General features: G+C 60.5%; 46 protein-coding genes and 1 pseudogene (1 of these 47 cut by a window edge). 20 read left to right on the top strand and 27 right to left on the bottom strand.

Annotated features, from left to right (window positions below; genetic code table 11):
* The 3 genes from ABIB48_RS05375 to hisC form a co-directional block, all read right to left on the bottom strand.
* Positions 1-340, bottom strand: the start of a protein-coding gene (locus ABIB48_RS05375) for an alpha-ketoacid dehydrogenase subunit beta (RefSeq protein WP_110105279.1). Its footprint begins 635 nt before the window's first position; only the first 340 of its 975 coding nucleotides appear in the window; the start codon lies at positions 338-340; the stop codon falls past the left edge of the window.
* On the bottom strand, positions 337-1572 hold the full coding sequence (gene pdhA, locus ABIB48_RS05380; protein ID WP_110105280.1) for a pyruvate dehydrogenase (acetyl-transferring) E1 component subunit alpha: 1236 nt from the start codon (positions 1570-1572) through the stop codon (positions 337-339). Before pdhA ends, ABIB48_RS05375 begins: the two co-directional genes overlap by 4 nt.
* A 163-nt stretch (positions 1573-1735) precedes the next feature.
* The gene (gene hisC, locus ABIB48_RS05385; protein WP_354212352.1) at positions 1736-2854 is read right to left on the bottom strand and encodes a histidinol-phosphate transaminase; all 1119 of its coding nucleotides are present in this window, start codon (positions 2852-2854) and stop codon (positions 1736-1738) included.
* Positions 2855-2966: 112 nt separating this feature from the next.
* Here hisC and ABIB48_RS05390 point away from each other — a divergent pair, with 112 nt between their 5' ends.
* Entirely contained in the window at positions 2967-3395 is a 429-nt protein-coding gene (locus tag ABIB48_RS05390; RefSeq protein ID WP_315913848.1) for a phage holin family protein, read from the top strand.
* A 13-nt stretch (positions 3396-3408) separates the two neighbouring features.
* Here the strand turns inward: ABIB48_RS05390 and ABIB48_RS05395 are convergent, their stop codons facing one another.
* A complete protein-coding gene (locus tag ABIB48_RS05395; protein WP_354212353.1) occupies positions 3409-4986 on the bottom strand; it encodes a hypothetical protein in 1578 nt (525 codons plus the stop codon).
* Between the two features lie 147 nt (positions 4987-5133).
* Positions 5134-5487, bottom strand: coding sequence for a WXG100 family type VII secretion target (locus ABIB48_RS05400; protein ID WP_315913846.1), 354 nt, complete (start codon positions 5485-5487; stop codon positions 5134-5136).
* Positions 5488-5650: 163 nt separating this feature from the next.
* Here ABIB48_RS05400 and purB point away from each other — a divergent pair, with 163 nt between their 5' ends.
* Together purB and ABIB48_RS05410 are read left to right on the top strand one after the other, a co-directional pair.
* Positions 5651-7093 (top strand): adenylosuccinate lyase, encoded by a 1443-nt coding sequence (purB, locus tag ABIB48_RS05405; protein WP_354212354.1) that lies wholly within the window; start codon positions 5651-5653, stop codon positions 7091-7093.
* 1037 nt (positions 7094-8130) lie between these two features.
* The gene (locus ABIB48_RS05410; RefSeq protein ID WP_110105285.1) at positions 8131-8556 is read left to right on the top strand and encodes an acyl-CoA thioesterase; all 426 of its coding nucleotides are present in this window, start codon (positions 8131-8133) and stop codon (positions 8554-8556) included.
* A 5-nt stretch (positions 8557-8561) separates the two neighbouring features.
* Here ABIB48_RS05410 and ABIB48_RS05415 read toward each other — a convergent pair whose 3' ends face one another.
* On the bottom strand, positions 8562-9767 hold the full coding sequence (locus ABIB48_RS05415) for an aminotransferase class I/II-fold pyridoxal phosphate-dependent enzyme (RefSeq protein WP_315913843.1): 1206 nt from the start codon (positions 9765-9767) through the stop codon (positions 8562-8564).
* On the opposite strand from ABIB48_RS05415, the gene ABIB48_RS05420 reads away from it, so the two are divergent.
* Positions 9766-10521 (top strand): peptidyl-tRNA hydrolase, encoded by a 756-nt coding sequence (locus tag ABIB48_RS05420; protein ID WP_354212355.1) that lies wholly within the window; start codon positions 9766-9768, stop codon positions 10519-10521. The two genes, ABIB48_RS05415 and ABIB48_RS05420, sit on opposite strands and share 2 nt — an antisense overlap.
* Positions 10522-10613: 92 nt before the next feature.
* Here ABIB48_RS05420 and rlmN read toward each other — a convergent pair whose 3' ends face one another.
* Positions 10614-11780 (bottom strand): dual-specificity RNA methyltransferase RlmN, encoded by a 1167-nt coding sequence (rlmN, locus tag ABIB48_RS05425; protein WP_354212392.1) that lies wholly within the window; start codon positions 11778-11780, stop codon positions 10614-10616.
* A gap of 690 nt (positions 11781-12470) precedes the next feature.
* Here rlmN and ABIB48_RS05430 point away from each other — a divergent pair.
* Positions 12471-12944, top strand: a pseudogene (locus ABIB48_RS05430) (YdcF family protein); the annotation flags it as partial.
* A gap of 186 nt (positions 12945-13130) precedes the next feature.
* Here the strand turns inward: ABIB48_RS05430 and ABIB48_RS05435 are convergent.
* On the bottom strand, positions 13131-13523 hold the full coding sequence (locus tag ABIB48_RS05435) for a DUF1304 domain-containing protein (RefSeq protein WP_354212393.1): 393 nt from the start codon (positions 13521-13523) through the stop codon (positions 13131-13133).
* A 45-nt stretch (positions 13524-13568) separates the two neighbouring features.
* Entirely contained in the window at positions 13569-15317 is a 1749-nt protein-coding gene (locus ABIB48_RS05440; RefSeq protein ID WP_354212356.1) for a pyruvate dehydrogenase, read from the bottom strand.
* A gap of 170 nt (positions 15318-15487) precedes the next feature.
* On the opposite strand from ABIB48_RS05440, the gene ABIB48_RS05445 reads away from it, so the two are divergent.
* Entirely contained in the window at positions 15488-16969 is a 1482-nt protein-coding gene (locus ABIB48_RS05445; protein ID WP_354212357.1) for a mannitol dehydrogenase family protein, read from the top strand.
* A gap of 99 nt (positions 16970-17068) precedes the next feature.
* Here the strand turns inward: ABIB48_RS05445 and xylB are convergent, their stop codons facing one another.
* Together xylB and ABIB48_RS05455 are read right to left on the bottom strand one after the other, a co-directional pair.
* Positions 17069-18502 carry a xylulokinase gene (xylB, locus tag ABIB48_RS05450; RefSeq protein WP_354212358.1) on the bottom strand — a complete coding sequence of 478 codons (1434 nt, stop codon included), beginning with the start codon at positions 18500-18502 and terminating at the stop codon, positions 17069-17071.
* Entirely contained in the window at positions 18499-19452 is a 954-nt protein-coding gene (locus tag ABIB48_RS05455) for a sugar-binding transcriptional regulator (protein WP_354212359.1), read from the bottom strand. The genes xylB and ABIB48_RS05455 overlap by 4 nt, the downstream gene beginning before the upstream one ends.
* 226 nt (positions 19453-19678) lie before the next feature.
* Between ABIB48_RS05455 and ABIB48_RS05460 the strand changes: the two genes are divergently transcribed.
* Genes ABIB48_RS05460 through ABIB48_RS05475 form a run of 4 tightly spaced genes read left to right on the top strand, consistent with a single transcriptional unit; the run spans position 19679 to position 23896 of the window.
* Positions 19679-20989: an ABC transporter substrate-binding protein gene (locus ABIB48_RS05460; RefSeq protein WP_354212360.1), complete on the top strand. Its 1311-nt coding sequence runs from the start codon at positions 19679-19681 to the stop codon at positions 20987-20989.
* On the top strand, positions 20989-21954 hold the full coding sequence (locus ABIB48_RS05465; RefSeq protein ID WP_315913836.1) for a carbohydrate ABC transporter permease: 966 nt from the start codon (positions 20989-20991) through the stop codon (positions 21952-21954). Before ABIB48_RS05460 ends, ABIB48_RS05465 begins: the two co-directional genes overlap by 1 nt.
* Positions 21955-21957: 3 nt before the next feature.
* A complete protein-coding gene (locus ABIB48_RS05470; RefSeq protein ID WP_315913835.1) occupies positions 21958-22842 on the top strand; it encodes a carbohydrate ABC transporter permease in 885 nt (294 codons plus the stop codon).
* A 4-nt stretch (positions 22843-22846) separates the two neighbouring features.
* Positions 22847-23896, top strand: a complete 1050-nt coding sequence (locus ABIB48_RS05475; RefSeq protein WP_354212361.1) for an NAD(P)-dependent alcohol dehydrogenase — start codon at positions 22847-22849, stop codon at positions 23894-23896.
* A gap of 207 nt (positions 23897-24103) precedes the next feature.
* Here the strand turns inward: ABIB48_RS05475 and ABIB48_RS05480 are convergent, their stop codons facing one another.
* Both ABIB48_RS05480 and ABIB48_RS05485 read right to left on the bottom strand, forming a co-directional pair.
* Positions 24104-24391 (bottom strand): MoaD/ThiS family protein, encoded by a 288-nt coding sequence (locus tag ABIB48_RS05480; protein WP_110105297.1) that lies wholly within the window; start codon positions 24389-24391, stop codon positions 24104-24106.
* A 12-nt stretch (positions 24392-24403) separates the two neighbouring features.
* Positions 24404-25528: a WD40/YVTN/BNR-like repeat-containing protein gene (locus tag ABIB48_RS05485; protein WP_354212362.1), complete on the bottom strand. Its 1125-nt coding sequence runs from the start codon at positions 25526-25528 to the stop codon at positions 24404-24406.
* Between the two features lie 123 nt (positions 25529-25651).
* Between ABIB48_RS05485 and ABIB48_RS05490 the strand changes: the two genes are divergently transcribed.
* The 5 genes from ABIB48_RS05490 (at position 25652) to ABIB48_RS05510 (ending at position 29451) form a co-directional block, all read left to right on the top strand.
* Positions 25652-25975, top strand: a complete 324-nt coding sequence (locus ABIB48_RS05490; protein ID WP_354212363.1) for an MFS transporter — start codon at positions 25652-25654, stop codon at positions 25973-25975.
* The gene (locus tag ABIB48_RS05495; RefSeq protein ID WP_211315091.1) at positions 25972-26280 is read left to right on the top strand and encodes an MFS transporter; all 309 of its coding nucleotides are present in this window, start codon (positions 25972-25974) and stop codon (positions 26278-26280) included. The genes ABIB48_RS05490 and ABIB48_RS05495 overlap by 4 nt, the downstream gene beginning before the upstream one ends.
* Before the next feature lie 215 nt (positions 26281-26495).
* Entirely contained in the window at positions 26496-26810 is a 315-nt protein-coding gene (locus ABIB48_RS05500) for a metal-sensitive transcriptional regulator (RefSeq protein WP_110105299.1), read from the top strand.
* Between the two features lie 4 nt (positions 26811-26814).
* Positions 26815-27051 (top strand): heavy-metal-associated domain-containing protein, encoded by a 237-nt coding sequence (locus ABIB48_RS05505; protein WP_110105300.1) that lies wholly within the window; start codon positions 26815-26817, stop codon positions 27049-27051.
* A 24-nt stretch (positions 27052-27075) separates the two neighbouring features.
* Positions 27076-29451: a heavy metal translocating P-type ATPase gene (locus tag ABIB48_RS05510; RefSeq protein ID WP_354212364.1), complete on the top strand. Its 2376-nt coding sequence runs from the start codon at positions 27076-27078 to the stop codon at positions 29449-29451.
* Here ABIB48_RS05510 and ABIB48_RS05515 read toward each other — a convergent pair.
* The gene (locus ABIB48_RS05515; protein WP_354212365.1) at positions 29425-30525 is read right to left on the bottom strand and encodes an EamA family transporter; all 1101 of its coding nucleotides are present in this window, start codon (positions 30523-30525) and stop codon (positions 29425-29427) included. The genes ABIB48_RS05510 and ABIB48_RS05515 overlap by 27 nt on opposite strands.
* 54 nt (positions 30526-30579) lie before the next feature.
* Between ABIB48_RS05515 and ABIB48_RS05520 the strand changes: the two genes are divergently transcribed.
* Positions 30580-31158, top strand: a complete 579-nt coding sequence (locus tag ABIB48_RS05520) for a CGNR zinc finger domain-containing protein (protein WP_354212394.1) — start codon at positions 30580-30582, stop codon at positions 31156-31158.
* A 66-nt stretch (positions 31159-31224) separates the two neighbouring features.
* Here the strand turns inward: ABIB48_RS05520 and ABIB48_RS05525 are convergent, their stop codons facing one another.
* From ABIB48_RS05525 to ABIB48_RS05545, 5 genes are all read right to left on the bottom strand, one after another.
* Positions 31225-32112: a carbohydrate ABC transporter permease gene (locus tag ABIB48_RS05525; protein ID WP_245932075.1), complete on the bottom strand. Its 888-nt coding sequence runs from the start codon at positions 32110-32112 to the stop codon at positions 31225-31227.
* A 5-nt stretch (positions 32113-32117) separates the two neighbouring features.
* Entirely contained in the window at positions 32118-33017 is a 900-nt protein-coding gene (locus tag ABIB48_RS05530) for a carbohydrate ABC transporter permease (protein ID WP_110105365.1), read from the bottom strand.
* Positions 33018-33109: 92 nt separating this feature from the next.
* Entirely contained in the window at positions 33110-34528 is a 1419-nt protein-coding gene (gene ngcE / locus ABIB48_RS05535) for an N-acetylglucosamine/diacetylchitobiose ABC transporter substrate-binding protein (protein ID WP_354212366.1), read from the bottom strand.
* Positions 34529-34689: 161 nt separating this feature from the next.
* Entirely contained in the window at positions 34690-35454 is a 765-nt protein-coding gene (locus ABIB48_RS05540) for a sugar isomerase domain-containing protein (RefSeq protein ID WP_354212367.1), read from the bottom strand.
* Complete coding sequence (locus ABIB48_RS05545) at positions 35447-36418, bottom strand: MurR/RpiR family transcriptional regulator (protein ID WP_354212368.1); 972 nt, start codon at positions 36416-36418, stop codon at positions 35447-35449. The genes ABIB48_RS05540 and ABIB48_RS05545 overlap by 8 nt, the downstream gene beginning before the upstream one ends.
* 92 nt (positions 36419-36510) lie before the next feature.
* On the opposite strand from ABIB48_RS05545, the gene ABIB48_RS05550 reads away from it, so the two are divergent.
* Entirely contained in the window at positions 36511-37557 is a 1047-nt protein-coding gene (locus ABIB48_RS05550) for an N-acetylglucosamine kinase (protein WP_354212369.1), read from the top strand.
* Positions 37558-37574: 17 nt separating this feature from the next.
* On the opposite strand, the gene ABIB48_RS05555 is transcribed toward ABIB48_RS05550, so the two are convergent.
* The 8 genes from ABIB48_RS05555 to rpsF form a co-directional block, all read right to left on the bottom strand.
* Positions 37575-37952, bottom strand: coding sequence for a hypothetical protein (locus ABIB48_RS05555; RefSeq protein ID WP_110105309.1), 378 nt, complete (start codon positions 37950-37952; stop codon positions 37575-37577).
* A 74-nt stretch (positions 37953-38026) separates the two neighbouring features.
* Positions 38027-38635: a hypothetical protein gene (locus ABIB48_RS05560; RefSeq protein WP_245932077.1), complete on the bottom strand. Its 609-nt coding sequence runs from the start codon at positions 38633-38635 to the stop codon at positions 38027-38029.
* A 9-nt stretch (positions 38636-38644) separates the two neighbouring features.
* Complete coding sequence (locus ABIB48_RS05565; RefSeq protein WP_502914103.1) at positions 38645-40018, bottom strand: MATE family efflux transporter; 1374 nt, start codon at positions 40016-40018, stop codon at positions 38645-38647.
* Between the two features lie 215 nt (positions 40019-40233).
* Positions 40234-41613, bottom strand: a complete 1380-nt coding sequence (dnaB, locus tag ABIB48_RS05570) for a replicative DNA helicase (protein WP_110105368.1) — start codon at positions 41611-41613, stop codon at positions 40234-40236.
* 622 nt (positions 41614-42235) lie between these two features.
* The gene (gene rplI / locus ABIB48_RS05575; protein WP_110105310.1) at positions 42236-42685 is read right to left on the bottom strand and encodes a 50S ribosomal protein L9; all 450 of its coding nucleotides are present in this window, start codon (positions 42683-42685) and stop codon (positions 42236-42238) included.
* Between the two features lie 15 nt (positions 42686-42700).
* Positions 42701-42940 (bottom strand): 30S ribosomal protein S18, encoded by a 240-nt coding sequence (gene rpsR, locus ABIB48_RS05580; protein ID WP_005273147.1) that lies wholly within the window; start codon positions 42938-42940, stop codon positions 42701-42703.
* Positions 42941-43032: 92 nt separating this feature from the next.
* Positions 43033-43650, bottom strand: a complete 618-nt coding sequence (locus tag ABIB48_RS05585; RefSeq protein WP_354212370.1) for a single-stranded DNA-binding protein — start codon at positions 43648-43650, stop codon at positions 43033-43035.
* Between the two features lie 62 nt (positions 43651-43712).
* The gene (gene rpsF, locus ABIB48_RS05590; RefSeq protein ID WP_110105312.1) at positions 43713-44018 is read right to left on the bottom strand and encodes a 30S ribosomal protein S6; all 306 of its coding nucleotides are present in this window, start codon (positions 44016-44018) and stop codon (positions 43713-43715) included.
* 410 nt (positions 44019-44428) lie between these two features.
* On the opposite strand from rpsF, the gene ABIB48_RS05595 reads away from it, so the two are divergent.
* Genes ABIB48_RS05595 through ABIB48_RS05605 form a run of 3 tightly spaced genes read left to right on the top strand, consistent with a single transcriptional unit; the run spans position 44429 to position 49840 of the window.
* Positions 44429-45877: a DUF3375 domain-containing protein gene (locus tag ABIB48_RS05595; protein ID WP_354212371.1), complete on the top strand. Its 1449-nt coding sequence runs from the start codon at positions 44429-44431 to the stop codon at positions 45875-45877.
* 6 nt (positions 45878-45883) lie between these two features.
* Complete coding sequence (locus ABIB48_RS05600; protein ID WP_354212372.1) at positions 45884-46534, top strand: DUF4194 domain-containing protein; 651 nt, start codon at positions 45884-45886, stop codon at positions 46532-46534.
* On the top strand, positions 46535-49840 hold the full coding sequence (locus ABIB48_RS05605) for an ATP-binding protein (RefSeq protein ID WP_354212373.1): 3306 nt from the start codon (positions 46535-46537) through the stop codon (positions 49838-49840).
* The last annotated feature ends 328 nt before the right edge of the window (positions 49841-50168 follow it).

Here is a 50168-nt window from a genome sequence, read left to right on the forward strand (position 1 = left end):
CCACTGGGGCGCTGAGCTGGCCGTCGGAGCGGGTATGAATTTTAGCCAGCTGCGTGGTGATCTGGTTGAACGCCGGGAACACAAAACCGTCAAATTGAATCTCGCAGATGGGGCGGTGGCCGCGCAAAGCCATGCCCAAGGCGGTCCCAATAATGCCGGATTCCGCCAGCGGCGTGTCCATGACACGGTGGGCGCCAAATTCCTTTTTCAGGCCTTCCGTCACACGGTAGACCCCGCCCAGAGAACCAATGTCCTCACCCATGAGGAAGCTCTTGGGATCATTGGCAAGTGTTGCGCGCAGACCTTCGTTGATGGCCTTGGCAATGGTCATTGTGCTCATGCTGCGCCGCCCTGGGTCTGCGAATTCTCGGTATTTTCCTCAGCAAAGGACGCCTCATAGTTTTCAAACCAGGCCAGCTCTTCGGCCACCAGAGGGTGGGCCTGCGCATAGACCGTGGCAAACTTTTGGCGAATATCCGCCCCACCCATCGCCAATGTGGCGCGGCGGACATGGGCAGCCAGCTCGTCGCCGTCGTTCGTTACCTGTTCAAAGAAGGCCTCATCAGCCAATCCTGCGGCACGCAGGTACGTTTCTAGCCGGTCCAATGGGTCCCGGGTTTTCCACAACTCTTCTTCAGCACTCATACGGTATTTGGTGGGGTCATCGGCCGTGGTGTGTGCGCCCACGCGGTAAGTGGAGGCTTCGATGAATACGGGGCCATGGCCATCGCGGGCATGCTCCAGCGCCCATCGGGTCACGGCGTAGACGGCCAGAACATCGTTACCGTCAACGCGAACGCCCGGGATGCCATATCCGGCGGCGCGGTTGACCAGCGGAACCTTGGACTGAACCTCGAAGGGAACGGAGATAGCCCAGTTGTTGTTTTGGCAGAAAAATACCACGGGGGCGTCGTAGGAAGCGGCGAACACCATGGATTCGTGAACGTCACCCTCACTGCTGGAACCGTCACCAAAGTAAGCGACCACGGCGGCCGGCTCGGTTGTGGGGTCAGCTGCCAGATCTCGCGAGATGCCCATCGCATAGCCCACTGCGTGCAATGTCTGCGCGGCGAGCACCAGCGTGTAGAGATGGAAGTTGGTCTCGCGAGGATCCCAGCCGCCATTGGAAATGCCCCGGAAGAGCTTCAAGAGATCTGCCAAGTCCAAGCCGCGCGTCAACGCCACCCCGTGCTCACGGTACGTGGGGAAGGCATAGTCGGCCTTGTTCATGGCACGGCCGGAACCAATTTGGGCGGCTTCTTGGCCAATAACAGGAACCCACAGGGCCAGCTCACCTTGCCGCTGGAGGGCGGTTGCTTCCGTGTCGAAACGGCGCACGATTGCCATGTCGCGGTAGAAACCACGCACAACTTCAGGGTCCAGCTTCTCAATGTAAGGGCTAAAGGTGGCGTCGTGATGAATGGCGCCATGCTCATCAAGGAGCTGGACTGCCTCATCTGGGCCCACTGTGGCTGCGCGCAGGACGCCGGCTGAGGTCCCCGCTTGTGGGCGCGTCGATGCCTGGGCACTGGTGCGCGAATTGCCTGTGTCAGCTTGCTGGGCGGTGCCCATGCTGTCTCCTCGTCTGCCAAACCCAGGGCTTCAAGCGCCCCGCCTCGACTCGTTGGTACCGATATATGCCACCTACGGAATGCATTCCGGGGGGCGCATATATATACGTTTTCGATTTACAACTGTATCGGTAGAGCCCGGCAAAACCTGCCTTTGTTAATCGCTAGGAACGCCGTGGCTCTTTTGTATAGGAAGCACAGATTTCAAGGAATCGTGTGTTTGCTGCCGTTTCCCCGATGCTGACCCGCACGCCCTCATCACCAAAGGCCCTCAATGAGAGGCCGTGGCTCTGTGCCAATGTTGCAAACTCTTGACTATTGGCACCCAATGCCAGCCACACAAAGTTGCCCTGGGCATCGGGAATCTCCCATCCCAGTTTCTCCAGGCCCGCCACAACGCGGTCACGTTCCTCCACCAGGCTTTGTACTCTTTCCACAACCTGGTCATTGTTTTCCAGCGAGGCGACCGCTGCGGCTTCTCCGATTCCGGAGACGGCAAACGGTGTTGCGGCGGCGCGCAAATATTGGCTGATCCAAGGCTGTGAAATTGAATATCCAACCCGCAACCCAGCCAGCCCATGCGCCTTGGAGAATGTCCTAAGGGCAATCACATTGGGGTACTTACGGTACAAATCCAGGCCACTGACGGCATCTTCCGCACGGACAAACTCCTGGTAGGCCTCGTCGATGACTACTACGACGTCTTGGGGAATGCTACGGATGAACTCTTCTGTTTCCTCCGTACGCAGCACGGTGCCGGTGGGGTTGTTGGGCGTGCACAACAGCACTACCTTGGTGTTGTTGGTGACGGCGCCAGCCATTGCTTTGAGATCGTGGCTGCCATCAGCGCGGACCGGGACCTGAACACTCTTGGCGCCGGCAAGCCCAACAGAAATGGGGTAAGCCTCGAAGGACCGCCACGCGTAGACAACCTCGTCCTGCACGCCGTTCTCATTTTGTCCAGCAAAGGCCGCAAGGATCTGATCCAGCGCCCCGAGACTTCCTGTGCCTGTGACAATGTCATCAGCTGACACGTTCAAGAATGCGCCGAGCGCCGTGCGTAGTCCAGTGCTACTCGGGTCCGGGTAACGGTGGACATCCGTGGCGTTGCGGATCGCGTCCAGAACTGCAGGGACCGGACCTAGCGGGTTTTCATTGGAAGACAATTTGAAGCTTTCCAGCCCAGGGACGTCTTCCGGCGGCTTTCCCGCAGCGTATTTAGGCAGGCGGGCAACTACAGGGCGAGGCCGCACCGAAGAATTGGCAGCATTCATCTCAGTCATACCCCCAAGCGTAGCGGCCGAGGGGCCCTACGCGAGCGGAGTGAGCCCGGGGAGGGTGCTAGAAAAGGATTCATTGCAGCCGTCTGCTGCTGGACTATGTAACCATGGGGACATGCGACGATTCATCATTCAAGTAGTCATCAACGCCGTTGGGCTGTGGCTTGCCAGCTGGATCCTGCCCGGCATGCACATCGCGTCCGCAGCGGTTCTTGAGTCCAATTTGGGCGGCCCCGAAGGCACTGCGGCTACCGTCAATACGGTCTTGGGGTATTTGTTCATCGGCCTGGTATTTGGGGTAGTTAATGCGCTGGTGAAACCGATTGTGAGACTGCTGTCTTTACCGGTGACTATTCTGACATTGGGTTTGTTCACGATCGTTATCAACGCTGCCATGTTGTGGCTAACGGCTTTGCTAAGTAGTTATACGCCGGTCGATTTCAGCATTGATAACTTCTTCTGGACAGCCATCTTCGCCGCGCTCATCATCAGCGTGGTGTCCATGCTGACTGGGAACCTGAGAAAGAACGATACTCGGCACTAAGAACTTCCTGCCTCTAACGGACGCCGAGTTTGTAGCGGTCACTTTTTTCACTTTTGTTCTTCGTCCCGGCCCCTTTTTCGGATTTTGTTCCGGACCTGGGCTGATCGTCGACGTCCTTCCCTTGGAAAACCCATTTTGTCCCTGCCACTGCCGCTCCAGCAACGCCAGCGCCCAAAATTGTTTTGATGGCCTCTCTGGATCCGTCAGTTGCCGAATTTTCGGGATTGTCTAGGGCTGCGGCGTCGTCAAGATAGTTGTCGAGGGAGTGGGCTTCCTTGAGGATGTCCCCCAAATCCGTCCCCTCGGGCAGAGGGGGCCGGTGAGAAGTCACCGTCACCCAGTTGGGAGTTGGGGCGGGTGGGCCGAAGTCTGCTGCCGTCACGAGATCGTGCTCATTTTGCAGATCCAGCACAGCTGTACTGGCGGGAACCTCCGCGTTCCGTGCAGGTGCTCCTGCAATGACTATCATCTTCACATTGACCTCGGCCAGAAAAGCCGAATCTGCGGCCGCCGCCGCAGCATGGATGCCGCCGCCGCTGTGGCCGGTGAGGAGCACTTCTTCCCCTGGCAAGGCCCCCGCAGCCCTGAGAGATTCCTTGATGAGCTGCTGCATCAGCACTTCCTGTTGTTTGAATGCTTCTGCTTGGGCAGCTGTCAGCCCCTCCAAGTTCCCTTCCATATCGAAGGGGTTGGCACTATCCACCGTGGACCAGTCTTCAGTTCCCGGAAGGTGGACCAACCAAACCGGAGTGCCGTCGGGCCGCTGAACACGTACCACCCCGATGGACCCGGGCGGATATTTGTAGGCGTCGTTACTTCCATCCAGCAGGCCCTCAATACTTGCTTTGACCGTCCAAGGCCGGCCCTCGGTCGAGGAGGCATGCCCTGACGGGAAGGAAGGCTCAGCAGAGTCCCATTCCTGCGCCGGAAGCTGCCGAACCACCATATGACCGGGATGGGCCAATCCGGCCGTATCAAATAGTTTTCGGAGCACAAACGCCTGCTTAACTCCGGGCGTGCTGGTCCCCTGCCCCCGGAGTTGGGAGAGCAGGTACGCCATCCCAAAGCCCGGACCCAATAGGCCTGCGCCGTAGGGTCCGGCATCATTGAGAATCTTCTCCACCACATCCCGCAACCCGGTTCCTGGCTTGCGTAACGACGTCGCGATGTTTTGGGCAACTCCAAAGAGTGCCAGCGGGCCCAACGAGCCAGCATGGAGGCCCTGACGAAGTGCAGCAAGACTTTCCAGCCGTGCCGTGATGGCTGCATTGCGCGCTTCCGCGGCAGCATAACTAGCACCCGCTTGAGCCGTCTTGCGGGCAAGTGCGGCGGTGTCTTCCTGCACACGCCTGCCGGCCCACAGCGCATTGAGCAGTGCGTCAAGTGGGCCGTGGGGATAGGGCGCTGCTCCCGCAGCAGCTCCGTTTAGCCAAAACCATTCCGCCTGTATTCGCTCCACGAGCGAGAGCATATCTCTGGCTAGCTGGCCCAACTCGACACCGGCCCCAGCAATCTCCGCCAGTGTGTAGCTGACGGATCCTGGGCCGCCCTCAACGGAAAACACTGTCCGCTCCTTATATTCTTCAGCCATATCCTCCACCCTCCACCCCGGCTTTTCGCTGCCCTACTGTTCCCGCACCTTGGCACGGGCCATCCCACGGCACGGGCACTGTCACCGGCGCTGGCAGTAAGACCCACGATTTAACCCGTCACGGGAAATGCCACCCTTCTACTCGGCTCATCTCGGCGGCACCCACACGATTCCGCCAGTCTGCGGCCCGTCTAGGCCCGGGCGCAGGCATGACTGCGCACTGGTGCTTAAGAAATGCCCATAGCTGCGAGTCTCATCCGCTGCATTCTCAATGGCCCTGACCACGGCCAGTATCGCCATGTTCCGTTCGGTCAGCGCATCTCGGAAAGCAGCTGCCGCCGGCGACTTCCAATCCACAGAAACTAGCTGGCACAGTTGCAGCCGGAGGCCCTCAATATCAGCTGCGATTCCTGCCAGCCTCTGGGCCAGTGCCGCCACAGCATCTGGCGGCGGTCCAGCCCTGGCTCCCGGTCCACCAAGAAAATCTCCTGCCCCTGCCATCTGCGGCACCACCTTTTTTAAGAAAACTCTCCCGAAATGCCCCCGTGTTACCAGCCTAAAAGTCCACTCTTTACTTGCGCTACATCCCTGCCTTGGATTGTGGCCCGTCCGGGAGGAAGCCACCGCTGTGGAGGAATTGGCGGTTCATGGAAGAATTGGCACCATGTCTGATTCCGCAAACGCCACAGCCCGCATCCCTTCCGGCCGTAAGTCCCTGGCCGCCTCCTCTGAGCGCATCGCTCTGGGCCCCCTCGATGGCCGCTATTTCGGTGCTGTTGCACCTTTGGTTGACTACCTCTCCGAGGCCGCCCTGAACCGCGACCGCGTGGGTGTTGAAGTCGAGTGGTTCATCCACCTGACCAACAACAACGTGCTGCCCGGTACCGAGCCGCTGACCGCTGAGCAGCAGGCTGGCCTGCGCGGCATCGTCACCGAGTTCGACGCCGAATCCGTCAAAGAACTGGCCGACATTGAAAAGGTCACGGTCCACGACGTCAAGGCCGTGGAATACTTCATTGGCAACCGTCTTGCCGCCCTGGGCTTGGAGCGCCTCAAGCCCCTGGTCCACTTTGGCTGCACCAGCGAAGACATCAATAACCTCTCATACGCCGTAGGCGTCAAGGGCGCCGTCGAGGACGTCTGGCTACCCGCAGCCCGGACCCTGGTCGCCAAGATCGCCTCGATGGCTGAGGAAAACCGCGCCGTCCCCATGCTCTCCCGCACGCATGGCCAGCCGGCCACGCCCACCACCTTGGGCAAGGAATTGGCTGTCACCGCCTTCCGCCTGACCCGCCAGCTGGACCGCATTGCCAAAACCGAAATCTTGGGCAAGATCAATGGCGCCACCGGCACCTATGCCGCCCATTACGCTTCCGTTCCCACAGCTGACTGGGAAGCGGTTGCCAAGTCCTTCGTTGAGTCCCTGGGCCTGACTTGGAACCCGCTGACTACCCAGATCGAATCGCACGACTGGCAGGCTGAGCTGTACGCCGATATGGCACGCTTCAACCGCATCCTGCACAACCTGTGCACTGATGTGTGGAGCTACATTTCCATCGGCTACTTCGCCCAGGTTCCGGTTCCCGGCGCCACAGGTTCCTCCACCATGCCGCACAAGGTCAACCCGATCCGCTTCGAAAACGCCGAGGCCAACCTTGAGATCTCCAACGCACTACTTGACACTCTGGGCGCCACTTTGGTCACGAGCCGCTGGCAGCGCGACCTCACAGACTCCTCTAGCCAGCGCAACATTGGCGTAGCCTTTGGCCACTCCGTACTCGCCATCAACAATGTTTTGGGCGGCCTGGGCCGCCTAGACACCGCAGAGGCCGTGCTGGCCGACGACCTTGACCACAACTGGGAAGTCCTCGCCGAGGCCATCCAGATGGTCATGCGCGCCGAGGCCATCGCCGGTGTTGAGGGCATGGAAGATCCTTACGAGCGCCTGAAGGACCTGACCCGCGGCCACCGCGTGGACGCGGACCGCATGCAGGAGTTCGTCTCCGGATTGGGCCTCTCCGCGGAGGCGCAGGCCCGCCTGTTGGACCTCACCCCTGGCAAGTACATCGGCATCGCAGAGTCCTTGGTGGACCACCTGAACAAGTAACACCCCCTCCGCCGTTTTTTTGGCGAAGATGAAGTACGACGGCGGCACTGAAGTTTGCGCAGGCGAGTTCTAGAATCCGCCGCATCAAGCGCACCTTGGGTGCCGCCGTCGTTTATGGAAGCTAGGCGCGGCAACTCAAGGATCAGTTATGGAGGACACGGCGCTTAGCCGCTTAAAATTCGGCCGCGGAGAGAGCCCCTTGTGAAGATAGTTCAGATAGAAGTGCAAGTTCAGTGGCAATTGAGCGTTTCGCCGGCGCCGCACCAACGTTCGATAATAGGTGGTTTCCTGAATCGATAGAGACCGATGCGGCCCCGTTTTTCTTCCGCCGTGAAACGCGATCGAAGACATATGCTCCGAGCACCATCACGCCGAGAGTAGTGAGTGTCATTCCTAACGGAATCGGCAAGTGGGCGGATTCAAGTGCCGAGCCGTGCGAACCACTGTTACCTAAAACGGCCACGGCTGCGTGGATCCCTTACGGACTCAGAAGCAATTCGGCGCCCCCAAGGGAATACCGCAGTCAGCACAGCGTTCAACCTCCCAAATCGTCGAATTGGCTACGACACCGGTCTGGAGGAGCTGGGCATCACCGTAAATGCCCAGGTGTGATAGCCGTTCGCCGAGATTGGTGGCACGTGGGGCATTAGTTGTCCGAAATACTTGGGTCATGGTGAAACCCGCAGGCTCCAGCATTGCTATGACTCGTACCAGGAAGCACACTGGGCATTCGTTGTAGCGAGGGGTTCCCATTGAATTTCTCAGCTGAAGAAACTCTCGATCAGCCTCATTCTCGCAGGTACCGTGGTCATTGGGGCCAAAAGAATCATCCATGGTTTTTCCTTTCCATGGATCCAAACTTCCAGTTCAGGAATCCGCGCAAAAGGGCAACAACGAGTTTTGTGAACAAGGTCCCGGCGGCTGCAGCTTTGAAAGGAATGAACACTGAGGATTCCCGGCCACTGTGGCACACCCCATGCTGTGTTTCCGACGACAATCCGGGGCCGCGAGCAGTGTTCGCCGTTAGGTTTGGCTGTATGAACAATGGTGATATTACTTTCCACACGCGCAAATGGGTCCGCCCGGAGGACCTCAACGCCAACGGCACCCTCTTCGGCGGCAGCCTGCTGCGCTGGATCGATGAGGAAGCGGCCATCTATGCGATCGTCCAACTCGGCAACGGCATGGCAGTGACTAAATACATGTCGGAGATCAATTTTGTCTCGTCCGCTGTCAAGGGCGATCTCATTGAGATGGGCCTGACAGCCACTCATTTTGGCCGCACTTCATTGACAATGCGCGCCGAAGTACGCAACATGTTCACGCGGAAATCAATCCTGACCATCGAAAAGATTGTGTTCGTGAACTTGGGCTCTGACGGCAACCCTGCTGCCCACGGTTATGACTGCATCACCTACGACCGCGACAGGTTGCCCATGCACCTAAAAGAAGTTGACCAGTAGCGCCTCTACCGTTCCTGCTGGAAGGCAACGATCCGCTCGAAACCTTCGCGGACGGTGCTGTACCCGCCAGCAAAACTCAGCCTGACCGTGTCCGTTCCGGCCACCGAATCAAAGTCCAGCCCGGGCACAACCGCAACCCCTGCCGATTCCAGCAACGCCGCACAATACGCAGCCGAATCGGCAAATCCGTCCATGGCTGCACCTAGGTTTGCGTAGAGGTAAAAAGCGCCGTCCGCGGGCGCAGCATCGCCCCACCCCAACCGGTCAAGGTTGGCCAGCAAATACTCCCGAGTACGGGCATATTCGGCCACAAAATTATCGGCCGCCTCATAGGACGCCTCGCTGAACGCCGCCACGGCCGCCATCTGGGCGGGAGCTGGTGGGCACAGGGCCACGTTCCCAGCGAGTGCATCCACGGTGTCGATGAGGTCATCGGGCACAATGGCCCAACCCAGCCGCCAGCCCGTCATGCCCCAGTATTTGGAGAAGCTGGAAATCACGACGGCGCAGCGGTCAAGTTCCCAAGCGCACACTCCGCGCGGGTTCTCCGCACCGGATTCCGGGTATGCGATGCCGTGGTAAATTTCGTCGCTGATGAGGCGTACTCCCGCATCCGCACACCACCGGGTGAGTGCTTCGAGCTCCGGTTTGGACACCATGGTTCCGGTGGGGTTTGCGGGGGAAGCCAGCATTAGCCCGCTCAACGGTCCGTGTGTGCGTACTGCCTGCTCAAGTTGTGCTGGTGTGGGCTGGAAGCGGGATTCGGGGCCGCAGTCCAGCTCCACCACTTCCACACCCAGCGAACTCAGGATGTTCTTATATGCCGGGTAACCTGGCCGGGCCAGGGCTACACGGTCACCGGCGTTGAAGGCTGAGAGGAAAGTCAGCACAAAGGCGCCGGAGGAGCCGGTGGTGACGGCCACGTTCCGCGCCGGGACAGCGAGCCCGTACCAGCGCCGGTAGTGTCCGGAGATGGCCTCGCGAAGCTCGGCGATGCCCAGCGCAGGGGTGTATGTCAGTGGTGTTCCGGCCGCGTGGATCGCGGCTGCTGCGGCCGAGACCTCCGCCGGCGCGCCACTGCCGGGTTCCCCTGCGCACAGTGAAATGACGTCCCGCCCCTCGGCACGCAGTTCGGCCACGCGTGCCAGGATGTCCATGACCTGAAAGGGCGGTACTTGGGCACGGCTGGCAACAGTGAGCGGCTTGGTCATGGGAACTCCTTGGATGCTGCAGCTGGAACGGCCGGTGGAATCACGGCCAGGATCCAAGCTTGTCACACGCAGCAAGCATTACCCCTACGCTGGTGGGGTGAGTGAATACACGCAACGCAGCGATGAAGAATTGATTCAACCCATCATTTTGCTGGTGGACCGGGAAGATCCGGCAGGGGAACACCACGGTATTGCGGCTGCCGCCCTGGCCTCCGTTCAGGCGTTCCTGCGCGACCCCGAGAACCCGGATTGGCAGGATTGGTCCTCCGCGGCATTCGGCAAGACGGTGCGCCGGGCCGACGCAAAAATGTTCGCCAAGGTGCTCGCAGCGTTCCCGGAGCATGCGCTAGCCGAAGTTGGCGAAGGACGCGCCGCGGGTCTGCCACCCATGCCCGCCGCCGCACTGCCGAAGCTGCTGGCCAAGCTGCAGGTTTCCGGCACCCAGCTGCCCCGCGGCGAACCGCTGCCGCCGGCACCGTTGACGATTGTACTCAACGCCTCCCTGGAGATGTCCACGGGCAAGGCCGCCGCCCAGGCCGCCCACGCACTCTTTGCGTGGGTTTTGGAATCCAAACCCGGCACGGTGGAGGCCTGGGTGGCCGACGGTTTCCCGTTGAGCGTGCTTGAGCTCCCGGCGAAGGAGTTCCGCAAGGGTGCACGGAAGTCAGCCGGGCCCGTCATTCAGGACGCGGGCCGGACCGAGATTGAGCCCGGTTCCACCACCGCCTATGTGAGCGCCACCAAGGTGCGCTAGCGGGCCCAACCACCGCATAACGTAAAGAACGACGCCGGAACCTAAGTTCCGGCGTCGTTCTTTAGTTGCGCTGTGGATCAGTTGCGTCAGCGCTACTCGGCGGCGGCGAGCTGGCCGCAGGCGCCGTCGATCTCCTTGCCGCGGGTATCGCGCAGCGTGGTGGGCACGCCCAGATCGATCAGCGTGTTGATGAACTCCGCCATGACAGCCGGCTCGGAGGAGGTCCAAATGGAGCCGGGGGTGGGGTTCAGCGGGATCGGGTTCACGTGGACCCAGCCGCGGCCGCGCGCGTTGAGCTTCTTGGCGAGCATCTCGGCACGCCAGGGGTGATCATTCATGTCCTTGATCAGCGCGTATTCAATGGACACGCGGCGGCCGGTGACCTTGTAGTAGTTGTACGCGGCGTCCAGCACCTCATCCACCTTCCACTTGTCGTTGACAGGGATCAGCTCGTCGCGCAGCTCATCATCCGGGGCGTGGAGGGAGAGCGCGAAGGTGATGGCCACACCTTCTTCCGCCAGCTTCCTGATGGCCGGGGCCAGGCCCACGGTGGATACGGTGATGCCGCGGGCGGACATGCCCAGACCCTCGGGGGCTTCGGCAACCATGCGGTGCACGGCGTTCATGACGCGCTTGTAGTTCGCAAGCGGCTCACCCATGCCCATGAAGACAATGTTGGTGACCCGGTCGGCGTCGTGCCCGCCATCGCGGCGCAGGTTCCCCAACCCGCCCTCGGCAATCACGCGGTTGGCCTGGACAATCTGGTCCAGGATCTCCGCCGTGGACATGTTGCGGGTCAACCCGGCCTGGCCCGTGGCGCAGAACGGGCAGTTCATGCCGCAACCGCACTGGCTGGACACGCACAGGGTGATCCGGCCGGGGTAACGCATGAGCACGGACTCCACGAGGGAACCGTCAAAGAGGCGCCACAGGAACTTCACGGTGTCCCCGTTGTCCGTGGTGAGGCGCTTGATCTCGGTCAGCAACTTCGGGAACATGGTCTCGGTGATCTCGGCGCGGCGGTCCTTGGGCAGGTCACTCATGCGCTCGGGATCGGTGGTGTAGTGCTGGAAGTAGTGCACGGAGAGCTGCTTGGCACGGAACGCCGGCAGGCCCATCTCCTTGAACTTCGCCTCACGTTCGGGCAACGTCATATCCGCCAGGTGCACCGGTGGCTGAGAGACGCGCGGGGACTTGAACTGCAGCAGCGGGCGGCCTTGCGGGTTCTTAGCCTGATCCCAGCCCTCCGTGGCAGGCATGACCTGTGCCGGGCGGCGGGCAGGACGCCGCTTGGAGGTTGCGGCGGAAGTGGGCGCGGCGGAAGCGGAGACGGCGGGGCTGGGAATGTTTTTGGGGGAAGTCATCCTTTCCATCATCCCCTACTTCCCCTTCAGTGTCCCGTGTCCGCCGCCAAGATCACATTTTTGCCTTGGCCGCACGGCGAAATCTCCACCCGGAGTGCCACGCCGGCAGGCACTTGAAACAACTAGGCTGAGGACATGTTCTCCCTGTTTTTGGCCGCAATCCTTGCCGCCACCTACGTATATTTGCGCCGCAAGGATGCCCGTATGCTGCGCAACGGAATTGTCTTGGTGGCTGCTTGCTGGTTCACGCTCACGGGCGTTGCCGACATTCTCTCCCAATGGTTCCCGTGGACAGCCCTGATAACGCTCAGCATCGTGGCACTGACCCCGCTGGCCGTTATTGTCCTGGCCGGGTTTCTTATCAGCAACGGTGTCACCATGTTGCGCCGTGAGGGCCGGAGCATCGGGAACCTGCTATCCCTGCTGGCCGGCATTGCGTTACTGGGGCTGCCCGTCCTGGCAGTTCTACTCGTGGCCACACTGAACCCGGTAGCCATTGGCTTTGCCGCACTGTTGTTCTTGCTGTGCAGCTACTTTGGTGTGGTGTTCGTCGTGTTCCTGGCTTATGCGGTTGCCTACGGGCGGATGAAACACACCGTCGAACCGGATTCAGTTGTCATCCTCGGTTCGCAGATCATCGACGGTACGGTTCCTCCCCTGCTGCGCTCACGTCTCGACAAAGGCCTTGCGATGTACCGGGAAGCCCTCAGCCCCAACTGTCCCGCTAGGACGGCGCCGCTGTTGATTCCCTCCGGTGGACAGGGTGCCAACGAGTCCCGACCCGAGGGCGAGGCCATGGCCGAATATTTGCTCATGGCAGGGGCGCCAGCGGGCCATGTGGTGGCCGAGGAGAAGGCCGCCTCCACAGCGGAGAACCTGCAGTTTTCTGCTGCGGTGGCCCGCGAGCGCGGGAAGGGCGGGGCCATGGTTGTGGTCACGAATAACTACCACGTCCTCCGTGCAGCGCTGCTGTCCCGCAAGCTGGGGCTCGACGCGCAGGTGGTGGGCTCCCCCACGGCCCGCTATTATTTGCCCAGCGCGTTCCTCCGCGAATTTGCCGCCATCCTGCGCGAACATAAGAAACTCCACCTGATCCTGTGCCTGCCCTTCGTGGCATTGAGCGTGTTCGGCACATGGCTGCTGGTGATGTCCAGCCAGCAACTGGCGTGCTTCCTCGCCAGCACGCTCACCACCCAAGGACCACCGCGTCCGGCTGCGCTTCCCGGCTTGTGCACTACGTGGGACTCACGAGCTGGCCGCCAGCCACAACAGCAAAAGGGCGACGGCGAACGCCGGCATCGCGAGCTGAACCACCGCGGCCTTGGCCTTCTTGGGCGAGGAAATGAGAAGGACCATCCCAGCCGCCACCATGGACCCGCACCCTGCCAAGACCAGCGCCGCACCCACACCGTGGTGGCCCAAGGCTGCGGCGATGATGCCAGCAGCAGCCACCAATGCCAGAAACAAGTTGTAGAAGCCTTGGTTGAATGCCATTTCCTTCGTTGCGTGAGCCAGCGAAGCGTTGAGTCCGAAGGTCCTCCGGGTACTCTCCGCCGTCCAGCGCAGCGATTCCAACACGAAAATATAGACGTGGACCAAGGCGGCCAAAGCGGTGAATACGAGGGATGCAAGGAGCATTGAGACCTTCTCAGGGTGTAGGTGACTTTTCGCTGTGGCGCGCGGTTAGTTGCGGGGGATGTTTCGAATGTTGCTGCGGGCCATGCTCACCGCCTCGCCCGCGCCCTTGTTCAGCACGATCTTGGACATGGCCGTGGCGAAGCCAAGGACCTGACTGCCCTTGATTTTCGGTGGGATGGACAGTGCATTGGGGTCGGTGATGAGCTCCACGAGCGAAGGCCCATTGTGGGCAAATGCGGCGCGGTAGGCGCCGGCAATGTCTGCCGGATCGGTGACCCGCATGGCATGGAACCCCATGGCCGTGGCGATGGCCGCATAGTTGGTGTCGGGCACGTCCACACCGAAGTCGGCCAGCCCGTCCACCAGCATCTCCAGCTTCACCATGCCTAGTGTGGAGTTGTTGAACACCACCACATTCACGGGCAGCTTGTGGGCCGCGGCCGTGATCAATTCGCCGAGCAGCATTGACAACCCACCGTCCCCGGAGATGGAGATGACCTGCCGGGAGGGGTGGGCGGCTTGGGCGCCAATGGCCTGCGGCAGTGCGTTGGCCATGGAGCCATGCAGGTAGGAGCCAATGAGGCGCCTGGTGCCCAACGGGTTGATGTAGCGGGCGCTCCACACGTTGCACATGCCCGTGTCTGCGGTGAAGATGGCGTCCTCGGCCGCAATTTCATCCAGCAGCGACGCCGCATACTCCGGATGAATGGGAACCAACTTATCCGCCTTGCGCGTATAGGCACCCACCGCTTTATTCATGAGCCGGTCATGCTTTTTCAGTATTTGGTCCAGAAACTTCGAATGCGTCTTGGCTTCGAGCAGTGGCATGAGGGCCTGCAGGGTTGGCAGTACGTCGCCGTGGACACAGATGTCCACGTCGGTGCGCCGGCCCAGATGCTCAGGTGCACAATCCACCTGTGCGGTGCGGGTGCCGGGCAGGAATTGGTCGTAGGGGAAGTCGGTGCCCAGCAGGATGAGCAAATCAGCGCCTTCAATTCCTTCGGCTGCAGCACCATAGCCCAGCAGGCCGGTCATCCCAATGTCGTACGGGTTTGCGTACTGGATGAAGTCCTTCCCCCGCAGGCTGTGCCCAATGGGAGCCTTGATCTTTTCGGCCAGGGCTATGACTTCATCGTGGGCGCCTGCAACGCCGGCCCCCGCAAAGATTGCCACCTTATCCGCTTGGTTGATGGCTTGGGCAAGCTCGGCGACACTTTCGGGGGCAGGTACCAGCGAGGCCCGAGTGAATGGTTGCCACTGCGGGGTAGGGGCACTGGCCGGGAGGCTGGCAATGTCGCCCGGCAGGGTTATAACGGCTACCCCGCGCAAGCCCAGCGCATGCGAGATGGCGCTGTGCATGACGCGTGGGGCCTGTTCTGCCGTGCTGACAAGTTCGGAGTACACCGAGCATTCCTCGAAGATCCGGTCCGGGTGGGTTTCCTGGAAGAAGCTGCTGCCGATTTGTTTGCTGGGGATGTGTGAGGCGATAGCCAGCACCGGTGCCCCTGTGCGGTTCGCGTCATACAGCCCGTTCATCAGGTGCAGGTTTCCCGGCCCGCACGATCCAGCGCACACGGCTAGGTTTCCTGTCAGCTGAGCCTCTGCGCCCGCCGCGAAGGCGGCCGTCTCCTCATGCCGGACATGGATCCAGTCAATGCCTCCGTTGGCGGAGCCGCCGGTTTTTCGCACCGCATCGACCAGGGGGTTCAGGCTGTCACCCACAATCCCGTAAATGCGCTGCACGCCGGCAAGCTGCAGTTGTTCAATGAGCTGGGTGGCAAGTTCCTTGGCCATGGGGGGGACCTTCCTGCTGCAAGGTGTGGGTGGGCAGATACTGGCCAATATAGCCCCTCGCCCAACCCGACGCATCGAGGCGACCCAAATTCACCACACGCTCAGATGAGAAGTTACATTGCGCTCATTTGATACAGTGGGATGAAGATCACGCCTTTAAGGAGCCCCTCATGCCGCAACTCACCACTGAGAACCTCGGCCGCCTGCCTGAAAATGTCGCAGTCCCTCAGTATGACCGCGCCAAGGTCACCACGGGGATCGTGCACTTTGGTGTGGGCGGTTTCCACCGAGCCCATCAGGCCATGTACATTGACCGGCTCATGAACGCAGGCAAGGCACTCGACTGGGGCATTTGCGGTGTGGGCGTTCTGCCCCATGATGTGAAAATGGCTCACGTCATGGCCCAGCAGGACTGCCTGTACACCATGTTGCTCAAGCACCCCGACGGCCGCCGTGAGGCCCGCGTGATCGGATCCATCACGGAGTATCTCTTCGCCCCGGCAAACCCGGACGCTGTCATTGAGAAGATGGCCAGCCCCAACACCCGCATCGTCTCGCTCACCGTGACGGAGGGCGGCTACAACTTCCACCACGTCACGGGTGAATTCGACGCCGGCAACCCGGATGTGATTCACGATCTGGCCCCAAACGCGGCCCCGCGCACAACGTTTGGCCTGATCACAGAGGCACTCTCCCGCCGTCGAGCCCGTGGAATTGCCCCGTTCACCGTGATGTCCTGTGACAATATCCAGGGCAACGGCGATGTGGCCAAGAAGATGTTCACGGCGTTTGCGCAGCTGCGGGACCCGGAGCTGGCCGCTTGGATGCGTGAGAATGTCACGTTCCCCAACTCCATGGTGGACCGCATCACGCCCGTCACAGCCGACGCCGACCGCACCGCCATTGCCAAGGAATTCGGCATCGTGGACGAGTGGCCCGTGGTGTGCGAGCCCTTCGAGCAATGGGTTTTGGAGGACCACTTCACGCTGGGCCGCCCGCCCTACGAGGACGCCGGTGTGCAGCTTGTTGAGGACGTGGAGCCGTATGAGCTCATGAAGCTTCGCCTGCTCAATGCCAGCCACCAGGCCCTGTGCTACTTCGGCGTCCTGGCCGGCTACGAGTACGCGCACCAGGTGGCCCAGGACCCGCTCTTTGTGCAGTTCCTGCTGGACTACATGGACCTTGAGGGCACGCCGGCGCTCTCCCCGCTGCCCGGTGTGGACCTTCAGCTGTACAAAAACACGCTCATTGAGCGCTTCGCCAACGAGCACGTCCGCGACACCTTGGCCCGGCTGTGCGCCGAGAGTTCGGACAGGATTCCCAAGTGGCTGGTGCCGGTGGTGTGGATCAACCTGAAGAACGACGCCGCCATCGCCCGTTCCGCCGGCATCGTCGCCTCCTGGGCCCGCTATGCCGAAGGGACGGACGAGTCGGGGCAATCAATTACCGTTGTCGACAGGCTCAAGGAACCGCTCATGGCGGCCGCGGCGCAGCAGGGCACAGACAAGCTCGCCTTCCTGCGCAACCGGGACGTATTTGGAGACCTCGTGGACAACGAACGGTTCACCGAGGCGTACCTGCGCACTCTGGACACTCTGCACAGCAAGGGCGCCCGCGCGGCCGTTGCGGAGCTGGTGAATTTGGGGCGCTAACCTCCCCGGCGCTTCCCGCGCCCGCCTCCCAAATCTGCGCCCGGTCTAACGGGGGCAGATGCGGGGGGCGGGCGCAGATTTTAATGTGGCGGTGTTTAACTACACTCCGTACACGGACTTTCGCGCAGCCGTGTACCGCTCGCGCACCTGGGCGCCCCAGCCGCCGTCGGGCATGAAGGACTCCTCAATCCGGCGGCCCCAGACAGGAAGCTCCCCCGTGGCAGCCCAGGCAGCCTGCCGCGCGGCTCCCAGAGCAACATACTCGCGAGGCTCAGGGACATCCACGGGAACAGCAAACACAGTTGCGGCAGCTTCGCGCAGCGCCCTTGACTTCGAGCCGCCACCAATGAGCAGCACCCGCTCAACTGGAACCCCTGAAGCGGCAAGGGTATCCAGGCCGTCGGCCAGCGAGTTCAGCACGGCCAGCACGGAGGCCCTCGCCATGTTTTCAGCCGTCATGTTGGTCCGGGTCAGCCCAACCAGCGTACCCGTGGCGTCGGGAAGGTTGGGCGTACGTTCCCCGTCAAGGTACGGCAGCAGCGTCAGGCCGTCAGCATCTGGCGCGGCGGCGAGCGCCAGCCGGTCAAACTCGGCCAAATCCACATTGAGCATGTGGGCGCCGGCCGCCATGACGCGGGCCGAGTTGATCATGGCTAGCAGGGGCAGGTGCCGCCCCGTGGCATCAGCGAAACCAGCTATCTGGCCACTGACATCATGAATGGGGTGCTCAGAGACGGCAAAAACAGTGCCAGAGGTGCCGATTGAAACCACAATCTCCCCCGGCGCCAGCTCCAGACCCAACGCAGCCCCGGCGTTATCCCCCATACCTGCCCCCACCACGGCGGCACTTTCGCCCCAGCACGGCAGCAGCGTCCCGGCACTTGCCTCCGGGTCAAGGACCGGTGGCAGCTCAGGGACACCGCCAAAAAATTGCTCCAAAAGTTCATGCCGGTAGCCGTTGCTCAGCGGGTCAAAATAGGCCGTCCCGGTGGCATCACTGCGATCGGTGCTCCACGAGCCGGTCAATTGCAGGTTCAGCCAGTCGTGCGGCAGCCCCACGGTTCTCACCCGGGCGGCCGCAGCAGGCCGGTTGCGGGCAAGCCACGCCAACTTGGTTAGCGTAAATGAGGCCACGGGGAGCACATTGACGGCGTCAATCCACGTCTGGGCTCCCAGCTCGGCAACCATGGTGCTGGCCTCCTCGGCGCTGCGGATGTCATTCCACAACAGCGCGTCATGGACAGGCACATTCTCTGCATCCACAGCCACCATGCCGTGCTGCTGCGCGGCCACAGCCACTGCCGCCACTTTGCCTGCCAAGGCGGCAATGCCGGCCGCCGCCCAGGCTTCTTCTAGCGCAGCGGTCCACAGCCGTGGATCAAGAAAGGTGCCGTCCGGGTGCGCGGCAGATGCGGTAGCCACTTGCACCCCAGTGGCCAGCTCTATTGCCACCACCTTGCAAGACTGCGTGGAGGAGTCAATGCCCACCACCAACTGGCCGGAAGCCTTGGCTGCACTCATTTTCTCGCTCAAACCAAGGCTCCTTCTTCATCAGCTGATGCCTGTAACGCCAAGGCGAGAGACTCATCAACCACCAGCGTGTGAACAATACCGGCGGCAATACAGGCCCGTACGGCGTCGGCGCGGGCTTCGCCTTGGGCAACGGCAATGACCTTGGGCGTGCGTTGAAGCTGCTTGAGGGTCACGGAGAGGATCCGCGCGTCGAGCTCTGCAGCTACCGCAGAGCCGTCCGCCGCTATCAGCCGTCCGGAGCATTCAGCCACGGCACCCTTGGCAATGCCGTCCTGGCGTGAGGAGTTATCCACGCGGTCCCAGACGGTGGAGAGGTTGGGGGCCCAGGCACCAATGGCAACAAATGCCAGATCCAGAGCATCAGCCTTGGCCATGGCATCCGCAATTTCCGGCTGCCGGCGAAGCCCTGATGCTGTAGCGGCGCTGTCAACAACCAGCGGTGCCCACATGGGCCAAGTGGTCCCGCCACCTAAACGCCCCAGCCGCTGGATGATTTCCAGCGGATTACCTGCTCCCGGGACAGGCAGCGCACCGGCAAGCTGGACAATATTACAAGGCGGCAGCTCTTTGACATGCCGGGCGGCCAGATCCAGGGTGCGCGACCAGGAGATGCCCACCGTCATTCCCTTATGGACTTCTGCCATGAGTTCCGACGCCACTGCCTGAGCTTGGAGGTCTCTTTGCGCGAAGTCGTCATCGAGCGTGTTGACCACCACCACGCGCTGCAGCCCGAGGGTTGCGGCGAGCGCCGCAGCGTCCACCGCCGTGTGGCGCCCGGTACGGCGAATTTCAATGTGCACTATGCCCGCGGCTCGCGCCTCGTCCAGAAACCGTGCCACTTGGAAACGCGAGATGCCATGTTCAGTGGCGATCTCCACCTTGGAACGACTATCTAGGTAATAGGCCTGCCCAATGCGGGCAAGCAGCTCCTCATGGGAGATTTCAGGCATTGCGCACCTTCCTCAACTGACTTCATGTGAAACATTTGAGCCAATGCTCTTGCTCAAATGAGTATATATGACTAGAGTCACTTAACAAATGAGCAAGATCATGTTCTCAAATGAGCAACGAGATTGAGAGTGACCGATGAAGTTCCCCCCATTCCGAGCTAAGGCCGCTAACCGCCCGAAAGACCGGCCTGCACTTGCCACCCGGCCCCCGATCTGGCTGGCGGCCATGTCCGCAGCAGCACTTGCGCTCAGCGGCTGTACCCCCGCTGGCGCAGCACAGGAGTCTATTGTTGTTGCCATTGTGGCCAACCCGCAGATGAAGGATGCCGTCTCCCTACAGGATGACTTCAAGGCAAAACACCCCGGAGTAAACGTCAAATTCGTCACCCTGCCGGAAAATGAGGCCCGGGCCAAGATCACCGCATCCGTGGCCACCGGCGGTGGCGAATTCGACGTCGTCATGATCTCCAACTACGAGACCGAAATGTGGGCGGCAAACGGTTGGATTGACAATCTACAGCCCGCAGCCGATGCCACCGAAGGCTACGACACCGAGGACTTCATCCCCACAATAAAGGATGCCCTCAGCTACCAAGGTGATATGTACTCGGTGCCGTTTTACGGCGAGTCTTCCTTTGTTGTCTACCGCGAGGACTTGTTCAAGGAAGCCGGCATCACCATGCCGGAGCACCCCACCTGGGATGAGATCGGCGCCATCGCCCGCAAGTTGAACGACCCCACCAAGGACTTCGCCGGCATCTGCCTGCGCGGCCTGGCCGGTTGGGGCGAGGTCATGGCCCCGCTAGACACCGTCATCAACACCTATGGCGGCCAGTGGTTCGACACGGACTGGAACGCGAAGCTGGACTCTCCCGAGGTCAAGGCTGCCGTCACAGATTACGTTGACCTGCTGCACGACGCCGGCCAGCCGGGAGCCGCAACCAGCGGCTACGGCGACTGCATCACCCGCTACAGTCAGGGTAAGGCGGCCATGTGGTACGACGCCACGGCCATGGTCTCCAGCATTGAGGACCCGTCGTCGTCGTTGGTTGCCGGGAAGTCAAAGTACGCTCCGGCACCCGTGGAAAAGACAGAGGAAGCCGGCTGGCTGTACAGCTGGTCGCTGGCCATCCCCTCCACCAGCAAGCACAAGGACGCCGCCTGGGACTTCATTTCCTGGATGACCAACAAGGACTACATCAAGCTAGTAGGCAACGAGATTGGCTGGGAGCGGGTGCCGCCCGGCAGCCGCCAGTCCACCTATGAGATCCCTGAATACGCCGCTGTTGCCAAGGCCTACGCCAAGCCGACACTTGATGCCATGTACGGCGCCAAGCAGGCCACCTCCATGGTCAACCCCGTCCCTTACCCGGGCCTGCAATTTGTGGGAATCCCGGAATTCCAGGACCTGGGCACCCGGGTCAGCCAGCAAATCTCGGCCGCCATTGCCGGCCAAAAATCCGTTGATGAGGCACTCAAACAGGCCCAGCAGTATGCCGAACCCGTTGCCAAGTCCTACCAAGAAGGAGGCAAGTAATGGCGAACACGCTGGTTGACCAACACAACCTCAAACAACACGCCCGCCAGAGCGCCAAGAATGCCAAGGCCCCCCAGCAGGGCCCCGGCATCTCCAAGGCCGAAGGCTGGCGCCGCCGCGGCCCGCTGCTGCCAGCGCTGATCTTCACCATCGTCATCACTCAACTACCCTTCCTCGTTACCATTTGGTACTCACTGCGCAACTGGAACCTGTTGCGCCCCGACGGCAACCAGTTCATCGGCCTGACGAACTACGTGGACATCTTCATGGATTCCACGTTCCGCAGCTCTGCACTGAACAGCATCCTCATAACCTTGGGCTGTGTCTTCTTCGCCATGGTGTTGGGCATCATCTTCGCCCTCCTTCTGGACCGCAAATTCCGCGGTCAGGGAGTGGTGCGCACCATGCTCATCACCCCGTTTTTGATCATGCCGGTTGCCGGAGCCACGCTGTGGAGCATCTCCATGCTGAACCCGAGCTTCGGCCTGGTGAACTGGGTGATCTCCCTGGTGGGCATCCCGCCCGTCGATTGGACGGCGTCGCACCCTATTGTCTCCATCCTCATGGCGCTGGTCTGGCAGTGGACCCCGTTCACCATGCTGCTGGTACTGGCCGGGCTGCAGTCCCAACCCAAGGATGTGCTTGAGGCGGCCCAGATCGACGGCGCCGGCTGGACGAAGACGTTCTTCTGGGTCACCCTGCCCCAACTGCGCCGCTACATTGAACTCGGCGTGCTGCTGGGCACCATTTACGTGGTCAACACCTTCGACCAGATCTACCTCATGACGGCCGGCGGGCCCGGCACTGCCAGCGCCAACCTGCCGTTCTACATCTACCAGCGGGCCTTCCTGGGCTTCGACATTGGCCAGGCCGCCGCAATGGGCGTGGTGGTTGTCATTGCCACCATCATCATCGCCACGTTCGCCCTCCGCCTGATCTTCCGCAGCTTTGACGCAAAGGACTAAGCCGTGACTACCACCCTCACCCCATCCAGTCTTCCCCCGGCCGTCAAGTCCGCTGAGCGCAAGTCTCGTGAAGCACGACGGCGTTTCTCAGGTTCCGCTCTCACCACCCTCACGTGGCTGCTCGCCTTTGTATTCTTCGCCCCTGTGATCTGGCTGGTCATGACGGCGTTCAAGCCGGAATCGGCCGCCGCGTCCAATCCGCCGGTGTTCTTCTTTGTCCCCACCTTTGAGCAGTTTGAGGCCGTGCTAGCCAACGGTGCAGGCACGTATTTCCTCAACTCGCTCATTGCCACGGGCGTCTCCACCATCTTGGTGATTGTGCTGGCCGTACCAGCCGCCTATGCGGTGAGCATCCGGCCTGTGAAGAAGACCTCCGATGTGCTGTTCTTCTTCATCTCCACGAAGATGCTGCCCGTGGTGGCCGTCATCATGCCCATCTATGTCATTGCGGGGCAGCTGAAGGTCCTGGACAACATTTGGACACTCGTGGTGCTGTACACGGCCATGAACCTGCCCATCGCGGTGTGGATGATGCGTTCCTTCTTCCAGGAAGTTCCTGCAGAAGTTCTGGAGGCTGCCTCCATGGATGGAGCGGGCCTGATCAAAACCTTGCGCACCATCCTGATGCCGATGGTCACTCCCGGGTTGGCTGCCACAGCTTTGATCTGCGTGATCTTCGCGTGGAATGAGTTCTTCTTCGCACTGAACCTCACGGCCGCTAATGCCTCCACCGTGCCGGTTTTCTTGGTCTCGCAAATGACCAGCGAGGGCTTGTTCCTGGCCAAGCTATCCGCCGCATCCGTACTGGCGTCGCTGCCTGTGGTCATTGCCGGCTGGATCGCCCAGAAGCAACTTGTTCGCGGACTATCCATGGGTGCGGTGAAATAAGCACATGAATACTCAAGCAACAAACGTCCCAGCACCGGCTGCCACGCTGCCGGAGTCCATGACCGCTTCCGTACTGGTCCGCCAGGGTGAGCTGCGCACAGAGCAGCGTCCGGTTCCCACTCCGGGTCCGGGCGAGGTCCTGGTACGGATCACCTCGGTGGGCGTGTGCGGCTCCGATACCCACTACTTCGCGGAGGGGAGGATTGGCTCCTTTATTGTCGATTCCCCGTTGGTGCTGGGTCATGAACCGGCCGGCGTCATAGCCTCTCTGGGCGCGGGCGTCAGCGACCGGTCCGTTGGTCAGCGCGTCTCGCTCGAGCCGGGCATCCCGGACCCGCTGTCTGAACAGTCACTGGCCGGTTGCTACAACCTAGATCCCGGCGTGCGGTTCTTTGCCACCCCACCCATTGACGGGGTGTTCTGCGAATATGCCATCCACCCGGCCGCATTCTGCCACCCGGTTCCGGACTCGATCAGTGATGATGGCGCCGCCATGCTCGAACCCTTGAGCGTTGCTTTGGCGGCCCGGTCGGCAGGGAAGATCCAGATTGGGGATGCGGTCCTGGTCGCCGGAGCCGGACCCATCGGGTTGCTCATTTCCAAGGTGGCTCAGCTGGCCGGCGCCACCGTGACCCTGAGCGATGTGCGGGCCGAACGGCTGGCCGTGGCCGAAAAATACGGCGCTACGCATACGTTTACTGCCATTGAGCCGCCCCCCGTGGTGCCCGAGTTTGATGTGTTCATTGACGCGAGCGGCGCCGAACGGGCCATTCTGAGTGGACTCGAACGGCTGGCTCCCCGCGGGCGCGCCGTCCTGGTGGGCTTGGGGGCGGATACCGTTGCGTTGCCCGTGCCATTGCTACAAGGTCGCGAGCTCAGCATCACCGGCACCTTCCGTTATGCGAATACGTGGCCCACGGCCATTGCACTGGCAGCGTCCGGACAAGTGGATTTGGACGGTCTGGTCACCTCGGTTCACGGACTGGATGACGTGCAAGGCGCGCTTCTGGCAGGGTCCAACCTAGGAGCGTTGAAGGCCATGGTCCACCCCTAACTCCAACGCTCTCGCAGCAATGGGGCGTTATTTACGAACGCTCTCGCAGCAATGGCGGGATTTTCGGCAACGCTGTCGCACCCAGCTGGGCAGAGTGCGATAGCGTCCGCGTTTTATCAACCAAAGGTGAGATAGCGTCTGCGTTTAGCCAACCAAAGGTGAGATAGCGTCTGCGTTTAGCCAACCAAAGGTGAGATAGCGTCTGCGTCAGCCTCCGGCCACAGACTGAATAATCATCAGCTCCTGGCCGGCGGCGATCTGTGTTTCCAGCCCGTCCAGCCGCCGTACCTCATCGCCGTCGAGGTAGATGTTCACATAGCGGCGCAGCTTTCCCGTCTCATCGCGCACCCTGCGGCCAAATACGGGGAACTCACCGGCAACTGCATCGAGCAGCTCCGACAGCGGCGCCCCCGCTCCCACCTCCAGACGGAGTTCGGCGCTTCCGCCCACGAGCGGCTGGAGCAGGGTTGGCACCAAGATCCTCACCTCACCCATGTGCCGTCACGCTCATAGTTCAATGCCGGCGGCACGGACACACAAAACATCCGGCAACTGCCGCAGGACCGGAACAAAGGACTCACCCTCATCAGCACTGGCGTACACAGTCCCGCCGCGGGTGCCGAAGAACAACCCAACCGGGCTGGCAGCGTCTACGGCCGCAGCATCCCGGAGCACCACGTTGTACTCCGGCTCCAGGAGTCCGTCAGTAAAAGATGTCCACGACGCCCCGCCGTCGTCCGTCCTGTGCACAGCAAGTTTCCCTTCCGGGGGAATGCGCTCAGCGTCGGCCTTGATGGGGATGACCCAGGCGGTGTCTGAACGGTGGGGGTGGGTGAGGATGGTGAAGCCAAAATCTGCGGGCAGCTGCTGGGCAATGTAGTCCCAGCTGTCGCCGTTATTGGCGCTACGGTAGACACCTCCGTGGTTTTGCGCGAACAATACCTCAGGGTGGTTGGAATCCCGGGCAATTTTGTGCACGCATTGTCCGAACTCCGGTGTCTCAACCGGCAGGAATTGCGCACCTATGCCCTTGTTCCGGGGCTGCCAGGACGCACCGCCATCGGTGCTGCGGTATACCCCGCCGGTGCTCATGGCGACGTGGATGGTGGTGGGATCCGCGGGGCTTGGCAGGACCGTATGCGCCGCCGCTCCCCCGTATCCGGCACCCCACTCGGTCCGGTGAGGATGATCCCAGAGACCGCGGTTGAGCTCAAAATGTTCGCCACTGTCTGTGGACTTCCACACGGAAATGGGTTCGCAGCCGGCCCAGACAACACCGGGACGGTCCGCGGAATCGGGCTGGATCTGCCACACCCGTTCCAGCGCACTTCCCGTGTCCGGGGGAAAGGTGATGGCTCCGCGCTCAGGCTCCTGCCACGTGGCACCAAGATCATCCGAGTGCGCAACGGTAGGACCCCAGTGTTCACTGCGCAGCCCCACCAGGATGCGGGTGCGGCCTCCTCTGGTATCGATGCCGATGCTGGGAATCTCCTGCATCAGGAAATGCGGGCCGGTAAATTCATAATTTTTACGGTCCTGGCTCAAGCCCAGCCACAGCCCTTTCTTGGTGCCTACGGCCAGTAGATGACTGCTTCCGGGGTGCGAGGTGTCTGCTGCTTCGCTATTTTCCATGGGTTAAATTCGACCACTGCCGCCTAGGTACGGCAATGGTTCCCCGCCGGTAACTTATGCGCCCACGTTCCCGCGGCTCCCGGCCCGGTTGACAGCTCCTGTCCCGGAACTGACAGTGGGTACATGCGCTCAACTACTGCTAACCCGCCGAGAAAGCCGGCACCGAAGTCGCTGGTGCTGGCGATCTGCTGCCTGAGCCTGCTGATTGTGTCCATGGACGCCACGATCGTCAACGTTGCCCTGCCCACGATTGGGCGGGAATTCGAAACGTCGGTGTCGGGGCTGCAATGGACGGTTGACGCATACTTGCTGGCGCTTGCCGGTTTTCTCATGGTGTCCGGTTCCGTGGCAGACAGGTTCGACAGGCGGCGAATTTTTCAGCTGGGGCTTCTCACGTTCAGCCTCGGTTCACTGCTGTGCAGCCTGGCCCGTCCATTGGATTTTTGATCTTTGCCCGGGCCATTGGTACGTGGGGAGCCGTGGTGGGTGTGTCCATGGGTTTCGGCCCTCTCGTAGGCGGCTTCCTGACCCAATCTGTTGGTTGGCGGTCCGTGTTCGTGATTAACATCCCCATTGGCGTGGCTGCGATTGTGCTCACCGCCCTGTTTGTGCCGGAGTCCCGGGCGGCCAAGGCCCGCAGCTTTGACCCGCTCGGCCTGGCCATTGCTGCCTTGGGCATCGCGTCCACAACGTCATGGGCCCGGGCCAGCACGGCACGCATCAGCCACCTGCTCGAGGAACCTACCCCCTGACAGGTGCTGCATAACCTCCTCGCCTGCACCCTCCTCCGCCACCGCGCCTGAGCCCGCCGCTACCGTCCCCCACATTCGCGCCCCGTCTAGCGGGCGCGGAAACGGGGGGCGGTAGCGCCGACCCACCGGCACACCCCCGAGCGCCGGGCGTGACGTTCAACGCATACCCCCTAGGGGTACTTGACGTATACCCTATGGGGGTATAAATTCGGAATATGAGCACAGAAGATCACAGCTACGGTTACACCGAGGAAAAACAGGCGTACCTTCGCCGACTCAAACGTGCCGAAGGACAGGTGCGCGGCATCGCCCGGATGATTGAGGAGGACAAGTACTGCATCGACATCCTCACCCAGATGGCCGCCGTCAACAAGGCCCTCCACGCCGTCAGTATCGGCCTACTGGAAGACCACATTGCGCACTGCGTGGTCAACGCCGCCCATGAATCCGCAGAAACAGGAAACCCGGAGATCGTCTCCGACAAGGTTTCCGAAGCCACCGCCGCCATTTCCCGCCTACTCAGGAGCTAGCCACATGAGCAACAGCAGCCACACCACCACCATCAACGTTTCAGGCATGACCTGCGGGCACTGCGTCAGCTCCGTCACCGAGGAACTCACCAGCCTCAAGGGCGTGGAAAACGTCTCCGTCGAGCTCAATAAGGGCGGCATTTCCGAAGTCACCATCACCTCCACGCTCACTCTTGAGCCCAGCGAAATCAGCGAGGCCGTTGCCGAGGCCGGCTACCTCGTCGTCGCCAACAACGCCTAACCCACCAACTCCTTAAGGAGCGCCATGAGCGCCTCAAACATTTTGTCCCAAACCGCCACACCCGGCCCCCGCATGGTCGAGATCGACATCGAAGGCATGACCTGTGCCTCGTGCGTCAGCCGGGTTGAGCGCAAGTTGGGCAAACTTGAAGGCGTCAGCGCTGCCGTGAACCTGCCCCTGGAAAGCGCTGCTGTCACGGTCCCCGCCGGCATTACCGACCAACAAATCATCGACACCGTCAACGCCACCGGCTACAAGGCCCGGCTCAAGAATCCTCCCGCCATTAAGCACGACGCCGGAGCCCGCCTCCCGCAGCACCCCCACCCGGGTGCCGCGCAAGAGGGCGCCGAAACCGATGGCGCGCACCACGGCACCGACCATTCGAACCACGAAAACCACGAAAACCATGTGGACCACGAAAACCATATGGCGCACGGCGGCACGGCGGAAACGCTGCGCCCGCGCCTGATCCTGGCCGCCATTCTGACCGTCCCGGTCTTCCTGGTCTCCATGTTCCCGTCCCTGCAGTTCCCGCATTGGGGCTGGGTTGTCGGCATCCTGACCCTGCCGGTGGTGACGTGGTCGGCCTGGCCGTTCCACCGCGCGGCAGCCATCAATGCCCGCCACTTCGCTTCCACCATGGACACGCTGGTCTCCATCGGCGTCAGCGCAGCGTTCCTGTTCTCCGCCGTGGAGCTGGGACTGAACCCCCTGCTGACGGAGCACGGCAGCGCAATGGCGGGGCACGCCCCGCTCTACTTTGAAGTCTCTGCTGTAGTTGTCACGTTCCTACTCCTTGGCCGGTACTTGGAGGCGAAAGCCAAGGCGAAGGCCGGCGATGCCCTCAAGGCGCTGCTGAGCCTAGGCGCCAAGGAAGCCACGGTGCTGCGCGACGGCGTCGAGGTGAAAGTCCCCGCCAACGAACTAGCAGTGGATGAAATCTTCGTGGTCCGCCCCGGCGAGAAGATCGCCACAGACGGCGTCGTGACCGACGGCTCTTCGGCCATCGACACCTCGCTCATCACGGGCGAATCCCTGCCTGTGGACGTGAGTGCCGGCGACCCCGTCACCGGTGCCACCATCAACACGGACGGCCGTCTGCTGGTGCGCGCCACCCGCGTAGGCAGTGAAACTACGCTGGCCCAGATGGGCAAGCTGGTCAGCGACGCACAGGCATCGAAGGCTCCCATCGCCCGGCTCGCGGACCGTATCAGCGCCGTGTTTGTGCCGGTGGTGCTCGTCATTGCCGTCATCACGTTCACCCTGTGGCTACTGCTCAGCGGTGATATCGCGTCCGCATTCACAGCGGCCGTGGCCGTGCTGATCATTGCCTGCCCCTGTGCGCTTGGCCTGGCCACCCCGGTGGGCCTGCTCACCGGCACCGGCCGCGCCGCCCAGCTCGGCATCCTCATCAAGGGTCCGCAGGTCCTCGAGGACACCCGCACGGTGGACACCATCCTTTTGGACAAGACCGGCACCGTCACGCAGGGCCGGTTGGCCGTGGTCGACGTCGTCCCGCTCACCCAGGTGCCTGCCTCTGAAGTGCTGCGACTGGCAGGGGCGGTTGAGTCCCACAGTGAGCACCCCATTGCCCACGCCATTACGGCCCACGCCCATGAACAGGCAGGCGAAGGCGGCACACTCGCCGAAGTTGTGGACTTCATGTCAGCTCCCGGCGGCGGTGTCCGGGCCGTGATCGAGGGCCGCACCGTGCTAGCCGGAAGGGCAGGCTGGCTGGAGGAAAACGCCGTCGAACTTTCCGACGCGGCCAAGGCAGAACTGCTAAACCAGCAACAACGTGGCACCACCGCCATTTGGGTGGCCGTGGACGGCGAGGCGGCCGGGCTGATTGCGCTCAAGGACACCATCAAGGCCGGGTCCAAGGAAGCCATCGCCACGCTGAAGTCCCTGGGTCTGCGCCCCATCCTGTTGACCGGCGACAACGCCACCGTGGCCGCACAGGTTGCCGCCGCGGTGGGCATCGCGGCCGAGGATGTGTTCGCGGACGTGCTGCCCGAGGGCAAGGTTGAGGCCGTCAAGAAGCTGCAGGCGGCCGGGGCCATCGTGGCCATGGCCGGTGACGGTGTCAACGATGCCCCGGCCCTGGCGCAGGCAGACCTTGGCATCGCCATGGGATCGGGCACGGACGTGGCCATCGCGGCCGCCGATCTGACGGTCATGGGCAGCGAACTGGGCCAGGTAGCCACGGCCATAGCGCTGTCCCGTAAAACGCTGGGCACCATCAAGGTGAATTTGTTCTGGGCCTTCTTCTACAACGCCATCGGCATCCCCGTGGCCGCACTGGGACTGCTGAACCCAATGATTGCCGGTGCCGCCATGGCCGCCAGCTCCGTGCTGGTGGTGGCAAACTCGCTACGGCTGCGCCGCTTCGGCCGGTAGTACCGCAGGCGCTTGCGCCGGCGGCTCTTGCGCACCCGGGGCAGTAAGGCCGGGGATCCCCCCGGCGTCGAGCTCCACAACAAATGTGGGCCCTCGCCGGGGCGAGCCGCGCAGTTCGTCCAGCCGCACCAAAATCACGCCACCCATGATGGCCACACCTCCCAGAAGTTGGATGGCCCTCGGCATTTCGCCCAGCAAAATCCACGCCCAGATCACGGCGAAGAGCACCTCAAAGAGGGCCAAAAATGAGGCCACTTTGGACCCCAGCCCCCGGGTTGCCACGATCCCCATCAGGTACGCAAAAACAGTGGTGACCAGCACCAGGCCCAGCACCGGCACCAGCCAGTGCACTTGGGCTCCGGCAAACACCGGGTTGTTGAAGTTAAAGACCATGGGCAGAATCCCCGCCGCGCCCAGCCCCAGGATCATCAGCGCGCCCACCGCCATGCCACCGCCTGCCATGAGGACAGGAGGGACGTGGTCATCGGCACGTGCCGACATGATGAAGTACACGGCCGAACACACGGCGGCCGCCAGCCCCCACAAAACACCCTCAACACTGACCTTTTGGCTGCCCGCCAGATCCAGCACCAGAACCAATCCGGCCATGGCGCAAGCGGCACCCACAATGGTCAGCAGCCGCGGCCGGTGCCGGGTAATGATCCACGCCCACCCCACCAGCAGCACGGGCGAGAGGTACTCAAGTAGCAGCGCCACCCCCACTGAGAGGTGCTGGACGGCATTGAAGTAAAAAAGCTGACACAGCGCAATGGGCACCACACCGTAAATAGCTATCCGCCCCAACGATCCCTTGACCTTGGCCCAGCGCCGCACCAGCGTGATAATCACCGGAATTAGAAGTACGACGGCGGCGCCCCCAATGCGCGCAGCGACGGCTGCTCCCGGGGACCAGCCCACATCGAAGAGCGATTTCGCAAAGGGGCCGGACAACGCGAAAGCCGCTGCCGAGACCAAAGCGATGACCAAAGCTGGGGACGCCATGGCCGTGCGTGCACCAATGGCGGAAGAGGGGCTGGAAGTTGTTGAGGTAGTCACGTAAATCCAAAGAGTCATGAGTGAAGAGCGTTATGCTAGTGACATTACCCTCGAGGCTTGTCAGGAGTCAATATGGTCTTTAGTCATGACACGGAGATAGCGTTGCTCTCTGCCGTGAATTTGATCAACACCGCCCCCACCACAGTCGCCGAGGATGGTCCTTCCGGGCCTGACACCTTGGAAACCGTGTCCGAACTGGATGCCTTCATACTCCAAGAACAGTTCACCGGATCCCGCGAACACTCCCTGGCCGAAGTGGATGCTGTGCGCGAAATGCGCACCGAATTACGCAATATTTTTACTGCGGACGAGGATGGTGCGGCAAGTATGGTCAACAACCTGCTGGCCCGCGCTCACGCCCTGCCCCAACTGGTCAAGCATGACCAGTGGGATTGGCACTTGCACGCCACGGCACCGGCCGCTCCCCTGGCCCAACGCATGGGAGTCGAGGCGGCCATGGCTCTGGTAGACGTCATCCGCGGTAAGGAGCTGGCCCGGCTAAAGGTGTGCGCCGCTCCGAATTGTAGCGCCGTGGTGATCGATCTATCCAAGAACCGTTCGCGCCGCTACTGCGAGACCGGCAATTGTGGCAACCGCGCCCACGTGGCAGCGTACCGCCGCCGTAAGTCCAGCACCGAGAAACTCCCTTAAACACACCGAAGGCCCACATCAACATCCAATGTGGGCCTTCGGTAGTTTCCTGGACAGGAAGAGCTATTACTTCATGGTTCCTGCAGACACCGAGCCCTGGAGCTGGCGTTGGAACAGCACGTACATGATGAGAACCGGGACAATTACGATGATGGCGGCGGCGAACAATGCACCGAAGTCAACCGAGTAGCCCATTTGGCCTGCATACCGCGCAATACCCTGCGAGAGCACGTAATTCTCGGCCTTGGTGTTAATGGCGACAGGGATCAGGTACTGGTTCCATAGGCCAAGGAAGTTAAAGATGGCCACGGAGGCCATGCCCGGTTTGGCCATCGGGAGCATGACCTGGAAGAAGGTCCGCCATTCACCGGCACCGTCAATCTGAGCCGCTTCAGCAATTTCATGCGGGAGCGCCTTGAAGAATGAGAAAAGGAAAAAGACGGTGAATGGCAGAGCGAACGCCACGTACACAATGATCAATCCTGGCAACGTGTTCAAAAGCCCCAGGTTTTGCAGGATGAAGAACAACGGCACAATGGCCAAGAAGATGGGGAATGTCAAACCGGCTAGCATCAGGTAGTAGACGGCACGCGAACCGGGGAATACGTAACGTGCCAGCACGTAGGCACACATGGCACCCAGAGCCATCACAATGACCAGCGCAAAGCCCACCACAATAACGGTGTTGAAGAAGTACGTACCGATGCCTGCGGTGTTCCAGGCGTTAATGTAGTTCTCAAACTTCCACACTGCGGGAAGCGAGAAGGGTGAGGCGAAGATTTCCGAGGTCGTCTTGAAGGAAGACAACAGCGTCCAGCCCAGTGGGACCAGCACCAAAAGTGACCACAGGGCGAGCATGGTGTGCGAGACACCAGCAACAACCTTATCTCCCTTGGTATCTTGAGCCTTGCGCTCTACGTGTCCGGCAGCAGCCGGCTTCTTTGAAAGTTTCATGGACATCATTCAGACACATCCTCAGTGCCGCCGGTGAGCCGGTTTACTAGGAATACCAGCGCCGAGAAGATCAGGGTTATTGCTGCCAGAACCACACCCATGGCGCAGGCCAGACCGAACTGACCCTTGGTGAATGCCGTGCTGAAGAGCTTCTGCGACATGACCAAGGTTGAGTTTCCTGGACCACCTGTGGAGTTCAACACTGACATATACACAAACGCGTCCAGGGCCAAGATGCCCATGTAGACATAGGCAGTCTGGATGTTGTCACGAATCAAAGGAATCGTAATGTTTACTGCCGTACGGAAGCGTCCAGCGCCATCAATGCGAGCTGCCTCGAACGTCTCGGCAGGAATTCCCTTAATGGCTGCGATGAAAAGGATCATGTAGAAGCCCACAAAGCCCCACACAATGACAACCATCGATGCGATCATGGCGGTTCGGGAATCACCTAGCCAGGCAAAGTCCTGAGCACTGTCAATGCCAATACCCGTGAGAATACCGTTGAGCAAACCGTTAGAGGGATTGAAAATCTGGGACCAGATAATGCCGATGACAACGGCCGGAATTACGTAGGGGAAGAAGGAGACCACGCGGTAAAAACCTGCGCCTCGCAGGCCCTTGATTTGCCCGCGGCTGCTTCCACCAATGGTGACCAGGGTGGCAAGAATCAGGGAAAGAATAACTGTGATGACAGGCAAGAAAATTGCTAGGGTGACACTGTTGCGCACCGAAATCATAAAGACGTCATCATTGAACAGCTTGACATAGTTACCCAAGCCTACGAACGGCATATTGTTGTCGAAGCCGCTCCAGCTGGTCATTGAGTAGTAAATCGCCTGAACAAAAGGCGAAATCACAAAGACCAGATAGATCACCAACGGCAGCCCTAAGAAGACTGCCATGAAGCTGACCTTATCGAATGTCAGTTTTTTCCGGCGCCGCCGGGCGGTGGCGACAACGCCACCGCCCGACTTCACTTCGTTTGTTACTTGAGTCACTTCACTTCAATCTTCTTGACCGAATCGTCTTTGGCAACCTTATCGGTGATCTCCTGCAGGGCCTTGGTCAGACCTGCAACATCGAGCTTGCCGTCAAGGAAGGAGTTCCACGGAACAAGCTGGTCACCGTTCATGCCATAGGTGTCAACGAAGTTCCAGGTGAAGATGTCCTTACCAGCCTTCTCCAACATGGTGGTCTGTGAGACCAGCGCGGTGGAGCCGAAGCCGTCGGCGGGGACGGTGCCCTTGACAACGGTCGGTGCCAGCTTCTCCTTGGCGAAGTTGGTAGCTGCTTCCTTGGAGAGCATGGTGCGCAGCAATTCCTTGCCTGCTGCAACGTTTGCACCCTTGGTGGGAATCATGAAGGGCTCGCCACCTGCGGAGCGAACACCCGTCTGGGCGATCTTCGGACTGGCGGAGACAACGGGAACCGGTGCGCCCGTCATTTCGAAGCCCGCCTTGGTCTGGTCCTTCATCTCGTTCTCAATCCAGGAACCGGACGGGTACAGGAGAGCTTCCTGGCCGTTGGACCACTGAGCCTGAGCTGCGGTGAAGACAGTTCCTGCGCCACCGGGCTTGAACATGCCAGCCTTGACAATCTTCTCCATGGCGGTGAAAACGCTCTGCACAGCCGGCATTGACCAGCAGTCGGGCTTCAGGTTTTCAAGGGATAGGCGAACTTCATCGCCACCTTCCTTGATGGCGGATTCAATTGCCATAGTCTGGTAGTACGTTGCGGCTTCTTTACCGAAGACGAAGAGGAACTTGCCCTTTTCCTTGGCCTTAAGGCCTAGGTCGTAGGCTTCGTCCCAGGTGGTGGGAACGGTCCAGCCATTGTCCTTGAACAGGCTGGCGGAGTACCACCACGCGTATACGGTGAGCACGTAGTTGATGGCGGCAAGTTTGCCGTCAAAGGTACCCGGAGCCAGCACGCCATCGAAGAGCGTATCGGCGATCTTGGTGCCTTCGAGGTTGTTGGCGTCAACAACACTCTGCAGGTCTTCGAGCTGATCCAAGATGGTGCTGAAACCGATGGACTTTGCACCGGAGTTATCGATCAGATCAGGCGGGTTGCCACCAACAAAGCGGGGCTGTAGCTCCTGAGCAATGTCCGTGGAAGGTTTGATGCCGACTTCCAGCTCGGGGAAGTTCTTCTTGACGATGGCGCCAGCGAACTCAACGTAGTCAATGCCGTAGCCACCGTTGAAGATGACAGCGTCAAGCTTGCCGGTTGCGGCTACGCCGAACGGGTTCTTTGTGGGGTCAACGTCGCCACCGGGGGCAGCAGAGGTCTCCGCTGCGTTGTTGCCGCCTGCACAGGAAGCAAGCGCTCCGCCCAAGGGCAAAAGCACGGCGGTGGCCAGGGCGCCGCGGAGGAATCCACGACGCTGCAGCGGCTTGTTCTGAATACTCATTCTATTTACTGCCTTCCATTGATGGTACGAGCGCTAATTCGGTACTGCTTTGTACTGCCTTCTACTGCCCTGTACTAGTTCGTACGTTCACTGCATTTCACTGCAATTCATTCGGCTGACTTCAGGCGCTGTAGCGATCTTCTTCTCCAGTGCCGTTGGAATCACGCCTCCCGCCTGAGCCGGCCAACATACTGGCCCACCAGTGCTGTGTTGTGTTCGTCGCCGCCCGGTATATTTGCTGAAATATAAATGGGCGGTTGCTTCCCCGCACGGACCAGGCACTGGACAGTCTCAATGGTGAGCAGCTGCGCAATATATGCAGCTGTGATCGATGAGACCGCACCAACACCTCCTCCGCCGGAAACTTCAAGGGTGGTATCCCCATAAGGCGCCTGATTGTCAATAACAATGTCTGCAATTTCACTCAGACGCATTCCCGAAGGATGCTTTGTTTCGACGGCGCTTGTGTGCTCAAGGCTGGTGACGGCGATCACAGTGTGTCCGCGTTCCTTGGCCTCAAGGGCCAACCCAACAATGGAGCCGTTAACTCCGGAGTTGGAAGCGATTAGGAATATATCCCGGGGATCGATCAGGGACAGCTCAAAAAGCTCCTCCGCTGCCCCGGTATCGCGCTCCAAGACGGAGCCCTCCAGCGAGTCCAGCTCAGACACGTCACGGTCTCCGTGGAGAACCAGATCGCGCAGCGCAATCTTGCTCGTGGGGATCAACCCTCCGGCCCGGCCGGCAATTTCCATGGCAAACGCCTCGGAGTGGCCGGTACCAAATGCCTGGATGACCCCGCCGTTACTCAATGCCTCCGCCATGGCGCCAGCGGCTTGTGCAGCTCCGCCAGCCAGCGCCCATTCAGTAATGGCGTCAAGGCGAGAGGAAACTTCAAAGCTGAAACTCGTAATGGAATTAGACATGAGCTTCACCCTTCCCGGCGTTGCGCAGGCTCCTATGGGCACTCAACTCGATCCGGGCTGCCCGGGTAGGGCGCCTATGCGGAGAGACAGCCATGGCAGAGGCTGCCAATTTTGACGTGGTTTGGGTAAAGTTCACTTGGGCCACCAGCAAGTAAATCAAGTCCAGAACAAGTAATTGGACGTGCTTGGCAGAGAGATCATCTGGCTGCAAGAACTGCTCGTGTACCGAGGTAATAATGGCCTCATCTGCACTCTCAGCTAGAGGCGAACCCGGATTGTTGCTCAGCGCGATGGTCAGCGCACCGGCCTCGCCCGCTTCACGGAGCATCTGCAGTGTTTCTTCGGTGCGGCCGGTGTTTGAGATTCCAATGGCCACGGAATTTGAATCCTGAATGGCTGCGCTGGTCAGGCCCGCGTGGACCTCCGACCAATGATGGGCGTTGATGCCAATGCGGTATAGCCGTGACTGCAGTTCCTTAGCCATCACGGCACTGCCGCCAATGCCATAAATATCAACGTGGGAACTCATGGCAATACGGCGGGCAATTTTGTTCATCAACGCCAGGTCCATGACAGCAGCGGTCTCTTCTAGTGAGCGCGTGTGCGCGTTCACTAGCGTGCTGAGTACATCTCGGGGGGAGTCATCGGGACCAAACGCACGCCCAATGTCAGCCTTCCACGATTCACGGGCATCGCTGCGACCAAGGTCAGAAGCAATACTGACCCGGAACGGGACATATCCGGCGTAACCTAACAGACGGCAGAACCGGGTCACCGTGGCCGGGGACGTTTTAGTTTGTTCCGCAAGTTCCATGATGGAGAACTCCAAGGGTGCCTGCGGGTGCTCCAAGAGGAAGGAACCAATTTTCGCCATTGCCGCAGGCATGTCAGGTAGCTTGGCCTGAATGCGGTTCACGACACCGGCAGCCGAAACTGCTACTGCAGGAGTCGTGGAGGCTGACATATGAAAATCCATTTCTTTTAAGTGGGTACATAATGAAAACTATTATCACTATTGATGTAAGTCAAGTCACACTCAGACACAGAATGGTAACGATGCGTAAATACCTAGCGATTGACGCCGGCGGCACGTCTACACGCGCCGTTCTTTTGAACTCCTCCGGTCACTGTCTGGGGTATGGAACAGCAGGGGGCGGAAACCCGGTTTCTCGCGGAATTACGGCCGCTTTGGAGTCGCTGAGCCAAGCCTCCATGCAGGCCCTTGGAGGTGCTCCTGCAAACATCTCCGGGGTACTCCTGGCCATGGCTGGAGCTTCCATGGAACCGCCAATGAATTTGTTCCATGAACGCTTCGTTGAACTGGGCCTATGCGGAAGCGTGATGATTGAATCTGATTTATTGGGCGCTTTTTACTCAGGAACTTATCAGGACGATGGCTGCGCCTTGATAGCCGGTACCGGAGCGGTTAGTGCCCGAATCGAGGGTGCGAAGCTGGTGGCCGTGGCTGACGGCACGGGGTGGTTACTCGGTGATAACGGCTCGGGTTTCTGGCTGGGCCGGGAGGTGGCCCGGGCGGTGGCCGCCGAGTTAGACGGCAGAGGCCCACGGACGGCACTGACAGGGTTAGTGTTGACCGAACTGGGCATCGAGCTCAATGTTGCACAGCGCTCTCAGGGCAGATTGCGGGCTCAACAGCAACTGATCGTCAAAACATACGAACTGAGCCCTATTGAGCTTTCCCGCTTTGCCCCGCTAGTCTTTGCGCTGCCGCAAGACGCCGTCGCTGGGGATATCGCGCACCGCGCTGCCAGCCATTTGGCCAAAACACTTCTAGCTGTTGCCAGTAGCGCCTCAGCAACTGGCCCGGCGTCAACTGACGCCGGAGGCATTGCCCGGACTCCCGGAGAGGTATGCGCCCAGCCGCTGGTATTTGGTGGCAGTGTCCTAACAAAGGGAAGGACGGTTGCGGCAGAGGTGCTCAAGCAACTGGCCGCGGCCCAGCCGGGGACGGCTGCAAGTGCTTCTATGGTCGAAGACGGAGTGGTGGGCTCAGCAGTACTGGTCCTCAAGCGCAACGGTATTGAGGTGGATGCGGTAGTTTTTACCAGAATCCAAGATAGCCTCGCAGCCCTGCGCGGGTAGCGCCGAAGGGGCTTTACCTACTTGCTGGGGCCGTCCTGGGCTTCTTCATCGGGCTTTTCTGCAGGCTCCCCTGCTTGCGCTGCGGAAGCCTGGCCGGCCTGTTCTGGGTTCGGGGCCAAACGGTCGGAGGATTTTCGGTATACGCCGGAGCCCTCGCTGAGGTAGGCGTCATTTTCCTTGTGTCCCATCACCAGGAGCGAAGAAACCAGCAATGACGCAACGAAGGCAATGCCGCAAGCAATGCCAGCAAGGTCCCACCGCAGACCGTACTGTGTACCACCGGAGGCAAACACCAACGTGAATAGACCAGCCACTGCTGCCAAAGCAGCCGAGAAACTCAACGGGAGCTTTATGGAATTGGCTGATTTGGGGTTCGCCGGCTCTTCAGTGCCCACAATTGATCCTTTGCTTTGATTGGTGTGTCGCGCACCACGCGTTTCTACGCAAAGTAGAAAAATCTACTACCAGTTTACTGGGCTTTTGCGGTGCCGCCGTCATGGCGTAGCGTCAAGGCTGATAACGCCCAAAGAGCGCCTGTCATCAGCGCCCCACCGCCGGCCACACCGAGCATGGCATGGGGCCCGGCTGCCGCAAAGAACGGCAGCAGGATACCGGTGCCCATCGCCAATACTCCTGAGATCCGCCAGTCACTGGCAAGAGCAAGCTTCTCCCCTGAGTTTCCCGCCGGCTTCCGTATCGCTGCGAATAGTTCAGCCGCACCCAGCACGGCCAGTGCCACACCACCCAGCCACGCGGCAACCACCGAACTAGCTGAAATCGCCACCATCACGCCACCTACTGCAAGGATCCCTGCGGCACCTTGGAGCATAACTCTGCGGGAGTCTCGGCGCGGCAGCGCCATGGTGCGCACAATCCAGTACTGCCCCGCAGCAGAGGCCAAGAAGTAAACCGCTAGGGCAAGGCACATGCCCAGCGGGCCGGGTTCGGCCCAGAAGACGGTGGTGAGGCCAAAAGCCAAGGCGACTAGGGCTCGCAACAACACCGGTCGCCACAGCAGTGGCGCTCCAGGCGTCAAGAGTTTGGCGTTAGCAGATTGGGGAAGGGCTGTATCACTCACCCACTAAGTCTAGCCGCGGCGAGCCGGAACACCGATCTGCATCCATCGCCCCGTTCGCGCGCGCAAGCCCAGCGTCAATCCTCTGGCTCCCATATAGCCCACACTGAATGCCACCCAGACCCAAAGCATGCCCGGAATGGTATCTCCAAGGCCCGCCTGTCCAACCCAGTAAAGCAACGGCAGGTAGATGACCAGATTAGCCAGCCCGGCTAAGGCCAGGTAGCGGGCATCTCCTGCACCTATCAGAACGCCATCAAGAACAAACACGTAACCGGCCAGGGGCTGCCCTACCGCCATAACCAGTAGAGCCACAGTCAACGCTGCATGGACGCCAGGATCTGTTGTGAAGAGCCAGCCCACCACCCCTGAAATAGCCGCAATTCCAACACCCGTCACAACACCAAACCCCAGCCCCCACCGGGTCATGGTCTTTGTGAGCAGCCGCACGGAAGCCACGTTGCCAGCTCCTAGTTCCTTGCCAACCAGGGCCTGAGCGGCAATGGCCAGGGCATCCAGTGCGAATGCCAAGAAACTAAAGAGCGTCATGGCCAGCTGATGGGCGGCAAGATTGGTTGGCCCCTGTGCTGTCACCACCACCACGGTCAAAACAATGGCGGCACGCAAGGACAGGGTGCGGAGCATGAGCCAGCTGCCCACTTTAGAGACTGCTTTGACGCCGCTCCAATCGGGACGCAACCCCACCTCATAGCGCCGCGCTGCACGGGCCACAATAACGAGGTAAACCGCGGCCATGCCCCACTGGGCAATGACGGTGCCAGCAGCGGCTCCTCCCACCGAGAGGTTAAAGCCGTAGACCAGAGAAAAGTTCATGACAATATTTACGGCAAAACCTATGGTAGCCACAATCAGCGGTGTCTTGGTGTCCTGAAGTCCGCGCAGAACACCCATGGCGGCCATGACCAGAAGCATGGCCGGGATACCCGCCAAACTGATCATGAAGTATTGCCGGGCGTACTCTAAGACTTCGCCTTGAGCACCCATGGCAGTGAGCAGCCAGCCGCCGAAAAATATACCCAGCACGGAAAGTACAATCCCGAGCAGCACAGCCAGCCACAGCCCATCACGCCCCACTGCGAGGGCTTCGCGATGCCTGCCAGCCCCCAGAAGACGTGCAACGGCGGGCGTTGTGGAATAGGCCAGAAAAACCATAAGCCCCACCACAGTTTGTAAAACTGCGGCAGCCAGCCCCACCCCCGCCAGTTGCGGAACACCCAAATGACCCACAATGGCGGAATCCGCCAGCAGAAAAAGCGGTTCAGCAACAAGTGCCCCAAATGCGGGTATGGCGAGCCCACGAATTGCTCTGGCAGTTGTGCGGCGGGTGGCCTTGGAGGCGTCGGAACGCATGACTGATTCGGGCATGGTTTAACAGTAGCCGTGAAGCAGAAGCCACCTGGGCAGAGGAGCCGCCTGGACAAAGGAGCGTCCTGGGCCAGGAGCTCAGGGGTATGCAGAAAGAGCCAGCCACCTCCCAGCCGCCGCGGGTAGCACCGCCGTCAGCGGCTGGGCCGTTTTCAGGAAGGCGGCTGGGCTTCTCTTAGGAAGCTTCTCTTACAACGCGTGTTTCCCGAAGGCGGTCAGTAGCCGCCGCCACTTTCGCTGGCCATGTTGGCGAAGCGGGAATAGTGGCCCTGGAAACCCAACACAATGGTCTTGGTGGGACCATTTCGGTGCTTGGCCACGATCACGTCTGCTTCTCCGGCGCGCGCCGATTCCTTGTCGTAAATATCCTCACGGTGCAACAGGATGACCATGTCGGCATCCTGCTCGATGGAGCCGGATTCACGGAGGTCTGAAACCATGGGTTTTTTATCGGTTCGCTGCTCAGAGCCACGGTTCAGCTGTGACAACGCCACTACGGGAACTTGCAGTTCTTTGGCGAGCAGCTTCAACGCACGTGAGAACTCTGAGACTTCCTGCTGGCGAGATTCCACCCTTTTACCCGAAGACATTAGCTGCAGGTAGTCAAGAATCACCAGCTTTAGATCATGCTGTTGTTTCAACCGGCGGCATTTGGCCCGAATTTCCATCAGTGACATATTGGGCGAGTCATCAATGAATAGCGGGGCCTCGTTCATTTTGCCCATGGTGGTGGCAATTTTAGACCATTGATCGTCCTTGACGGTTCCCTTGCGTAGATCCTGCAGGCTGATGGTTGCCTCGGCAGATAGGAGCCGCATAGCAATTTCATTGCGCCCCATTTCCAGGGAGAAGACAACGGTGGCCATATTGTGATCAATGGCGGCCGAACGCGCCCAGTCCAGTGCGAAGGTACTCTTGCCAACGGCTGGACGGGCAGCAATGACAATCATCTGGCCGGGGTGCAGACCATTGGTTAATTCATCAAATTCATAGAAGCCGGTGGGAACGCCTGTCATCCCTTGGCCTTTGTGTCCTGAGGCCTCAATTTCATCCACCGTGGATTCCATGACGTCCTTGAGGAGCACATAGTCCTCTGTGGTGCGGCGTTCAGCGACAGCAAATATTTCTGCCTGTGCCGCGTTGACGGTGTCTTCTACTTCACCGTCCTGGGCATAGCCCATCTGGACAATTTTGGTGCCGGCGGTGACAAGCCGGCGCAGCACTGCACGCTCGGCAACAATCTCAGCATAGAACCCGGCATTGGCAGCTGTTGGCACAGACTGGATCAACTGGTGCAGGTATGCGGCACCTCCGGCTTTGGTGATCTCACCGCGTTTGGTTAGCTCATCGGCGATCGTGATGGCATCAGCAGGCTCACCACGGCCGTAGAGGTCCAGGATTGCTTCATAGATGCTCTCGTGCGACGGTCGGTAAAAGTCGTTGCCACGCAGAACCTCAACAACATCTGCAATGGCATCCTTGGAAAGCATCATGCCACCTAGGACGCTTTGTTCGGCCACTAGATCCTGCGGCGGGGTTCTGGCGAAGTCCGGCTCGCGGGAAGTATCCCTTTTGTCCATGGCTGGAGCTGACATGTTGGTGCCCACTTTCTGCCCTGCTGGCCGGGCCTTTCATCACCTAGCGGTGACACATTGCGTGCTACTGCTCCTGCTTACCAGCTGATACCGACAAAGTTGTCAAAAGAGGAGGCGTTCTTTGCAACGTTAGACGCTCTAAGAACATCTACCAACCCCATTGTCCACCCCTCCTGTGGATAACCGGTGCATTAACTGCCATTGCTTGTGCACAGGATGGGGACAACCATGTGGATAACTCCGCCAAACTGCATAGAAACACACGCTGACAAGGTAAAACACTATCCACTGCCTGTGGATTAGGACATTTTTAGTGACCTTCTTCGCTATCGCGAGGTAGCCTCGGCGCTCAGTTATCGAAATCACCCGTCAGGGGATATCCACAGAGATATGTCGCTCTGTGGATACCCGCACAGTTCAGGCCTGCCTTCGGCTCCTATGCGCACTCAGGTATGTGCCGGCACTGCCGCATTGCTTTCGGTGAATACCATTTCACGTACGCTTCGGGGAAGGGAAGGTGAGTGACCCGCCGTCGTATTTTCACCAAACGGGGCGTTAACCCAAAAACCCGGCCCCCCACAAGGGGACCGGGTTTTTGAAGCGATGAAGCAGTGCAGCGAGACTAGCTTGCTACAACGTTCAAGGTGAGCGTAGCTGAAACATCGTCGTGGAGACGAAGAGTTGCAGTGTGCTTGCCAACCGACTTGATGTGGGCGGGCAGTTCAACCTTGCGCTTGTCAATGGTTCCCAGACCTGCAGCGGCAACAGCCTGTGCAACGTCGGCAGCCTTGACGGTGCCGAACAGGCGGCCTGAGGCGCCTGCCTTTACCTTGAGTACAACTACCGTAGCCGTCAGGGCAGCTGCCTGCGCCTGTGCGGCTTCAATGGTCGCGTGCGCGTGAGCAGCACGTGCAGCCTTGATGGTCTCCACTTGCTTCTCACCGCCCTTGGACCAGGTCAGTGCGAAGCCGCGGGGCAAAAGGAAGTTACGTGCGTAACCGTTCTTTACCTCAACGATGTCGCCAGCGGCACCGAGGCCGCTTACTTCGTGAGTCAAAATGAGCTTTGCCATGTTTAGTTATCTCCCTTAACCGCGGCCAGCGCCGGAGTAGGGCAGCAGTGCAACTTCGCGGGCGTTCTTAATTGCCTGTGCGATCTTGCGCTGCTCCTGGACGGTGACACCCGTGACGCGGCGCGCACGGATCTTTCCGCGATCAGAAATGAATTTGCGCAGCAATGCTACGTCCTTGTAGTCGATGACTGTGACGTCAGCGGCCTTCAAGGGGTTGGACTTTGGTTTGGGCTTACGGAGTTCAGCCTTAGCCATCGTGGAGCTCCTTAGTATTCGTGGAGCCCGTGGATATTAATCCGCGGGATGGTGTGCGTACGGCGGTTGCCGCACAAATTTACTTGATATTTCTAGAAGGGAGGCTCGGAGCTATCCGGGCCCGCGCCCCAGCCGCCGGTTGTTCCACCGGGCGTAGCCCAGGGATCAGCCGCCGGTGCGGCTTGTGGCTGCTGCTGTTGGCCGCCGCCCCAAGGAGCGTTGCCGCCACCCTGAGAGCCGCCACCGAAGCCGCCTTGTCCTCCGCCAGCGTTGCCGCCGCCGAAGTTGCCGCCCGCGGGAGCGCCATTGCCGCCACCGAAGTTGCCCCCACCCTGTCCGCCGGAGCGTTGGGTGCGGTTGACCTTGGCGTTGGCATAGCGCAGCGAGGGGCCGATCTCGTCGACCTCAAGCTCCATAACGGTGCGCTTTTCGCCTTCTTTGGTGTCGTAGGTCCGCGACTTCAGCCGGCCTGAAACAAGTACGCGCATGCCCTTTGTGAGGGATTCGGCAACGTTCTCGGCCGCTTCACGCCAGATCGACGCGCGGAGGAACAGCGTTTCGCCGTCCTTCCACTCGTTGGACTGGCGGTCAAAGGTCCGCGGAGTCGACGCAATGGTGAAGTTCGCTACTGCTGAACCGCTCGGGGTAAACCGAAGTTCCGGGTCACCGGTGAGATTACCAATGACCGTGATAGTGGTTTCGCCTGCCATCTGCTCCTGCTTCCTGCTTGGTGTTTTCCTACAATGAAAAAGCTATGGGGTGTTTGCCGAAATTACTCGGCAACAACCTTCTGCTCTTCCGGACGGGTGATCTTGGTGCGCAGGATGGTCTCATTGAGGCCAAGCAGGCGGTCAAGTTCCTGAGCGGTAGCAGGCTCAGCGGTGAAGTTCACCACGGCGTAGATACCTTCAGACTTCTTCTGGATGTCGTAAGCCAGGCGACGACGGCCCCAGATGTCAACCTTTTCGATGGTTCCACCATCGTTGGTGATGACATTGAGGAACTTCTGAAGCGACGGCTCAACGGTACGCTCATCAACATCGGGGTCGATGATTACCATCAGTTCGTAAGGACGCATATGTGAACCCACCTCCTTTGGTCTAGGCGGTTACGGCATTTCCGTAACAGGAGGTTCTTTTGCGGTGCTGCCTGGCGCGAACACTCAACGAGTGGGTCCGGTGCCAGCACAGACTTATCCATCCTACCGTAAGTACGACGCCGGGCACTCACCCCTGTGCGTAACTCTCGCCACACGCTGTGCCCTCTGCCGCAAGGCTCGCTTTCAGCACTACCGCGCACCGATCCGGCTCGCACCTTCATCGAGCCGTGAGAAATGGTCGCTTTCGCGGCTCAAAACGACCATTTCTCACGGATGAATAGGATGAACCGCCAACGTCACGCTCGGACGGGGCCCAGAAGCGGCGGAAATGGCCACACCATGGCTTAAAATGGAACTAACCCCGTCCCCTTTTGCCGAAAGGCTCTGCCATGCGCTCCACTGACAACGCCGTTGCGCAGTGGCATGCGCAAAAACAGCTGCGGCTGAGCCCCGCATGGAAGCTGCTCCAGGGCGCGCCGTGGACGCTGGCGTTCCTGCGGGCCGAATTCACGGCCACCACACAACGCGTGCCGCTCGAGGAGTTCCACGCCGATCTGGCGGACTTCATGAAGGAATTGCGTGAAGAAAACCTCAGCCTAAATGAGGCCTGGCAGGCATCCCACTACGCCGATTCCTGGGTCCGGAGCCAATTCTTGGCCCGTCCCATGGTGGACGGCAAGTTCCACTATGAACCCACGGCGGCCACGGCGCGCGTGCTGGCTTTCATCGACACATTGGCCGGGCGCCACACTAACTTGAACAGCTCGCGTCTGAGTACCTTGTTGAACAGCATTGAGACGCTGTCGCTGCAAAGCGATCCCAACCCGGAGTCGCGCATTGCCGCCCTCGAAGCGGAAATCCTCGATCGCCAGAATGAGATCACAGCGCTGAAGAACGGCGCCAGCCCGGCTGTGCTTTCCAACGATTCCGCCGTTGCCGCCACACGAAGCGTGCTAGATCTGGCGGCCAGCCTCCCTGCGGATTTCAAGCGAATGCGCGACGGCGTCGAGGTCATGTTGCACTCGATCCGCACCGAAATTATGGAATCCTCCCTATCTAAAGGCGTTGCCGTTGGCCAAGTGCTGGCGGGAGATAAGGCCCTACGCGGGACCGCCGAAGGCGAGACGTTCCGCGGTTTCACCGAGTTCCTCAATGACCCGGTACAGCAGGCCCGGTTCCGGCAATCGGTCAATGAAGTGCTCGAACGGGACTTCACGGACGCGCTCACTGCCGAGGAACGCAACAACCTGGCCTCTCTGGTCCGGGAGATGCGCCGGCAAGCTGGCGAAGTTCACGCCATTTACGGCCGCTTGTCCGAAAGCCTGCATGCCTACGTGCAATCGGCCGAGTTCCAAGAATCAGTGCTGCTCCGCAAAGCCATCCATGCCGCAGAACTGGCGGTGGTCACGGCTCCGCTAGGATCCCGCACTCCCGTGGTGGCACCACTGCTGTTCTCCCCCAACTTCGAAACCTTGGCCGGGCTGGGCATCTTCAATCCGGAGGATCACGTGCCGCCACCCAAGCTGGCCGCCCCGCCGGCCTTGAGCGACGCCGATATCCACCGCACCCCCTCCACACCGGCGCCGGACATGCCCAAGCTGCTGGCCGCCGTCGAACATGCCAGAGAAACACGCAATGGCAGCGCTACCTTGGCGGATGTTTACATGTCCTTGCCGGCGGAGCTCCAGCACATCAATACCATTCGCGGACTGATTCTGGCCGCACGCGGCTCCAGCAACAGCATCACGGCGGAGAGCACCGAGACACTGACGTTCACGCAGATCGACGGGACCACGCGTACCGCAACCATCCCCCTGTTCACCTTCACGAAGGACTAACGCACCATGAACACCGAGCGCACCCTCTTTCCCGGCGATACCGGCTCCTTTCCGCTAGATATGCGTCAGGCGCTGGTCCGGCTGCTGCGTGGACCGTACATTGACGGAACAGCCGATCCGGCGCTGTGGACCACCATACTCACGCATGCGGTTTCGCTGCAGCAGTACCTGAGTGAGATATTCTTGCTGCTCAGTGTTGATACTGAGCGTAAGATCGCGCTGCTCACTCCGGCTGAGATTGATTCCGTTCACACGCAACCCATCGTCGCCAGGAAGCCGCTGCGCCGTGAGGAGACGTTGTTGGCGCTGCGCCTGCGGGTGCTGCTGGATAGGCATGCCGGTTCGGGGACGGATGTGAGCATTTCCCGTGATGGTGCCCGTGAAATTCTGGCCGAGCATCGTCAGCCTGGCGCCGTGGATGACAAGCGCATGGATGAGCAGACTGACGCCGCGCTAGCGAGGCTGCTGAACCTCAAACTCATTCTGCCCACCGAGCTCTCCCACGAATACCGGGTCAGCAACGCCCTTGCCCTGGCGCTGCCGTTCGATTCCATCGAGCAGATTCCGGCCTATCTGGCCGCCTTGGACCAATCCGCGACCGACGCTCTGGACCTCGAGTCCGACCAGCCAGCTGAACCCCTGCAGGAGATCTTCTAAGTGAGCATTGCAACCACCCTGCCCATCGGCGAAGAAATCAACCCCGGACAGTTCCGGCTAAGCCAGATCCAAATCATCAACTGGGGTACCTTCCACGGCCGCCACAACATGTATGTGGACCGGGCTGGCACCTTGCTGACTGGCCACCCAGGGGTAGGTAAGTCCACCCTCTTTGACGGCATCCAACACATTTTCTATGCTGCTCCACGCCTCAACGAGTCCGCGCACGACGCCTCCAACCGCAAGGACCGCCGCACCACGTTCAGCTACATGCGCGGGCGCAAGATCAAGACAGCCAACGGCGTTGAGTACCAACGTCCCAGCGCCACCTGGAGCGCCACGGCCTTGGTCTTCGAGGACGGCTTGGGCCGCCACGTCACTATTGCGGCGCTCTTTGACCTGCCAGCTAATGGACTTGAGGGCCAGGTGGGCAAGCATTATCTGATCCACAACAAACCCTTGGACACCGAGGCGCTGGAGAAACACGGCAGCCGCCGCTTTTCGCCGTCGTCCCTGCACGCAGCACTACCCGGCGCCGAGGCCTTCGATGTCCACAAGACCTTTGCCGAACGATTTCGGCGCAAGCTGGGCATCCACAATGACAAGGCCTTCAGCCTGCTGCGCACCTTGCAGAACGGCAAGGGCCTGGACAAGGGCGTCAACCGCTTCTTCCGTTACGAGGTGCTGGACAAGCCGGCAACCCTAACAGCAGCCGCTGCCGCGGTGGAGGACTTCAGCCATCTCAGCGGTATTCACCGGCAGCTTCAGGACGCCCGTGGACAGCGAGATGCGCTGGCCCCTGTGCCTGCGCTGCATCAAAAACTGCGTGAACTAACAGCCCAACATGACCGCACGGTCGAGCTAAAAAACGCTCAGCTGCCGCTCTTGCGTCAGCAGTTCCAAGGTGAACTACTGGCTGCCCGTGCTGTTGCGCTGGCGGAAGCGAGGGCGCACAAGCAGGCCGAGATCACATCCGCCACCCAGGCCAAGGACGCCTTGAGTGAAACCGTAGCGGCGCTGGCCAGCCAGCATGCCAGCCGCGGCGGGCAGGCTATTGACGGCCTGGAAAAAGACATCCGGGCCAGTAAGCGCGAGCTAGCCGAGCGCGCGCGCATTGAAGCCGCCGTACGGGATGATCTCGACAGTGCCGGACTCGTCTATGACTGGAGCACGCAGGGCCTTGCCGCTGTCCGCGCGGAGGCAGCGGCCTGCGTCGAACGTCAACAGGAGGAGACCGCCTCGGCGCGTGCTCTCGAGTACCAGGCTGTGGCGACCAGCGTAAACGTCAAGGCGCAGGAGGCTGCGTTACGCGCCGAGATTGCCGCCTATCAGCGCCGGGGTTCCAATATTGACTCACGCAGTGCTGCGGCCCGCCGCGCCATTTGTGCCGCGACCGGCTTGGACGTTGCGGATATGCCGTTTGCCGGCGAACTCGTGGATATTGGCAGTGAACACAGCGCGTGGCGGCCTGCTGCGGAGAAGGTGCTGCGCTCACTGGCTACTACTTTGCTGGTCCGCGGAGCCGATATTGCCGCCGTGACCACCGCCATCAATTCCCTGGACGGGCATGGCAAGCTGCGCTGGATAGACCTCGGTGTCCCCGCTAAGCCGGCCAAGGCTGGGCGCGCGCATCTTGTCACGAAACTTGATTTTCACGCTTCCGACGCCGGATCCTGGCTTCGCGAGAAGATCGCCGGCGACTTTGCCTTCATCTGTGTGGACGACGATGCGCAGCTGCACAACCATGCGAAGGCGGTGTCACGGGCTGGGACGCTGAAGCTTAGCTCGTCTCTGTTTGAGCGGGACACCCGCACCATCAATCCTTCTGATTACCTGCTCGGCTTCAACAATGTGGCCAAGATTGCTGAATTGGAAGAGCAAGCGCGGATCCTCGCCGCCGCCCAGGCTGCTGCGGATGCCTCGGCCACGCAGAGCAGCTTGGCCAAGGACGCCTCGGCGCGCAGACTCTCCACTCTCAAGCGGATTGCCGAGGATGACAGGAGCTTCGACCAGCTGAATTCGGCCGCGCTTGCCTCATCTCTAGCGGGGTTGCAGGCAACTCTAGAACAAACCATTGCCGGCAGCACTTCATTGACTCAGCTGCGAGATTCCCTCGCCGCCGCTCAGACTGAACTAGAGGCTGCCGTGGGCCGTGTGGCTGTGCTGCACCACGATCTCTCCGGTATTGAGAAGGACCTAGCTTCCGTCCAAGACGTCCTGGCCGGGGGCGGCCCTGGAGGCTCTCCTGTATATACGGCAGAGCAATGGGCGCAAGAAGCATTCGCCCCTTATCTAAGCGACGGCGATCCCGCTACCTTGGACGAGCTGGAAGTGCTGTTGAGCCATGTCGCTGTGGACCTGGGTGAGCGCATCGCCACCATTAAGGAGCGCCAGTTCCGAACCGAAGGCGCACTGAACGAGATCTTCAAGGCTTTTTCCCGCCAGTTTGGTCCGTCCATGAGCGCAAGCCATGGAACAGGCGCTGAGGCCGCACCTCATTACGAAGAGTTGTATGCCCGCATCGTTTCCGACGGACTGCCGCAGCGCCAAGACGAATTCAAGGAATACTTCAACAACCGGTCGTACGAACGCTTTTCAGACCTCCTACAACTGCTCGAGGAAGAACGTCGCTCCATTGAGGAGCGGATCCTGCCGCTGAACCAGATTCTGGCAGACGTGCCCTTTGAAAAGGGCAGCCGCCTGCGCCTCGAAGTCAAAACCAGCATTCCGGACGAGGCCCGCACCTTCCGCCAAAACCTCAAGGAAGCACTGGGTAATGCCTACACCCAGGCCACGGAGGAAACCATGGCTTCCAGCTATCAGCAGCTAGAACTGCTGGTTAACGCGCTGGCCGATCCTGCCCTGGCTCATTGGACAGACACTGTATTGGACGTCCGTCAACACGTGAGCATTAGCTGCAATGAGCACCGCCCTAACGGTGAGATTGAGACCGGCCTCGAGCCGGGCACACTCTCGGGCGGTGAGGGTCAGCGCTTCACCTCTTTCATCATGGGTGCCGCGTTGGCGTACCAGTTGGGGATCGATGCTCAGGGCTATAGCACCTACGGGACAGTGATGATCGATGAGGCCTTCATCCAGGCCAACTCCGAATACGCGGGGGCCGGCATCAACGCACTTCAGGAGTTTGGCTTCCAGTTGTTACTGGCTGCCCCGGAAGACAAGGTTGATTTGTCTCGTCACTTGGGCTCGGTGACGGACATTATCAAGCACCCGCACGCTAACGTCTCAGGATTTGTTTCCACGGGCCAGTCTCCCGCCACGGCCACGGACATCATCTTGCGCTAACGCCAAGCTAGGCGGCACAGAACACTGAAGGGATAAGACATCCGGAGGGCGGCAATCACTACGATTGCCGCCCTTCTTCTGCCTCCGCCACTTCTGCTCCACCACGGCTCCAGAAGGAGGGGGTGGCCGCCAAATCTGGTGGTGGGAACCAAGGGAAGCCCGTTAAACGAGTGGAGCCGCCCTGGTGTGGGGCGGCTGGTGGTGTTGGTGGTGTTAAAGGTGGGGAGGCCCCTCACCTGGTGGTGTGGGGCCTCTACCCTTTTTGGTGTTGTCCGGCGGTGTCCTACTCTCCCACATCCTCACGAATGCAGTACCATCGGCGCTGTGG

The sequence above is a fragment of the Arthrobacter sp. UYCu511 genome (assembly GCF_040547105.1).
GTDB lineage: Bacteria > Actinomycetota > Actinomycetes > Actinomycetales > Micrococcaceae > Specibacter > Specibacter psychrochitiniphilus.

What these genes read in the sequence shown, in the direction of transcription:
- ABIB48_RS05415 (WP_315913843.1), bottom strand. Translation starts at nt 9,767, where the DNA reads ATGACCAAGCCGCTCACTGTTGCCAGCCGTGCCCAAGTACCGCCCTTT.
- pdhA (WP_110105280.1), bottom strand. Translation starts at nt 1,572, where the DNA reads ATGGGCACCGCCCAGCAAGCTGACACAGGCAATTCGCGCACCAGTGCC.
- ABIB48_RS05465 (WP_315913836.1), top strand. Translation starts at nt 20,989, where the DNA reads ATGGCGAACACGCTGGTTGACCAACACAACCTCAAACAACACGCCCGC.
- ABIB48_RS05565 (WP_502914103.1), bottom strand. Translation starts at nt 40,018, where the DNA reads ATGCCCGAATCAGTCATGCGTTCCGACGCCTCCAAGGCCACCCGCCGC.
- ABIB48_RS05400 (WP_315913846.1), bottom strand. Translation starts at nt 5,487, where the DNA reads ATGGCAGGGGCAGGAGATTTTCTTGGTGGACCGGGAGCCAGGGCTGGA.
- ABIB48_RS05530 (WP_110105365.1), bottom strand. Translation starts at nt 33,017, where the DNA reads ATGGCAGTCTTCTTAGGGCTGCCGTTGGTGATCTATCTGGTCTTTGTG.
- ABIB48_RS05455 (WP_354212359.1), bottom strand. Translation starts at nt 19,452, where the DNA reads ATGCCTGAAATCTCCCATGAGGAGCTGCTTGCCCGCATTGGGCAGGCC.
- ABIB48_RS05500 (WP_110105299.1), top strand. Translation starts at nt 26,496, where the DNA reads ATGAGCACAGAAGATCACAGCTACGGTTACACCGAGGAAAAACAGGCG.
- ABIB48_RS05525 (WP_245932075.1), bottom strand. Translation starts at nt 32,112, where the DNA reads ATGAAACTTTCAAAGAAGCCGGCTGCTGCCGGACACGTAGAGCGCAAG.
- ABIB48_RS05550 (WP_354212369.1), top strand. Translation starts at nt 36,511, where the DNA reads ATGCGTAAATACCTAGCGATTGACGCCGGCGGCACGTCTACACGCGCC.
- ABIB48_RS05460 (WP_354212360.1), top strand. Translation starts at nt 19,679, where the DNA reads ATGTCCGCAGCAGCACTTGCGCTCAGCGGCTGTACCCCCGCTGGCGCA.
- ABIB48_RS05485 (WP_354212362.1), bottom strand. Translation starts at nt 25,528, where the DNA reads ATGGAAAATAGCGAAGCAGCAGACACCTCGCACCCCGGAAGCAGTCAT.
- ABIB48_RS05595 (WP_354212371.1), top strand. Translation starts at nt 44,429, where the DNA reads ATGCGCTCCACTGACAACGCCGTTGCGCAGTGGCATGCGCAAAAACAG.
- ABIB48_RS05475 (WP_354212361.1), top strand. Translation starts at nt 22,847, where the DNA reads ATGAATACTCAAGCAACAAACGTCCCAGCACCGGCTGCCACGCTGCCG.
- ABIB48_RS05410 (WP_110105285.1), top strand. Translation starts at nt 8,131, where the DNA reads ATGAACAATGGTGATATTACTTTCCACACGCGCAAATGGGTCCGCCCG.
- rlmN (WP_354212392.1), bottom strand. Translation starts at nt 11,780, where the DNA reads ATGCCTGCCACGGAGGGCTGGGATCAGGCTAAGAACCCGCAAGGCCGC.
- purB (WP_354212354.1), top strand. Translation starts at nt 5,651, where the DNA reads ATGTCTGATTCCGCAAACGCCACAGCCCGCATCCCTTCCGGCCGTAAG.
- dnaB (WP_110105368.1), bottom strand. Translation starts at nt 41,613, where the DNA reads ATGTCAGCTCCAGCCATGGACAAAAGGGATACTTCCCGCGAGCCGGAC.
- rpsR (WP_005273147.1), bottom strand. Translation starts at nt 42,940, where the DNA reads ATGGCTAAGGCTGAACTCCGTAAGCCCAAACCAAAGTCCAACCCCTTG.
- ABIB48_RS05420 (WP_354212355.1), top strand. Translation starts at nt 9,766, where the DNA reads ATGGGAACTCCTTGGATGCTGCAGCTGGAACGGCCGGTGGAATCACGG.
- ABIB48_RS05440 (WP_354212356.1), bottom strand. Translation starts at nt 15,317, where the DNA reads ATGGCCAAGGAACTTGCCACCCAGCTCATTGAACAACTGCAGCTTGCC.
- rpsF (WP_110105312.1), bottom strand. Translation starts at nt 44,018, where the DNA reads ATGCGTCCTTACGAACTGATGGTAATCATCGACCCCGATGTTGATGAG.
- ABIB48_RS05490 (WP_354212363.1), top strand. Translation starts at nt 25,652, where the DNA reads ATGCGCTCAACTACTGCTAACCCGCCGAGAAAGCCGGCACCGAAGTCG.
- ABIB48_RS05600 (WP_354212372.1), top strand. Translation starts at nt 45,884, where the DNA reads ATGAACACCGAGCGCACCCTCTTTCCCGGCGATACCGGCTCCTTTCCG.
- ABIB48_RS05505 (WP_110105300.1), top strand. Translation starts at nt 26,815, where the DNA reads ATGAGCAACAGCAGCCACACCACCACCATCAACGTTTCAGGCATGACC.
- ABIB48_RS05445 (WP_354212357.1), top strand. Translation starts at nt 15,488, where the DNA reads ATGCCGCAACTCACCACTGAGAACCTCGGCCGCCTGCCTGAAAATGTC.
- ABIB48_RS05540 (WP_354212367.1), bottom strand. Translation starts at nt 35,454, where the DNA reads ATGTCTAATTCCATTACGAGTTTCAGCTTTGAAGTTTCCTCTCGCCTT.
- rplI (WP_110105310.1), bottom strand. Translation starts at nt 42,685, where the DNA reads ATGGCAAAGCTCATTTTGACTCACGAAGTAAGCGGCCTCGGTGCCGCT.
- ngcE (WP_354212366.1), bottom strand. Translation starts at nt 34,528, where the DNA reads ATGAGTATTCAGAACAAGCCGCTGCAGCGTCGTGGATTCCTCCGCGGC.
- ABIB48_RS05480 (WP_110105297.1), bottom strand. Translation starts at nt 24,391, where the DNA reads ATGGGTGAGGTGAGGATCTTGGTGCCAACCCTGCTCCAGCCGCTCGTG.
- ABIB48_RS05520 (WP_354212394.1), top strand. Translation starts at nt 30,580, where the DNA reads ATGGTCTTTAGTCATGACACGGAGATAGCGTTGCTCTCTGCCGTGAAT.
- ABIB48_RS05435 (WP_354212393.1), bottom strand. Translation starts at nt 13,523, where the DNA reads ATGCTCCTTGCATCCCTCGTATTCACCGCTTTGGCCGCCTTGGTCCAC.
- ABIB48_RS05395 (WP_354212353.1), bottom strand. Translation starts at nt 4,986, where the DNA reads ATGGCTGAAGAATATAAGGAGCGGACAGTGTTTTCCGTTGAGGGCGGC.
- ABIB48_RS05545 (WP_354212368.1), bottom strand. Translation starts at nt 36,418, where the DNA reads ATGTCAGCCTCCACGACTCCTGCAGTAGCAGTTTCGGCTGCCGGTGTC.
- hisC (WP_354212352.1), bottom strand. Translation starts at nt 2,854, where the DNA reads ATGACTGAGATGAATGCTGCCAATTCTTCGGTGCGGCCTCGCCCTGTA.
- ABIB48_RS05510 (WP_354212364.1), top strand. Translation starts at nt 27,076, where the DNA reads ATGAGCGCCTCAAACATTTTGTCCCAAACCGCCACACCCGGCCCCCGC.
- ABIB48_RS05515 (WP_354212365.1), bottom strand. Translation starts at nt 30,525, where the DNA reads ATGACTCTTTGGATTTACGTGACTACCTCAACAACTTCCAGCCCCTCT.
- ABIB48_RS05585 (WP_354212370.1), bottom strand. Translation starts at nt 43,650, where the DNA reads ATGGCAGGCGAAACCACTATCACGGTCATTGGTAATCTCACCGGTGAC.
- ABIB48_RS05390 (WP_315913848.1), top strand. Translation starts at nt 2,967, where the DNA reads ATGCGACGATTCATCATTCAAGTAGTCATCAACGCCGTTGGGCTGTGG.